Here is a 57,183-nt window from a genome sequence, read left to right as displayed (position 1 = left end):
GGCACCTGGTCCTGCAGCTTGGCCAGTTCGTCGGCGATATCGGGCGGCATCAGGTCGCGCCGGGTAGACAGCACCTGGCCGAACTTGACGAAAATCGGCCCCAGGGTCGTCAGCGCCAGGCGCAGGCGCTCGCCGCGCGGCTGTTCGAGCTTGCGGCCGATAGTGATCACGCGCACCAGGAACTTGATGCGCCGACTCTTGAAGCCGGACAGCACAAGCTCGTCGAGCCCGTAGTACAGGATGACGAAAATAATCTTGCAGAGACGCAGCAGGCGGGTCATGCGGGGATTTTCAAAAGACGGCGCCGCGCGATGCGGCAGCGAAGAGTGACATGGCGATTAACGGTGGGCCGACGGAAGCTGGCCCGAAGCCCCCTCCCCCTGTCCACCCGTGCGTTCCAGGCGTTCGAGCCGCTTTTCCAGCCGCGCCAGGTCGTCCCGCACACGCGCCACGTCGGCACCGAACCCATCCAGCGCGGCATGGCGCACGAGGGTCGGCTGCTCGTCGAGCAGGTATTCGGTCACATTGTCCAGCAGTGCCCGGCCCACGCGCGTGGCGCTTTCATGCACCTGGCGCGCGCCGTCCACCATGCGCTGGGCCACGCTGTCGCTGACCGGGCCGCCCATCACGCCACGCAGCGCCCGCGACAGGTCTTCGGCCGCGTCCCAGCGCAGGTTGCGCGCCAGCGTCGACACCGCATTGGCCAGTTCCGCATCGCCTTCGATCCGGACATGCCGCATGGCGGCAGCCTGGCCGCCCTCGGCCACGTCGGCCACCACCAGCGGCCACTGCTGCAACGGCACCCGCAGCGTCACGGCGGGCGTATCGGCGTCGGCCGCCTGCTCGATGCCGCCCCGGTCCGTGATCCGCAGGGACAGCGCGAATGCCGCGGCATCGAACCGGATGACACGGCCGGCAAATGGCGCCAGCAGGCCGCAGGCCCAGGGCTCCTGTTCGATCAGGTGATTCAGTGCGGCGACGATCGGCGCGGCCAGGGGTGTCGGCAAGGCGTTCATGGCGTCCGGTTCCGGGCAATCTGCCCAATAAAAAAGGCCCACGCGTACGTGGGCCTCCATTCTAAGCTACTCGGCCGCCGCTTCATGTCATCCATGCGGCGGCGGTCGCGCCGCTCAGGCTTCCTGCTGGATGCCAGCCAGCAGCCAGCCGCCGCCGGACGCCGACTTGGCAAGGTTCCAGACCTCACCGAACGGTTGCGCCGCTTCGCCGGCCGTCTCGCGGATCATGCCCGAGAAACGCACGCTGGCAATATGCTGGACCGGCGTGGTCTCGATGCCCAGCAGCTGGGCGTCCAGCGTGACAACGTCGGTCTTGTTGACGGACTCGCCGCGCTCGGACAGGTCCATCTTGATCTCGGCAAACATTTCCGGCGTGGTGAATTCGCGGATGTCGTCCAGGTTGCCGGCATCCCAGGCAGCCTGGAGGCGCACGTAATGTACCTTGGCGTTGCGCAGGAAGGCTTCGGTGTCGAAGTCGGCCGGCACGCCCCATGGCTGCTGCACTGCAGCGGCGGCGGCACCGGCGGCCGCGCCGCCCATGACCGGGTTGGCTGCGGCGCCGTTGTAGCCGGCCGGCTGCACCGGTTCGGCCTGACGCAGCGTCGGCTCGGCATTGCGTGCCGCGCCGCCGAACGGCGAGTTGTTGCCGTTGCCGCCCATGCCGGCGTAGGCCGGCGTCTGCGTACGGGCCGAGCCGCCACGGAACTTGCGGAACAGCCACAGGGCGAGCATCGCGATCACGGCAAAGATGATCACGTTGGCCAGGAAGCTGGCTGCCGCGCCACCGAGACCGAAGTGCGACAGCAGGTAGCCCAGGCCCAGCCCAGCCGCCAGGCCGCCGAGCATGCCACCCCAGTTACGCTTGGGCGCCGCAGCCGCTGCGCCACCCGCGGCACCGGCGGTCGCCGGCGCAGCCTGCTGCTGCGCGGGCTGCTGCTGGGCCGGCGCATTCTGCTGCGGCGGCGTGGCCTGACGCTGCTGCGTCACGTTCGACGATTGCTTGCCGACGCTGCGCGACCCGCCGAGGCGTTTCGCATTGGCGTCGAGTGCGGCCCCCATGGCTACCGTCATGATCAGCGCGGCGGCCAGGAATTTTCCACGAAAAGAAGACATTTGAGCTTTTCCCCTGTCATTTTCGGCCATTAGCGGCCGAACATGGCGAATTAGTACTTTCTCCCGACGTGGAGCGCCACGACTCCGGCCGTCAGGTTGAAGTATTCGACTTGTTCCAGTCCAACTTGTTCCATCAAGCGTACAAGTGAACCCTGGTCCGGATGCATTCTGATGGATTCCGCGAGATAGCGATAGCTCGGGGCATCCCCAGCCACGCGCTCGCCCAGCCAGGGGAGCACCTTGAAAGAATAGACGTCGTAGAACTTCTCGAGCGGCTTCCAGACCTTGGAAAACTCCAGCACCATCACCTTGCCGCCCGGCTTGACCACACGGCGCATCTCGGCCAGGGCGCGGTCCTTGTGCGTCATGTTGCGCAGGCCGAAGGCGACCGTGACCAGGTCGAAATAGTTGTCCGGGAACGGGATCTTTTCGGCGTCGCACAGCGCCACCGGCGTGACGATGCCCTTGTCCAGCAGGCGGTCGCGGCCGACGCGCAGCATGGATTCGTTGATATCGGTCAGCCAGACCTCGCCCTTCGGGCCGGCCTGCTTCGCGAAGGCCTTGGCCAGGTCGCCCGTGCCGCCGGCGATGTCCAGTACCTTGTGGCCCGGCCGCACATTGGCCTGGGCGATCGTGAACATCTTCCAGACGCGGTGCATGCCACCGGACATCAGGTCGTTCATCACGTCGTATTTGCTGGCCACCGAGTGGAACACGCCGGCAACCTTGCCGGCCTTTTCCGATTCGTCGACCTTGTCGAACCCGAAGTGGGTTTCGCTCATTCTCAGACTCCAGGTACTAGATTCAGTGATGATGGCCGCATGCGTGGCCGCCGGCCGCCGGCATCGGCGCATCGCGGTCCAGCCCGGCCGCTTCCAGCCGCTTCAGGTAGCCGTCCCACAGCGTGTCCTGCTGGTCGCCCAGGCGGTACAGCAGTTCCCACGTGTAGATGCCCGTGTCGTGGCCATCGTCGAAGCGGATCTGGATCGCATAGTTGCCCACCGGCTCCACCGCCGCTACGCCTACGTTGCGCTTGCCGGTCTGCAGCGTTTCCTGGCCCGGGCCGTGGCCCTGGACTTCGGCGGACGGCGAGTATACGCGCAGCAACTCGAATGGCAGCCGCCAGGTGCGGCCATTGTCGAAGCCGATTTCCAGCACGCGCGACTGCGTGTGGACGGTCAGCGCCGTGGGGTGAGGAGTATCTTTGTCGAGGCCTGCCATGGTCGATGGTCGCGGCGCCAGCCTGGGCGGCCCCAAAAGGGCCGTTACAGCGGCGCCGTCATGCGTCTTGTACGACCCGATAGCTTACTCCACCCCCCTCGGCTTGCCCATCCCGCGGGCCGCCGCCGCTTTCGTCGTTGCCCCGGTTCACCGGTACGTAGCGCAGGCGCCGGCCATGGAAGGCAGCCACGGTGCTGCGGTGCGCGATGCTGACGATGGCCGCCCCGGGCAGTTCGTCCACCATCAGCTGGTACATCGCGCTTTCGGTTTCCTCGTCCAGCGCGCTGGTGGCCTCGTCCAGGAACAGGTAATCCGGCTTCTGCAGCAGGGCCCGGGCAAAGGCCAGGCGCTGCTGCTCGCCGGGCGACAGGCGCAGCGACCAGTTGTCGAATACGTCCAGATGCTTCGTCAGCATGCCCAGCCGCGCCTTGCGCAGCACGGCCACCAGCGTCTCGCGCGAATGGCTGTTGCCGGCGTCGGGGTACGACAGCGCGTCGGCCAGCGTGCCGATCGGCAGGTAGCTGCGCTGCGGCAGGAACAGCATGCGCCGGTGCGGCACCGTGATACGGCCGCTGCCATAGGGCCAGATGCCGGCCAGCGCACGGAACAGCACGCTCTTGCCGCAGCCCGACGGCCCGTGCACCAGCCAGCGTTCGCCCGGCGCAATCGACAGCGAGAACGGCGCCACCAGCGGGCGCTGCCCCGGATGGCTGTCGGGATCGACACCTTCGTCGTCCACGCCGAGCCCGCCGCGCACCGGCAGCGCCAGGGCCAGGCCGCTGATCGAGATATCGCCGTCGGCCGGGCTGGCGGACTGCACCACCTCGATATCGCCCGGGCCTTCGTGCGTCAGGTCCTGGCGCTCGGCCACCCGCATGGCGTCCTGGAAATCGATCAGACGGTTGGCGGCGGCCTTCCAGCCCACCAGCGTCGAATAGCTGTCGACGAACCAGGACAGCGCGCCCTGTACCTGGCCGAACGCGGAGTTGATCTGCATGAGGCCGCCCAGCGTGAGCTTGCCCGAGAAATAGCGCGGCGCGGCCACCAGCAGCGGGAAGATGATCGCAAACTGGCCGTAACCCGAGTTCACGAACGTCAGGCGCCGGGTGTAGCGCATGAGCTGGTTCCAGTTTGCCCGGATGCGCTCGAAACGGGCGCGCAGGCCCGCCTGCTCGGTCGGCTCGCCGCGATACAGCGCCACGGGCTCGCTGTTTTCGCGCAGGCGCACCAGCATGAAACGGAAGTTTGCCTCGTACTGTTCCTGCTGGAACGACAGGCCGATCAGCGGTCGCCCCACGAAGTGGGCAATCAGCGAGCCCACCACCGCGTAACCGATGGCAAACCAGACCATGTAGCCCGGGATCGTCAGGTCCGTGCCGCCCAGCGCCAGCGTGATCGGGCCCGACACCACCCACAGGATGCCGATGAACGACACCAGCGTCACCGCCGAATTGAGCAGCCCCATCGACAGCGTCAGCGCGCCGTCGGTGAACTGGCGCAGGTCATCGGCCAGCCGCTGGTCGGGGTTGTCTGTGGCATGGGTCTGCTCGATGCGGTAGTAGGCCTGGTGCCCGAGCCAACGCTGCATGAAGGTGCCCGTCATCCACGTGCGCCAGCGCATCTGCAGCATCATCTGGTAGTACTGGCGCGAGATCGCCAGCACGATGAAGCAGGCCGCGATCCACGAAAAACGCAGCAGCAGCGCCTTGAACGAGACGAAGTCGCGCTGCTCGATGGCGTTGTAGAACACGCGGTTCCACTCGTTGAGCAGCACGTTGATGTAGACGATGCCCAGGTTCAGCGCCACGACCAGCGTCAGCAGCCCCAGGCCGGCCTTGCGGTCTTCCGAGCTCCAGTACGGCTTGATCAGCGCCCAGGTGGCGGCCAGGCGCAGCCGGCTCTGGTTCTTGAGGGCCTCGGCGGGTACGGCAGGACCGGGCACGATAACGGACGACGGTGTGGATGACATGGCGCCAGCGGTTGGCCCGCCGCGCAAGGCCGGCGGGCATGTTGTTGTTCGACCGGAGTCAGACGCACCGCCCGGCGGGCGGGTTCCGTACCAGACTGCTACGGCACTTTACAAGGGGATGGGAAGGATTGCAGCGGAACCGGTCAATAACGGCCGCAAGTCGCCGGCAGCGGGCTGCCGGTTGCCGACCGCACGCCGCACCGGCGTCAGTCCGGATCGGACAGCATCGAAAGTGCCGTGCGCAGCGCCGGCAGCCGGCTGCCCAGTTCGGCAATGCGCGCGGCATCGGCGGCCCGCTGGGGCGCAGCCCACACAGACTCGGGGAAATGGGTGTCCCAGCGGTAGCGCGGAATGATGTGCCAGTGCAGGTGCGGCACCATGTTGCCGAACGCGGCCAGGTTGACCTTGTCCGGTGTCATGACTTCGCGCACCACGCGCTCGACGCGTGCCACCAGCCGCATCAGCCACGCCTGGTCGGCATCGTCCAGGTCGGTCAGCTCCGCCACATGGTCGTTCCAGACCACGCGGCAGAACCCCGGAAAGCGGTCGCGCTCGACCAGGATCACGCGCGCGCGGCCGCCCATCCAGGCCAGCTCGCCGCCATCGGCTTCGCACAGGGGGCAGTTCGGAACCCGGCTCATGGCAATGGCTTACACCAGCACGCGTTCGATACCACCCGCGTTCGCCCTGGCCACGTACTCGGGCATCCAGTTGTCGCCCAGCAGGTGCTTGGCCATTTCCACGACGATGTAATCGGCCGTGACCGATGCATCCTCGTTGTACCGCGACAGGCCCTGCAGGCACGACGGGCAGCTGGTCAGGATCTTGACGTCGCCGTTGAAGTCGTCGGTGCGCAGCTTGTCCGCACCCTTGCGCATCTCCTCTTCCTTGCGGAAACGGATCTGCGTCGACACATCCGGGCGCGTCACGGCCAGCGTGCCCGATTCCCCGCAACAACGCTCGTTCTTCTCGATCTTGCCGCCGCCCTCGTTGCCGCCCATGAGGTCGTTCACCAGCCTGGTCGGGTCCATCGTCTTGATCGGGGTGTGGCAGGGGTCGTGGTACATGTAGCGCGTACCCGTCACGCCTTCCAGCTTGACGCCCTTCTCCAGCAGATACTCGTGGATGTCGATGATGCGGCAGCCCGGGAAGATCTTGTCGAACTCATACCCGGCCAGCTGGTCGTAGCACGTGCCGCAGCTGACCACCACGGTCTTGATGTCGAGGTAGTTCAGCGTATTGGCCACGCGGTGGAACAGCACGCGGTTGTCGCTGACCATCTTTTCGGCGCGGTCATACTGGCCGGCGCCGCGCTGCGGATAGCCGCAGCACAGGTAACCCGGCGGCAGCACGGTCTGCACGCCCACGTGCCACAGCATGGCCTGCGTGGCCAGCCCCACCTGCGAGAACAGGCGCTCCGACCCGCAGCCCGGGAAGTAGAACACGGCTTCGGTCTCGGCCGTGGTCGTCTTCGGGTTGCGGATGATCGGCACGATCTCGTTGTCTTCGATATCGAGCAGCGCGCGCGCCGTCTTCTTGGGCAGGTTGCCCGGCATCTTCTTGTTGATGAAGTGGATCACCTGCTCCTGCACCGGCGGCTTGCCAACCGTGGCGGGCGGATGCTGGGTCTGCTTCTTCGCGAACTTCTTGAGCACCTCGTTGCCCAGGCGCTGCGCCTTGTAGCCCCAGCCGATCATGGCCGCGCGGGTCATGTTGATGGTCTGCGGATTGGTCGCGTTCAGGAAGAACATCGACGCGGCGGTGCCCGGGTTGAACTTCTTCTGGCCCATCTTGCGCAGCAGGTTGCGCATGTTCATCGACACGTCGCCGAAGTCGATCTTGACCGGGCAAGGCGTCACGCACTTGTGGCAGACGGTGCAGTGGTCGGCCACGTCCGAGAACTCGTCCCAATGCTTGATCGACACGCCGCGGCGCGTCTGTTCCTCGTACAGGAACGCCTCCACCAGCAGCGACGTGGCCAGGATCTTGTTGCGCGGGCTGTACAGCAGGTTGGCGCGCGGCACGTGCGTGGCGCACACCGGCTTGCACTTGCCACAGCGCAGGCAGTCCTTGACGCTGTCGGCAATGGCGCCGATGTCGCTCTGCTGCATGATGATGGACTCATGTCCCATCAGGCCGAACGACGGCGTGTACGCATTGCGCAGGTCGGCGCCCGGCAGCAGCTTGCCCTTGTTGAAGCGGCCCTGCGGGTCCACGCGCTGCTTGTAGGCGCGGAATTCCCCGATCTCTTCCTCGGTCAGGAATTCGAGCTTGGTGATGCCGATGCCGTGCTCGCCCGAAATCACGCCGTCCAGCGAACGCGCCAGGTCCATGATGCGGGCCACCGCGCGGTGCGCGTCCTGCAGCATGTCGTAGTCGTCCGAGTTGACGGGGATGTTGGTGTGGACGTTGCCGTCGCCGGCGTGCATGTGCAGCGCCACGAACACGCGGCCGCGCAGCACCTGCTTGTGGATCTTCTGCGCCTCGTCCAGGATCGGCTTGAATTCGCCGCCGTTGAAGATCTTGCGCAGTTCGGCGCGGATCTCGTGCTTCCAGCTCACGCGGATCGTGCGGTCCTGCATCAGGTGGAACACCGTGGCGTCCGGCTGTGTCTGCAGGCGCTGCTCGAAGGCCGGGCCCAGCAGGCCCAGGCCGTGGCCAATCAGCGATGCGCGGGCGGTCTGCAGCGGCGTATCGAGGTGATCCTGCAGATAGCGCCAGCGCGCGCGGATCTCGCGCAGCAGCGTCAGCGCATGCTGCACGCGGTCTTCCAGCAGTTCGGCGCTCGGAATCTCGTTGGCGTCGTCGCTGCGGCCCAGCGGCAGGTTGCCGCGCGCGAAGAATGCTTCCAGCTCGTCCAGCAGCTTGAGCTTGTTCTTGGTCGACAGTTCGATGTTGATGCGCTCGATGCCGTCCGTGTACTCGCCCATGCGGGGCAGCGGAATCACCACGTCCTCGTTGATCTTGAAGGCGTTGGTGTGGCGCGCGATGGCGGCGGTGCGCGAGCGATCGAGCCAGAACTTCTTGCGGGCCTCGGGGCTCACGGCGATAAAGCCTTCGCCGCTCTTGCCGTTGGCCATGCGGATCACTTCCGAGGTGGCGCGCGCCACGGCGTCTTCGTCGTCACCGACGATATCGCCGATCAGCACCATCTTCGGGAAGGCATTGCGCTTGCTCTTGGTGGCGTAGCCGACCGCGCGCAGATAGCGTTCGTCCAGATGCTCCAGGCCCGCCAGGATGGCGCCGCCCTCGCGCCGGGACTCGGCATCGAGGAAATCCTTGATCTCGACGATGCTGGGAATGGCGTCGCGCGGCTGGCCGAAGAACTCCAGGCAGACCGTGCGGATGTGCTTCGGCATGCGGTGCAAGATCCAGCGCGCGCTGGTGATGATGCCGTCGCAGCCTTCCTTCTGCACGCCGGGCAGGCCGGCCAGGAACTTGTCGGTGACATCCTTGCCCAGGCCTTCCTTGCGGAACTTGCGGCCTTCGATGGCCAGCGTCTCGGTGCGCAGCACCTTCTCGCCGGGGCGGCGGTTGCCGTCCGACCACTTCAGCTCGAACGTGGCCACCGGCACGTCGTGGATCTTGCCCAGGTTGTGGTCCATGCGGGTGATCTCGAGCCAGTTGCCCTCGGGATCGACCATGCGCCACCACGCCAGGTTGTCCAGCGCCGTGCCCCACAGCACGGCCTTCTTGCCGCCCGCGTTCATCGCCACGTTGCCGCCGATGCACGATGCATCGATCGACGTCGGGTCCACCGCGAACACCAGGCCGGCGCGGTCGGCGGCATCGGCCACGCGGCGCGTCACCACGCCGGCGCCCGAGAAGATCGTCGCCACCTTGTGCGGCACGTTGGGCAGGTCGGACATCTCCACCGCGTCCAGCTGTTCCAGCTTTTCGGTGTTGATGACGGCCGAGAACGGCGTCAGCGGCACGGCGCCGCCGGTGTAGCCGGTGCCGCCCCCGCGCGGAATGATGGTCAGGCCCAGCTCGAAGCAGCCCTTCACCAGGCCGGCGATTTCTTCCTCGGTGTCCGGGGTCAGCACCACGAACGGGTATTCCACGCGCCAGTCGGTGGCGTCGGTCACGTGCGACACGCGCGACAGGCCGTCGAACTTGATGTTGTCCTTCTGGGTCACCTTGCCCAGCACGCGCTGGGTGCGCTTGCGCAGCGCGTAGGCGTCGGCGAATTCCTGCTGGAACGACTCGATCGCCTGCTTGGCGAACGCGACCAGCTGCTCCACGCGGTGAGAACGGTCTTCCGCGGCGGGCTCGGCGTGCTCGGCACGATCGGCGGCGCGGCGCTTCTCGATTTCGTTCAGGCGGTGGTGCAGCGCGCTGACCAGCATCTGGCGGCGCTTGGGATTTTCCAGCAGGTCGTCCTGCAGGTAGGGATTGCGGCGGACCACCCAGATATCGCCCAGCACCTCGTAGAGCATGCGGGCCGACCGGCCGGTACGGCGTTCGCCGCGCAGTTCGTCGAGGATGCGCCAGGCTTCTTCGCCCAGCAGACGGATGACAATCTCGCGATCCGAAAACGACGTGTAGTTATAGGGGATCTCACGCAGGCGCGGCGGGGCGTCCTGCGTGGCGAGCTTGGCATCGAGCACGAGTGGGGCGTTCATGGGCGGGACCGCTTCGAAGCTGCGCACGGGGACGGTGCGCGATTTTCGTCATTAAAGGGCGATTGTACTGCAACGCCCAGTTTCGCCGCACCGCAGCAAGCCCGTTTTGGGGGAATAACCCCTGAAAGTGTCCGGGATCGGCATCGATTGCATGCAATTTTGCGCATTTCGGGCATTTCCCGGCGCCTGCCCGGCCCCGCCTAGAACCACTGCCGGATCGCCTCGCCCACGCCGTGCCAGAAAGAGTTGGGAATCCAGAGCAGGCTGGCCGTCATGGCCAGGTAGCGCAGGAACTTGCCGATCGCCATATAGGACAGGCTGCGCCAGAACGGCAGCCGCAGCCAGCCGGCCAAAGTGCACAATGGATCACCAATGCCGGGCAGCCACGACAACAGCATCGTCGGCGGCCCGTAACGGCGCATCCATCGGAAATATCTGGCGTCCAGCCGGGGCTTGTGCCGCTTGCGAGGGTGTTTGCGGTGCTCGGCATGTTCGCGCTCATGCTCGTGGTGCTGGCGCCGCTGGCGGTAGCGCACCACCGCCAGCTTGGCGGCGTACCCGAGCCACCAGTCGATGGCGCCGCCCAGCGTGTTGCCGGCCGTTGCCACCAGAATCGCCGGCCAGAACATGCCCGGATTGAGCTTCACGTAGCCGAAGACGGCGGGCTCCGACCCCAGCGGCAGCAGCGTGGCCGACACCAGGCTGACCACGAAAATGGCCGGCAGCCCGACCTTGGGCAGGGCTACGGTCTCGAACAGCCAGTCGATGAAGGCTTCCATGCGTGGGGACGTTGGACAGGCCGCTCAGGGCAGGGGAACCCGCATGGCAGCACCGAAGGTTTTGTGATTTACTTTTAGAGCCTGTGGCGGCGGATCGTTCATTCCGCCGCAAGACCGGGCAAACCCGGCAGCACCAATATCACGAAATAGCCGTCTCAACCAAGCGGCAGTACCGCGTCGTGGCCCGTCCCGCGCAGTCTTTCATTCGGGGATCGGCGGAGCTGGCCATGCGCGCACCACCCCACATGGAGACAAGCATGGCGATTCCGATCCGCCTGACGGTCAACGGCAAGCCCGTTGACGCGCAGGTCGAACCCAATACCCTTCTGGTCCAGTTCCTGCGCGAGCAGCTTCGCCTGACCGGCACCCACGTGGGCTGCGACACCGCCCAGTGCGGCGCCTGCACCGTCCACCTGGACGGCCGTGCCGTGAAGTCCTGCAACATGCTGGCAGTCCAGGCGGACGGGGCCAGCGTGACCACCATCGAAGGTCTGGCGGCCAACGGCGAGATGCATCCGATGCAGCAGGCGTTCCGCGAATGCCACGGCCTGCAATGCGGCTTCTGCACGCCCGGCATGGTGATGGCGGCCACGTCGCTGCTTCAGCAGCAGCCGCATGCCGATGCCCAGGCCATCCGCGAGCAGCTCGAAGGCAATCTGTGCCGCTGCACCGGCTACCACAACATCGTGCGTGCGGTGCAGCAGGGGCAGGCCGCCATGCAGGGCGACCGCGCCACGGTCAGCGCCGAATAAGGGAGGCCCGTCATGAACGCACCCGAAAAGCACCCGTTCATCGGCACGCCCGTGCGCCGCAAGGAGGACTACCGCTTCCTGACCGGCAATGGCCAGTACACCGACGACGTCACGCTGGCGCACCAGAGCTACGGCTACTTCGTACGCTCGCCGCACGCGCATGCGCGCATCCAGTCCATCGACACGGCGCAAGCCCTGGCGTCGCCCGGCGTGATCGCCGTGCTGACCGGCGACGACATGGCAGGCGACAAGGTGGGCGGCCTGCCCTGCGGCTGGCTGATCCACAGCATCGATGGCTCGCCGATGAAAGAGCCGCCCCACCCCGCCCTGGCGCACGGCAAGGTCCGCCACGTGGGCGACCAGGTGGCGCTGGTCATCGCCGAGTCGCTGCAGCAGGCACGCGATGCAGCCGAGCAGGTCGTGGTCGATTACGACGAGCTGCCCGCCGTGGTCAACCCGGCCGATGCCGCCGCGGCAACCACGCTGGTCCACGACGACGTGCCGGCCAACACCTGCTACACCTGGGGCCACGGCGACCGCGCCGCCACCGATGCCGCGTTCGCCAGGGCTGCCCATGTGACCACGCTGGAGATCGTCAACAACCGGCTGATCCCGAACGCCATCGAGCCGCGCGCGGTCAACGCCAGCTACACCCGCCAGGACGACAGCTACACGGTCTACGTGTCCAACCAGAACCCGCACGTGGAACGGCTGCTGATGGGCGCCTTCGTGCTGGGGCTGCCCGAATCGCGCCTGCGCATCATCGCGCCCGACGTGGGCGGCGGCTTTGGCTCGAAGATCTTCCTGTATCCGGAGGACGTGGCGCTGACCTGGGCGTCGAAGAAGGTCGGCCGCCCGGTCAAGTGGACGGCAGAGCGGTCGGAATCGTTCCTGACCGACGCACACGGCCGGGACCACGTGACCAGGGCCGAACTGGCGCTCGATGCCGATGGCAAGTTCCTGGCCATGCGCGTGCACACGGTGGCCAACATGGGCGCGTACCTGTCCACGTTCGCCAGCAGCGTGCCGACGATCCTCTACGCCACGCTGCTGGCCGGCCAGTACGCCACCCCGGCCATCTACGCCGAGGTGCAGGCGGTGTTCACCAACACGTCGCCCGTCGATGCCTATCGCGGCGCGGGCCGGCCCGAAGCCACCTACGTGGTGGAGCGCCTGGTCGAAGCCGCCGCGCGCGAGACCGGCACCGACCCCGCCACGCTGCGCCGCAAGAACTTCATCCGCACCTTCCCGTACGCCACGCCCGTGGGCCTGACCTACGACACCGGCGACTACGAACCCTGCCTGGCGCGGGCCCAGGAACTGGCCGACGTGGCCGGCTTCCCGGCGCGCCGCGACGCCGCAAAGCAGCGCGGCAAGCTGCGCGGGCTTGGCTATTCCTGCTACATCGAGGCCTGCGGGCTGGCCCCCTCGAACATCGCCGGGGCGCTTGGCGCGCGTGCGGGCCTGTTTGAAGTCGGCGAGATCCGCGTCCACCCGACCGGCACGGTGACCGTGTTCACCGGGTCGCACAGCCACGGGCAGGGCCACGAGACCACCTTCGCGCAGATCGTGGCAGACCGGCTCGGCATTGCGATGGATGCCGTGGAGATCGTGCATGGCGACACCGGCCGCGTGCCGTTCGGCATGGGCACCTACGGCTCGCGGTCGCTGGCCGTGGGCGGATCGGCCATCATGAAGGCGCTGGACAAGATCGAGGCCAAGGCCAAGAAGATTGCCGCGCACCTGCTGGAGGCCTCCGACGCCGACATCGATTTCCAGGACGGCGTGTTCCGCGTAGCGGGCACCGATCGCACCAAGACCTTCGGCGAGGTGGCGCTGACCGCCTACGTGCCGCACAACTACCCGCTGGACAAGCTCGAGCCGGGCCTGAACGAAAACGCGTTCTACGACCCGACCAACTTCACGTATCCGTCGGGCGCCTATATCTGCGAGGTCGAGGTCGATCCCGACACGGGCGAGTCGCACGTCGTCAAGTTCACGGCGGTGGACGACTTCGGCAACGTCATCAATCCGATGATCGTCGAGGGCCAGGTACACGGCGGCATCGGCCAGGGGCTGGGCCAGGCCATGCTGGAACAGTGCATCTACGACCCCGACAGCGGCCAGTTGCTGACCGGCTCCTATATGGACTACGCCATGCCGCGCGCCGCCGACCTGCCCGATTTCACGGTGGAAACCGCCAGCGGCACGCCCTGCACGCACAACCCGCTGGGCGTGAAGGGCTGCGGCGAGGCCGGTGCCATCGGGTCACCGCCGGCGTTCATCAACGCGCTGGTCGACGCGCTATCGCCGCTGGGCGTGCGCGACGTGCAGATGCCCGCCACGCCGCATCGCGTGTGGCAGGCCATCCAGGCTGCCCAGGGCAGCGCCGCATAACGGAGGAGACGACCATGTACGCATTCCAGTATGAACGCGCCACGGACGCCGGCGCCGCCGTAGCCAGGCTCAAGGCCGATGGCGAGGCCAAGTTCCTGGCCGGCGGCCAAAGCCTGCTGGCGGCCATGAAACTGCGCCTGGCGGCCCCGTCGACACTGGTCGACGTGACACGCATACCGGGCATCGCCGACATCACGGTGCAGGGCAACGAACTGGTGGTCGGCGCCGCCGCGCGCCACGCCGACGTGGCCGCCAACGCCGAGGTCATGCGCCGCATCCCGGCGCTGGCCGCGCTGGCGTTCGGCATCGGCGACCGCCAGGTGCGCGCGATGGGCACGATCGGCGGATCGCTGGCCAACGACGATCCCGCCGCCGACTACCCGGCGGCAGTGCTCGGCCTGAACGCCACCGTCGTCACCGACCGCCGCAGCATTGCCGCCGACGACTTCTTCAAGGGCCTCTACGAGACCGCGCTGGCGCCTGACGAGCTGATCACGGCCGTACGGTTCCCCGTGCCCGATCGCGCTGCATACGTCAAGTTCCGCAACCCGGCGTCGCGCTTTGCGCTGGTGGGCGTGATGGTGTCGCGCACCGGCCAGGCCGTACGCGTGGCCGTGACCGGCGCGGCCGACAGCGTGTTCCGCGCCCCGGCGCTGGAGCAGGCGCTGACGGCCAGCTTCACCGTGGCCGCGGCACGCGCGGTGAAGGTCGATCCATCCGGCCTCAACGGCGACCTGCATGCCTCGCCCGAGTACCGCGCGCACCTGATTCCGGTGCTGACGGCCCGGGCGGTGGAGCAAGCGCTGAAGGGATAGTGTCGCCTGCGGAGTGGGTTTGCTCCCCTCTCCCGCAGGCGGGAGAGGGGCCGGGGGAGAGGGCACGGCATATCAGGCGCCACCATGCTGGACCACACCGACGGCTTCGCCCGCCGCGTTGGTTTGCTCCCCTCTCCCGCAGGCGGGAGAGGGGCCGGGGGAGAGGGCACGGCATGTCAGGCATCACCATGCTGGATCACACCGACGGCTTCGCCCGCCGCGTTGGTTTGCTCCCCTCTCCCGCAAGGCGGGAGAGGGGTCGGGGGAGAGGGCACGGCATATCAGGCGCCACCATGCTGGACCACACCGACGGCTTCGCTGGATGTGGCCGCTTGCTGTACCACCCCTCTCCCCTGCCCTCTCCCCATGAGGGGAGAGGGAGCCGAGACACTACGATCTGCGTCCACCTGGGCGTGGCTTGCGGCGGTGGCTGTTAAACAACCGTCGGCTTCGTTGAACTGGCTTCGTTGAACTGGCTTCGTTAACCCGTTTGCTGCCGTGACAATGCTCCCGACCTCCATCGACCAGACCCTGACCCAGCTCGAAGCCCAGCAGTACTTCGCCGATCGCGAAGCCGCCACCGTGCTGTACCTGGCCCTGCGCATGCAGCGGCCGCTGTTCCTGGAGGGCGAGCCCGGCGTGGGCAAGACGGCGCTGGCGCAGGCCATGGCCGGCATGCTCGGCACGCGGCTGCTGCGGCTGCAGTGCTATGAGGGGCTCGATGCCGCCAGCGCGCTCTACGAGTGGGACTACCCACGCCAGATCATGGCGCTGCGCCTGGCCGAAGCGCGCGGCGAGCGGCCCGAGCAGCAATCGCTCTACCACGACGACTACCTGCTCAAGCGGCCGCTGCTCGAATCGCTGCTGCCGGACCCTGCCCGGCCCGATGTGCCGCGCGTGCTGCTGATCGACGAGATCGACCGCGCCGACGAGCCGTTCGAGGCGTTCCTGCTCGAAGTGCTGTCCGAGTATCAGGTATCGATCCCCGAGATCGGCGTGATCCGCGCCGAGCGCCCGCCGCTGATCGTCATCACGTCGAACCGCACCCGCGAGGTACACGACGCGCTCAAGCGCCGCTGCCTGTACCAGTGGATGGGCTACCCGGGCCGCGACCGCGAACTGCAGATCGTGGCCGCCCGCGCGCCCGAAGCCGCGGCGGCGCTGCAGCACCAGGCGGTGGACTTCATCCACCGACTGCGCGGCATCGACCTGTTCAAGGCACCCGGCATTGCCGAAGCCATCGACTGGTGCCGCGCGCTGGCCGCGCTGGGCGTGACCGAACTCGATCCGCAGTCGGTACGCGACACGCTGGGCGTGCTGCTCAAGTACCAGGACGACCTGGCGCGCGCCGATGGCCCGACCATCGCAGAACTGCTGGCCGGCGCCGCCCCGGCCGCCTGATATGCCGCCCGACATGGCGCCCCGCCCCGTCGCCTTGCCGATGCTGGCACGCAACGTCACCCATTTCACGCGGCTGCTGCGCGATGCCGGCTTTGGCCTGTCGCCCGCCCATGCCGTCGATGCGCTGGAAGCCTTGCGCCACATCGACATCGGCGCGCGCAGCGAAGTCCGTGCCGCGCTGGCCGCGCTGATGCTGTCCGGGCCCGACCAGCGGCCGCTGTTCGATGCCGCCTTCGACCTGTTCTGGCGCGATCCCGACTGGGAAGGCAAGCTGCGCGCGATGCTGCTGCCGCGCGTGGATGCCGGCGCGCCGCCGCCCAAACGCAGCAATCGCCTGGCCGATGCGCTGGCGGCGCGCCAGCCGGCCGCCGCCCAGCCCGCCCCGCCGATGCGCGAGGAACGCTTCACGGCGCCGCTGACCTTTTCCGGCCGCGAGCGGCTGGCCAGCCGCGACTTCGAAACGCTGTCGGCCGACGAATGGCGGGCGCTGCAGCATCTGGTGCGCACGCGCCGCGCCCATCTGGCACTGCAACGCACGCGCCGGCTGCGGGCCGCCGCCTGCGGCACCCATGCCGACCTGCGCGCCAGCGCGCGGCTGGCCGTGCGCCAGCATGGCGAATGGCTGCGCTGGAAATACCGCAAACAGGCCGAGCGCAAGCCGCCCGTGGTGCTGCTGCTCGACATCTCGGGCTCGATGAGCCAGTACTCGCGCGCGGTGCTGTACTTCTGCCATGCGCTGATGCAGTCCCGCGAACGCATGCACGTGTTCCTGTTCGGCACGCGGCTGACCAACGTCACCCGGGCGCTGCGCGAACGCGACCCCGACGACGCCGTGGCGCTGATCACCGAACAGGTGCGCGACTGGGCCGGCGGCACCCGCATCGGCGCCGCGCTGGCCGCCTTCAACCGGCAGTGGGCACGGCGCACGCTGAGCGGGCGCGCCACCGTGCTGTTCGTCAGCGACGGCATCGACCTGGAACACATCGACCTGCTGGAACGGGAAATGGCCCGGCTGCGGCGCTTCGCGCACCGCATCGTATGGCTCAATCCGCTGCTGCGCTACGCGGCATTCACGCCCCAGGCGCGCGGCATCCAGGCCATCCTGCCGCATGTGGACGCACTGCGCCCGGCGCACAACCTCGACAGCCTGCTGGCACTGGAAACGCTGCTGGCGGACACCGGCCGGCCACCGGACAGACCAACCGCCCCCCGACAAGGAAATCCGCCATGGAAATGAACCAGACCCAGCGCCTGCCCGTGCCGCAACAGGTGGCATGGGAGGCGCTGAACGACATCGCCCTGCTCAAGCAATGTATTCCCGGATGTGAGAGCATCGAGCCCGATGGCGAAAACGCCTACCAGCTTGCGCTGACCGCAGCCGTGGGGCCAGTCAAGGCGCGCTTCAAGGGACGCATGGCTTTGCAGGACATCCAGGCGCCGGACAGCTACACGATCCAGTTCGACGGACAGGGCGGGGCGGCTGGCTTCGGCAAGGGGTCCGCCAAGGTCACGCTGACGCCCGAAGGCGACGAGACACTGCTGACGTATGCGGTGCAGGCGCAGGTGGGTGGCAAGATCGCCCAGATCGGCTCGCGGCTGGTGGATGCCGCCGCGCGCAAGATGGCCGATGCGTTTTTCGCGCGCTTCACCGAGGCCGTGGGCGCCAGCCCCGGCGACGATGACGCGCCGGACAGTGACAACAACGACAACACCCAGAGCAACGGGGCCGCCGGGGCTGGCAACGGCGACGGCGGCGAGGAACAGACGAAGCAGCGGAAACGATCATGGACAGCGTGGATCTCGAAGTCCTGAAAAGCAGCGTGAAGTGGCAGCAGGAAGGACACGGCGTGTTGCTGGTGACGGTGGTCAGGACATGGGGCTCGTCGCCCCGGCCTGAAGGCGCGATGCTGGCGGTGCGCGACGACGGCCTGGTGGTCGGCTCGGTCTCGGGCGGATGCATCGAGGACGACATCATTTATCGCGTACACAAGGAAGGCATCCGGGCCACGCGCCCCGAAGCCATGAAGTACGGCATCAGCGCCGAGGAAGCCCATCGCTTCGGCCTGCCCTGCGGCGGCACCATCGAACTGGTAGCCGAACCGCTGGCACCCCACAGCGGCCTTGCCGAACTGCTGCAGGCAGTGGAAGGCGGCCGGCTGGTGGCGCGATCGCTGGACATGGCCACCGGCCGCGCCACGCTGGGCCACGCCTTGGCGACCGACGGCCTGGCGTTCGACGGCCAGACGCTGGTGACCATCCACGGGCCCCGCTATCGCATGCTGGTGATCGGCGCGGGCCAGCTGTCAAAGTACCTGTGCCAGATCGCCGTCGGCCTGGGCTTCCAGGTCACCGTCTGCGACCCGCGCGAGGAATACACCGAGACCTGGGACATCCCCGGCGTCACGATGGTGCGCACGATGCCCGACGACACCGTCGAGGCGATGCAGCTCGACGAACGCTGCGCGGTGATCGCGCTGACGCACGACCCGAAGCTGGACGACCTGGCGCTGATGGAGGCCCTGCGCACTCCCGCGTTCTACGTGGGCGCGCTGGGTTCGCGCCGCAACAACCAGGCGCGGCGCGAGCGGCTCAAGGAATTCGACCTGACCGATCAGCAGCTGGCCCGGCTGCACGGGCCGGTGGGCATCTATATCGGCAGCCGCACGCCGCCCGAGATCGCGATCTCGATCCTGGCCGAGGTGGTGGCCGCCAAGAACCACGTATCGCTGCCCGACATCCTCCAGGTGGAAGGCGCCAAGGCCGCCCGCGAAATCGCGGCCGGCGAGGCCGAGTGCCCGATCCTGCCCGGCGGCGTTTCCGCCGCACAGCCATGAGCAAACCCGCCCGTGCCCCGCTGACGCAGACCGACCTGCCGACCGGCATCCTGCTGGCCGCCGGCTTCGGCCGGCGTTTCGATCCCGCCGGCCTGCGCAACAAGCTGCTCGAAAAGCTGCCCGATGGCCGTACCGTGGCGTGGCGCAGTGCGCGCACGCTGGCGGCCGGTCTGCCCAACTCGATTGCCGTGGTGCGCCCCGGCATGCCGGACCTGGCCGAGGAATTGCGCCGCGGCGGCTGCAAGGTGATCGAGGCCCCCGAAGCCGAAGCCGGCATGGGCGCGGCACTGCGCGCGGGCGTGGCAGCCTGCGCCGATGCGCGCGGCTGGGTGGTGGCCCTGGCCGACATGCCCTGGCTGTCGATGGAACTGGTGCGCGCGGTGGCCCTCACGATCACATCGCGCGACACCATTGCCGCGCCGTGGCGCGACGGGCAGCGCGGCCACCCCGTGGGTTTTGGCGCGGCCTGGAAAGACGAACTGCTGAAGCTCGATGGCGACGAAGGCGCGCGCGCGCTGCTGAAGTCGCATCCGGTCACGCGCATCCTGACCGAGGACGACGGTGCGTTCCGGGATATCGACCTGCCGGGGGATCTGGTCTAGCGGGCGACGTACCGCCCGCTGCCTTCTGGCTCCCCTCTCCCATGCAATGGGAGAGGGGTTGGGGGAGAGGGCCTTGAGGTTCTGCTTGCCGATCCGTCGCATCTGGGACGGCCCGCCCTCTCCCCCGCCCCTCTCCCGCCGGCGGGAGAGGGGAGAAAACCCTCGACGTTCCGGGCCATCAGCCCCCCTCGGTCTCCATCAGCGCCCGCAGATACTCGCTGCTCCACCAGTGCACGTCCTGCTGGCGGATGCGTTCGAGCAGCTTCTGGTGCCGGGCACGGCGTTCCGACAGTGGCATGTGCAGCGCCTGCTGGATCGCCTGCGCCGTGGCGCGGGTATCGTAGGGGTTCACCAGCAGCGCCTCTTTCAGCTGCTCGGCGGCGCCGGCAAAGCGCGACAGCACCAGCACGCCCGGATCGTCGGGGTCCTGCGCGGCGATGTATTCCTTGGCCACGAGGTTCATGCCATCGCGCAACGGGGTGACCAGCGCCACGCAACTGGCGCGGCACAGGCCCGGCAAGCGGCGGCGCGACGTGGACCGATGGATGTAGCGCACCGGCATCCAGTCCAGCTCGCCGTATTCGCTGTTGATGGCGCCGGTGATGCCTTCCATCTCTCGGCGCAGGTCGGCATAGGCGTCCACCGATTCGCGCGACGGCGCGGCAATCTGGATCAGCGTGGCACTCGACCGGTTCTCGGGGTACTCGGCCAGCAGCGTCTGGTACGCCTTGAGCCGCTGCGGCAGACCCTTCGAATAGTCGAGCCGGTCGATACCGAGCAGCAGCCGGCGCCGCGCATACTGGCCGCGCATCATCTCGTAGGTTTCCACGGCCTCATGGCCGCGACCGAGTTCGGCAAATTCGTCGACATCGATGCCAATCGGGAACGCCTGCGCGCGCACGGTGCGGTGGAACGCGCGGAAGCGGTATTCGCCCATCGGCTCCGCGCCGGCCTCGCCCTGCACGTAGCGCGAGAAATGGTCCAGGTCCGCCTGGCTCTGGAAGCCGAGCAGGTCGTAGGCGAACAGCGCGCGCATCAGCCATTCGTGCTGCGGGATGGCGGCCAGGATCAGCGGCGGCGGCAGCGGCACGTGCAGGAAGAACCCGATGCGCTGGCCGCAGCCGATGGCGCGCAGCTCGGCCGCCAGCGGGATCAGGTGGTAGTCGTGGATCCAGATCACGTCGTCGGGCTTCAGCATGGGCGCCAGCTTGCGCGCGAACAGCTGGTTCACGCGGCGGTAGGCGTTGAGATTACCGCCGGCGTCGAAGTCCGCCAGGTCCACGCGGTAGTGCAGCACCGGCCACAGCACGCCGTTGCTGTAGCCGAGGTAGTACGCGTCATGATCTTCGCGGCACAGGTCCACGGTGGCCAGCGTCACGTTGCCCGCCTGCACCTGGTGCACCTCGCCTTCGCCGGGCGTGCCGCCCTGCGCGGTTTCCAGCACCTTGCCGCTCCAGCCGAACCAGAGGCCGCCCGTCTTGTTGAGCGCCTCGGAAAGCGCCACGGCCAGGCCGCCCGCCGCATGGTTGCGGGGGTCCGCGACCCGGTTCGATACCGCTACTAGTCTGCCCATATATCGTTTCTTGTTGTTGCCAATCCTTTCTTCAGATCACGGTGTCCCAGGGTGCCGACAACCGCATGGCACCGTTGATCAGGCCGACCATCGAATAGGTCTGCGGGAAGTTGCCCCACATCTCTCCGGTGACCGGGTGTGTGTCTTCCGACAGCAATCCCAGCGGATTGCGTGCGGCCAGCATGGCCTCGAAAATTTCGCGCGCCTCCTCGCGCCGCCCGATGCGCGCCAGCGCGTCGATGCGCCAGAAGGTGCAGATGTTGAAAGCGGTCTCGGGCTTGCCGAAATCGTCGGGTGCCTCGTAGCGCCGCATGTACGGCCCGTCGCACAGCGATTCCTCCAGCGCCTTGACCGTCGACACGAAGCGCGGGTCCTTCGGATCGATGAAATTGACTTCGGCCATCAGCAGCACGCTGGCGTCCAGCTCCTTGCCGCCGAAGCTCTCCGCGAACGCCTGGCGCTTTTCGTTCCACGATTCGTCCAGGATGCGCTGCTTCATGCGGCCGGCATGGTCGTGCCAGTAGGCAGCCCGCGCGGGCTGTTCGAGCTTCACGGCGATCTTGGCCAGGCGGTCGCACGCCACCCAGCTCATCAGCGCCGACGACGTGTGGATGCGGGCGCGCGTGCGCAGTTCCCACATGCCCGCGTCGGGGGTGCCGAACACGCGCACGGCCTGCTCGCCCACATCTTCGAGCCGCCGGAATTCGGCGGGCCCGCCGCGATAGAGCAGGCGGTGGTCGTGAAAAGCCTGCGCGGCGGCCAGCACCACGTTGCCATAGACATCGTGCTGGAAGTGCTCCTGCGCCTGGTTGCCCACGCGCACCGGCCCCATGCCGCGGTAGCCGCCCAGGTGATCGAGGATGCTTTCCGGCAGCTCGCGTTCGAGCCCGATGCCGTAGAGCGGCTGGATATGCCCGTCCTGCGACTGCATCACCACGTTGGACAGCCAGCGCAGGTAGTCTTCCATCGTGCCGACTTCGGACAGGCTGTTCAGCGCCCGCACCACGAAGAACGCGTCGCGCAGCCAGCAGAAGCGGTAGTCCCAGTTGCGGCCGCTGCCGGGCGCCTCCGGGATGCTGGTGGTCATCGCCGCCACGATCGCGCCGGTTTCCTCGTAGAGCGACATCTTCAGCGTGATGGCCGCGCGGATCACCGCGTCCTGCCATTCGCGCGGCACGGCCAGCCGGCGGCTCCACAGCCGCCAGTACGAGGTGGTTTCCTGCTCGAAGTCGCGGGCGATGTCGTCCACGCCGTGCGTGAGCGTTTCATCGGGCCCGAGGATGAAGTTGTAGCCGCGCGTGACGAGGAAGGGCGTTTTTGACAGCACATAGGCCAGCGGCGCGTCGGTGGTCAGGCGCAGCGTCATGTCGTCGCCGACAAACCGCGCGTGGCTGCTGCCGCGCGTGACCTGCGGCTGGATGCGGCCCCAGTTGAAACGCGGCGCCACCGTCACGCGCACGCGCGGCGCGCCCCGGATCGGGCGGATGCGCCGCACCAGCGTCAACGGCCGGAAGTAACGGCCCAGCCGGAAGAAGCGCGGGCAGAAATCGGTGATTTCCAGGCAGCTGCCATGCTGGTCGATCAGCCGGGTGCGCAGGACAGCCGTGTTCGGCTCGTACCACTGCGTGGCCTCCTTGAAGTCCTCGATCTCGATATTGAAGTGGCCGGCGTTCTCGCTGGTATCGAGCAACGCGTTGAAGACGGGATCGCCGTCGAAGCGCGGCATGCAGCACCAGACGATGCGGCCGCGGCCATCGACCAGCGCCGAGAACGCGCAGTTGCCGATCATGCCGAGCGACAGCGACGGATCGGCCTGGCGGCAGGAGCTGTCCGAATCCGTATTGACCGCCGGCGCCTCGGTGGCAATGGCGGGGTTCAGGTTGGCAGGGTCACTCACAACGGTTCCTCCCTTGCAGGCGATGGGGGTGAGAGGGGGTCGGCGGGTGCCTCGCGGCGCGCCATCAGATGGGTCAGCGCGTGCGCGGAACGATGCAGCCAATCGCGCAGGACGGCGGGCGCAGGCACGCTGACCGACGCCGCCGTGGCCCGCTGGCCCACCAGCAGGCCCACGCCGCCCAGTTCGCGCACCACCGTAAAACCGGCCTCGTCGGTCACGTCGTCACCGGCAAATAGCGGCATGCGGCCGGCAAATGGCGCCGAGCGCATGAACGTGGCAATCGCCCCGCCCTTGTCCACGCCGGCCGGCTTGATCTCGATGACCATCTTGCCGGGCAGCGCATCGAGCCCCACCGCATCGCGCAGCACATCGGCCACGGCGGCGCGCACCAGCGGCTCCAGCTCCGGCACCTGGCGGTAGTGGATGGCCACGGCCACCGACTTGCGCTCCAGTTGCAGGCCCGGGTGCCTCAGTACCAGCGCCTCGAGCTGCGGCAGCAGCGGGCCGATGCCCGGCGCGGGCGGCCGCACGATGCTTTCGGCGCCATGGCGGAATTCCGCGCCATGCACGCCGGCGGCCGGCAGGCGCAACGGTTGCAGGAAATAGTCGAGTTCGTCCACGGGACGGCCCGAGACGATGGCCAGCGCGCCGTCCAGGCAGGTGTGCAGCGCACGCAGCGTGCCAACCAGCTCGGGCTCCACCTGCACCAGGTCGGGGCGTGGCGCAAGGTCGGCCAGCGTCCCGTCGAAGTCCAGGAACAGCGCGGTGTTGGGTTCGATGAGAGGTAGGGGGGGCATCGCGTGAAACCGTAGCACGCCGATTTGACGAGCGTCCACCGGGCGCTGTCCTACAACAGTGGCCCTTGCGGCACCTGGGGCGCCACCACACGGTACCGGGGCCCGCATGTGCGCCATCCATTATCATTGGCGGTTTCCGCCGATTTTTCCGGCTTTTTTTGCCACGGCCAGCGTGGCGTCCGCAGACCATGACCCGCACCCCCGCCAAGCCCGACTATTTGAAGAAGATCCTGACCGCCAAGGTCTACGACGTGGCCCAGGAAACCGAACTGACCTACGCCCCCGCGCTGTCGGCGCGCACGCACAATGCGGTCTGGTTCAAGCGCGAGGACACCCAGCCGGTGTTCTCGTTCAAGTTGCGCGGGGCGTACAACAAGATGGCGTCGCTGCGCCCCGAGGATCTCAAGCGCGGCGTGATTGCCGCGTCGGCCGGCAACCATGCCCAGGGCGTGGCGCTGTCCGCCGCCCGGCTGCAGTGCAAGGCCATGATCTGCATGCCGACCACCACGCCGCAGGTGAAGATCGATGCCGTGCGCGAGCGCGGCGGCGAATGGGTGCAGATCGTGCTGCATGGCGATTCCTACAGCGACGCCTACCTGCACGCGGCCGAACTGGAAAAGAAGCACAAGCTCACCTTCATCCACCCGTTCGACGACCCCGAGGTCATCGCCGGCCAGGGCACCATCGCCATGGAGATCCTGCGCCAGCACCCGGGCCCGATCCACGCGATCTTCGTCGCCATCGGCGGCGGCGGGTTGATTTCGGGCATTGCCAGCTACGTGAAGGCCGTGCGTCCGGACATCAAGGTGATCGGCGTGCAGACGCTTGATTCCGACGCGATGAAGCGTTCGGTGGACGCCGGCAAGCGCGTGGAGCTGAAGGACGTGGGGCTGTTCTCGGACGGTACGGCCGTGAAGCTGGTCGGCAAGGAGACGTTCCGCATCACGCGCGAGCTGGTGGACGACATCATCCTGGTGGATACCGACGCGATCTGCGCCGGCCTGAAGGATGTGTTCCAGGACACGCGCAGCATCCTGGAGCCGGCCGGCGCGCTGGCCGTGGCCGGCCTGAAGGCCTACGCCGAGCGCGAGAAGCTCAAGGGCCAGCACCTGGTGGCCATCGCCTGCGGCGCCAACATGAACTTCGACCGCCTGCGCTTCGTGGCCGAGCGTGCCGAAGTGGGCGAGGCCCGCGAGGCCATCTTCGCGGTCACCATCCCCGAGGAACGCGGCAGCTTCAAACGCTTCTGCGAACAGGTCGGCACCCGCAGCGTGACCGAATTCAACTACCGGATCGCCGATACCGGCGTGGCGCATATCTTCGTGGGCGTGCAGATCGCCAGCCGGGCGGAAAGCGACAAGATCGCCGCCAACTTCCGCCGCCATGGCTTCGACACGCTGGACCTGTCCAACGACGAACTGGCCAAGCAGCACATCCGCTACATGGTGGGCGGCCATTCGCCGCTGGCGCAGGACGAACTGCTGTACCGCTTCGAATTCCCCGAGCGCCCGGGCGCGCTGATGCGGTTCCTGTCAAGCATGAGCCCGAACTGGAACATCAGCCTGTTCCACTACCGGAACCAGGGGGCGGACACGTCGAACATCCTGGTCGGCATCCAGGTGCCCCGGAACGAAAAACGCGAATTCCGCACGTTCCTTTCCACGCTCGGTTACGTACACTGGGACGAGACCGACAACCCCGTCTACAAGCTGTTCCTGTCCTGAGACCGATCATGACGCTTCCTGAGCACTCGCCGCTGGGCAAGCCCTCGGCCTACAAGACCGAATACGACCCGACGCTGCTGTTCCCGATTCCGCGCCAGCCCAAGCGCACCGAGATCGGCCTGCCCGAAGGCAAGGCCTTGCCGTTCTTCGGCGTCGATATCTGGAATGCCTACGAGGTGTCGTGGCTGAACCTGAAGGGCAAGCCGCAGGTGGCGCTGGCCACCTTCATCATTCCCGCCGATACGCCGAACATCGTCGAATCGAAATCGTTCAAGCTGTACCTGAACTCGTTCAACCAGAGCAAGCTCGCGTCGGCCGAGGCGCTGCAGCAGTTGCTGCACCACGACCTGTCCGACGCCACGGGCGGCACGGTGCAGGTGCGGCTGGTGACCGAATCGGACCTGGGCACCCAGAAGATGGGCGAACTCGACGGCCTGCTGCTGGACCGCCTGGACATCGAGACCGACGTCTACGAACCCGATCCGACGCTGCTCAAGGCCGACCAGGACGAATCGCCGGTGGAGGAATCGCTGGTGTCTCACCTGCTGAAGTCGAACTGCCTGGTGACCGGGCAGCCCGACTGGGGCAGCGTGCAGATCCGCTACGTGGGCGCACCGATCGACCAGGAAGGGCTGCTCAAGTACCTGATCTCGTTTCGCAATCACAACGAATTTCACGAGCAGTGCGTGGAGCGGATCTTTACCGACGTGATGCGCATGTGCAAGCCGGTGAAGCTGGCCGTCTACGCCCGCTATACGCGCCGTGGGGGCCTGGACATCAACCCGTTCCGCACCAACTTCAACACGCCGTGGCCGGACAACCGGCGCAACGCGCGGCAGTAAGGCCACCCGCCAGAAGCCGGCCGGGCCGGTTCGTCAGAACTCCGCGTGCGCGCGGATGCCGATGAATTTGGCCGGCCCGCGGTCGCGGTTGTAGCCCGGATTGCGCACGTACTGGAAATCCGGGCTCAGCGTCAGCGTCTTCCATACCGCCACGCTGTAGTAGATCTCGACGATCTGCTCGGGCCCGTAGCGCAGCGCGCCATCGCCCAGGAAGGCACCCAGGCCGCCGGCGGCCAGGTAGTTGCGGTGCCCCGATCCCAGCATGTTCACGGCCACGGCCAGGCCCACCTCGTCCTTGGGGCGGCCCCAGCGCGCGCCCTTCATCGTGCCGCCGGCCGATACTTGCCGGCCGATTTCGGTAAAGGCATAGGTCTCGGTCTTGTCGTCGGACCAGTTGGCACGCAGGAACACGCCGGCGTCGTCGGCCACTTCCTGCAGGAAGGCCAGCCCGACGCCCCACTTGCTGTGCTCGCGGCGCACATCGGCCACATCGGGCGTCACGCCGTTGGCCTGGCCGAACGCGAGGGCGTCATTGAACGCACCCATGCGCGCCTTGTTCCGCCATAGCAGCAGGCGCGCCTGGCCGGGCCGCTCCGCGATGGTGTAACGCTTTTCCAGCTCCAGCATCTGGCCATAGTGCTGGAACAGCCGGGTATCCAGCTCACGCCCGTTCGATTCGACCGGCTGCAGGAAATGGCCCACGCGGGCCGACCAGCCATCGCCGATGTATTCGAGTGCCGCACCCCAGTTATAGCCGCGCGAGTCGGCGGGATAGTCCCAGGAGCCGTGCGTCATGAACGACCAGTTCATGAACTGCGTGCGGGGATCGGACCCATACGGGTTCTGGTCGAACACGTCGATCACGCCGAAGTTGCCGGCGGTCAGCACCACGCGCTGCTTGTCCACCGTGCGGGCGAACTGGTTGAAGTCCGAGTCCAGCGTTTCATCGCCGCCGCCCAGGCCCCAGTACTGCCGGATAAAGGCGCGGGCCCGGTAGACCTTCGGGCTCGTGCTGGCCGTCTTGGCCAGTTCGCCGTTGGACAGGCCGCCCATGCCGTGCAGGTCGGAAAACGGCACGCCCTGCGCCAGCTCGGGGTTCAGGTGGAATTCGGCCCCCTTCCACAGCCGCAGGCCCAGGTCGAGGGTGGCCGTCCACGAATAGCTCTTGGCGCGGTTCGGCGTCAGGCTGTTCTCGCCCGAATAGGGCGCGCTGAACGCGGGCTTGCGCTGCCAGATATAGGTGGTCTGCCCGTGGAACGCGAACGGGCTCTCCATATCGTTGACGAGCGGCACGCTGGCGGCGGGCGCGGCGGGCGCAGTGGCGGCCGGGATGTCCGCGGGCGGCGTTTCCTGCGCGTGCGCCGCCCACGGCAACGCCGTACTCGCCACCATCCAGGCGGCAAGCTGACGGACAAAGCGCGGGCGTGGCCGCAGCACGGCGGCCAGGAAACGGAAGCACTGCATAGGAAAACCCGGGATGCGGATGCACCACCGACGGGCACCCTTCTGGACAGGCGCGAGCATAGCCAAGCCGACATGACATGTCTACCTCGTTTTGCTGCGACGCAGCATTCGCGCGACGCTTGTGTTGTCAAGCCTTGCGGTGGCGCAAAGCCGACGTTGTAACCGCCCTTGTATTAATTAATCCGAAAATTAATATGGATCGGAACCTGCCATGTTGTGGCGCTTCCGAAGTCTCTCACTGGCTCGATGCCCTCCCGCCCACCGACCGATCCCCCGCGCCGTCCCGGCCGGCCCGCTGCGCAGGCATCCGATGCCGGCCAGCGCGACCGCCTGATCGATGCCGCCGTCACGCTGTTCGCCCGCCATGGCGTGGCGGCCACCTCGACCAAGGCCATCGCCGCGGAAGCCGGCGTGACGCCGGCCCTGGTGCATTACTACTTTGGCGACCGCGACACGCTGCTTGACGCGATCTTCGAGGAACGGCTCCAACCGCTGATCGAACACGTGTTCGGCGCGCTGCAGGCTGGCCCGCCCGACCCCATCGCCCGCATCCAGGCGCTGGCGGAGCAACTGATCCGCACGGCATCGGCCACGCCATGGTTTCCGGGGTTGTGGATTCGCGAGATTGTCGGCACCGACGGCCAGCTGCGCGAGCGCCTGCTGCAGCGGGTGGCCCTGCAGCGCGCGCATCTGATCGCCAGCCCGCTGGCGGCCGCGCATGCGCAGGGCCAGCTGAACCCCGGCCTGGCGCCCGCGCTGGTGATGGTGTCGCTGATCGGCCTGACACTGCTGCCGCTGGCCACCACGCATATCTGGCGCGCGCTGCCCGGCGCCGCCGACATCGACACCGACACGCTGGTGCGCCACGTCACCGCCATGCTGGGTCATGGGCTGTCCGTGCCGCCCCAAGCCCCTGCCTGAACCTGGTATCCCGGAGCCCGCATGATGCTTCCCGTCCCGCACCACACCTGGCCCCTGCTGCTGGCCGCCCTGTCTTTGCCGCTGCTGGCTGCCTGCGGCAACGACAAGCCCCCCACCTGGCAGGGCTACGTCGAAGGCGAATTCGTCGCCGTGGCCTCGCCATTCGCGGGCCGGCTCGAAACGCTGTCGGTCGATCGCGGCCAGCAGGTCAGCAACGGTGCGCCGCTGTTCGTGCTGGAATCCGATGACGAGCGCGCCGCGCGCCAGCAGGCCGTCGAACAGGTGCGCGTGGCCGAGGCCCAGCTGGCCGACATCCAGACTGGCAAGCGCCCCGTGGAAGTGGCGGTCAACCAGGCGCAACTGGTGCAGGCCCAGGCGCAGGCCGGCCGCAGTGCCGCCCAGCGCAAGCGCGACGAGGCGCAGTTCGACATCGGCGGCATCTCGAAGGCGCAGCTTGACGAAAGCCGCGCCACGGCCGACGCCGATGCCGCCCGCGTGCGCGAACTGCAGCGCGATATCGACGTGGCCCGCCTGCCCGGTCGCAAGGACCAGCTGGCCGCCCAGTCGGCCCAGGTGGACGCCGCGCGCGCCGCGCTGGCCCAGGCCGAGTGGAAGCTGTCGCGCAAATCGGTCAATGCCACGGTGGCCGGAGTGGTCTACGACGTGCCGTTCCGCCCCGGCGAATGGGTGCCGGCGGGCAGTGCCGTGGTGCGCATGCTGCCGCCGGGCAACGTCAAGGTGCGCTTCTACGTGCCCGAGGCCGTGGTCGGATCGCTGAAGAACGGCCAGGCCATCACGATCCATTGCGATGGCTGTGCGGCTCCGGTGGCCGCCAAGGTCACCTATGTGTCGAACCAGGCCGAATACACGCCGCCCGTCATCTACAGCAACGACACCCGCCGCAAGCTCGTGTTCCTGATCGAGGCCAGACCCAGCGCCGCCGACGCGCCGAAGCTGCGCCCCGGCCAGCCGGTGGAGGTGACGCAATCATGAGCACCCAGTCCGGAAGCCGGCCGGAACCGGGCCAAGGCGACGGCAATGCCACCGCCAACGGCCACCGCAACGGGGAACTGGTCATCGACGTGCACGACCTGAACAAGCACTTCGGCGACAAGCACGTGGTCAACAACCTGACCATGCAGGTGGCGCGCGGCGAGATCTTCGGCTTCCTGGGCCCGAACGGCAGCGGCAAGACCACCTCCATCCGCATGATGTGCGGGCTGCTGACGCCCGATTCCGGCTCCGGCACCTGCCTGGGCTACGACATCCTCAAGCAGGCCGCCGACATCAAGCGCAATGTGGGCTACATGACGCAGCGGTTCTCGTACTGGGAAGACCTGTCGATCCGCGAGAACCTCGACTTCGTCGCCCGCGTCTACGACATGCCCAACCGCAAGGACGTGGTGGCGCGCGCGCTGGAAGACCTGGGCCTGCAATCGCGCGCCGAGCAGCTGGCCGGTTCGTTGTCCGGCGGCTGGAAGCAGCGGCTGGCGCTGGCCGCGTGCCTGCTGCACGAGCCGCAACTGCTGCTGCTCGACGAACCGACTGCCGGCGTCGATCCCAAGGCGCGCCGCGATTTCTGGGAACAGCTGCACCAGCTGGCGGCGCGCGGCATCTCGGTGCTGGTCAGCACGCACTACATGGACGAGGCCGAGCGCTGCCACAAGCTGGCCTATATCGCCTACGGCACGCTGCTGGCGCAGGGCACGTCGGACGAAGTGGTCGCCAGCCAGCACCTGAGCACGTGGAGCGTCGAGGGCGACAACCTGGCCAAGCTATCCGCGCAGTTGCAGGGCAAGCCTGGCGTGGACCAGACCGTGGCATTCGGCACCGCGCTGCATGTGACGGGCAAGGACGCCGCGCAGCTCGAACAGACGCTCCGGCAATACGCGGGCGCCCACCACCGCCTGGTGCAGACCAAGACCAGCCTCGAAGACGTGTTTATCCACATGATGGGCGGCGCACAGGACAACATGGCCGCCCCGCCGCAAAAGAAGGCCGCGCACGGGCGCAGGGAGGCATCATGAGCGCCGCGCGCCCGTCCGCCCGCAATGCTTCGCGGCCGACGCACACGTCGTTCTCGCTGCAGCGATGGTGGAGCATCGTGCTGAAGGAATTCCTGCAGCTGCGCCGCGACCGCATCACGTTCGGCATGATCGTGGCCCTGCCGATCGTGCAACTGCTGCTGTTCGGCTTTGCCATCAACAGCGATCCGCGCCACATGCCCACGGCGGTGATCGTGGCCGAGCACAGCGATTTCTCGCGCACGTTCATCGCGGCGATGGAAAACACCACGTACTTCCGGGTGGTGCGCACGATGCCCGACGAGACCGCGGGGCGCGAGGCGCTGCTGCGGGGCGACGTGCAGTTCGTGGTCAATATCCCGCACGACTTCTCGCGGCGGCTGCTGCATGGCGACCGCCCCCAGATCCTGGTGGAAGCCGATGCCACCGACCCGTCCGCCACGGGCCAGGCCATCGCGGCGCTGGCGCAGTTGCCGGACACCGTCGCGCGCATCGACCTCAAGGGCGCGCTGGCGCCGCTGGCCGGCGGCAAACCGGCCTTCGACGTCAACGTGCACCGCCTGTACAACCCCGAAGGCATCACCCAGTACAACATCGTCCCGGGGCTGATGGGCACCATCCTGACGATGACGATGGTCATGATGACGGGCCTGGCCATGACCCGCGAACGCGAGCGCGGCACGATGGAAAACCTGCTGGCCACGCCGGTGCAGCCCATCGAGGTGATCTCGGGCAAGATCGTCCCGTACATCTTCATCGGCCTGATCCAGGCCACCATCATCGTGCTGGCCGCGCACTACGTGTTCTCGGTGCCGTTCCTGGGGTCGGTGCTGGCGGTGTACCTGGCCACGCTGCTGTTCATCGCGGCCAACCTGACGGTGGGCATCACGCTGTCGTCGCTGGCCAGCAACCAGCTGCAGGCGGTGCAGCTCACGTTCTTCTACTTCCTGCCGAACATCCTGCTGTCCGGCTTCATGTTCCCGTTCGCCGGCATGCCGACATGGGCGCAGTGGATCGGCAACGTGCTGCCGATGACCTATTTCAACCGGATGGTCCGCAGCATCATGCTCAAGGGCAGCGGCTGGACCGAACTCTGGCCCAACGTCTGGCCCGTGGCGCTGTTCACGGTCATCGTCATGGGTATCGCCGTGCGCTTCTACAAGCGCACGCTGGACTGACAAGCGGAGCCTTGCCATGCGTACGTTCCCCCCCTTGCTGGCCCCGGTCGCCGCGCTTTGCGCGCTGCTGGCCGCCGGCTGCGCGGTCGGCCCGGACTTCCACAGCCCCGACGCGCCTGCCGACGCACGATACACGGCCGGCCCGCAGCCGCTGCAGATGCCGGCCCAGGGCTTCCCGACGCAAACGCTGCAGCCCGGCGATGTGCCCGCGCAATGGTGGACGCTGTTCGGCAATCCGCGGCTCGACGAGACAATACGCCTGGCGCTGGCCAGCAGCCCCACGCTGACGCAGGCGCGCGCCCGCCTGCGCGAAGCCCAGGAGAACCTGGCCGCGCGCACCGGGGCCACGCAATTTCCGCAGGTCGATGCCAAGTTCAACGCCACCCGCCAGCAGGTGGACCTGACCTCCGTCGGCATCACCCAGTTTCCGAGCCCCGGCCCGTTCACGCTCTACAACGCCAGCGTGCAGGTGTCCTACGCGCTGGATCTGTTTGGCGGGCAGCGGCGCGAACTCGAAGGCCTGCGCGCCGCGGTCGACTATCAACGCTACGAACTGGAGGCGGCCCGCCTGTCGCTGGCGGCCAACGTGGCCACCACGGCGATCCGCGAAGCCGGGCTGCGCGCGCAGCTGGCCGATACGGTGGCCATCGCCGAAGCGCAGCAGCGCCAGCTTGGCATCATGCAGCAGCGACTGCAGGCAGGCGGTGTGGCCCGTGTGGACGTACAGCGGCAGCAATCCGAACTGGCGCAGACGCAGGCGCTGCTGCCAGGGTTGTCGCAACAGCTCGATGCCGCACGCCATCAGCTTGCCGTCTACACCGGACAGACGCCGGCCAGCGCGCAACTGCCCGAGTTCCGGCTTGACGATCTGCACCTGCCCGAAACGCTGCCGGTCAGCCTGCCCGGCGAACTGGCACGGCGCCGCCCCGACATCCGCGCGGCCGAGGCGCTGCTGCACCAGGCCTCGGCCGACATCGGCGTGGCCACCGCCAACCTCTATCCGCAGATCACGCTGACGGCCAGCGGCGGCACCCAGCAGATGCGCGCCCGCGACCTGTTCAGCAGCATGAACGTCTGGAGCCTGGCCGCCGGCGTGGTGCAGCCGGTGTTCCACGGCGGCGAACTACGCGCGCAGAAGCGCGCCAAGGAAGCGGCGTACGAACAGTCGCTGGGCGCCTACCAGCAGGCCGTGCTACAGGGGCTGCAAAACGTGGCGGACACCCTGCGCGCCCTCGACGCCGACGCCGGCACCCTGCAGGCCCGCGCCGACAATGCCCGGCAAACGCGCGCCACGCTGGCCATCGTCAGTGAGCAATACCGGCTGGGCGGCGTGAGCCAGTTCACGGTGATCGACGCCGAACGCCAGGCCCGCCAGGCCGCGCTGGATCTGTCGCAGGCCCGCGCGGCCAGGCTGGCCGACTCGGCGGCGCTGATGCAGGCCTTGGGGGGTGGGTGGTGGGGGGAAGAGGCGACGGTGGGGAGCCTGAAATAGAGGGTGTCGGTACCGGAAACGCCCGCCCTCTCCCCCAACCCCTCTCCCGCTCGCGGGAGAGGGGAGCGAACCGACCGTGCTTGTCATGCGGTGGCTCGCGGGTCAGCGAAGCGAACCGACAGTCCGTCATGCGGTGGGTGTTCTCCCCTCTCCCGCATGCGGGAGAGGGGCGGGGGAGAGGGCAAGCGCATCAAGTGCTATGACCGTAGATACGCGCGCAACCGCCTCACCCCCTCGTCCAGCCGCGTCACGTCGCACGCGTAGCACCATCTGACAAAGCCCTCGCCCTCGTCGCCGAACGCGCTGCCGGGTGCCAGCCCAAGGTGCGCCTCGCGCACCAGGCGTTTGCAGAGCGCCAGGCTGTCCGCGGCGCCGGCCAGCCGGAAGAACACGTACATGGCGCCGTCGGGCGCGTGGGCTTCCACGCCTGGCAGGGCAGATAGCGCGCCGACCAGATGATCGCGCGACGTGCGCAGCCGCTGAACCAGGTCCTGGGTGAACGCCTCGCCCTGCTGCACGGCCACGATGCCCGCCTCCTGCACGAACGAGGGCGCGCAGGACGTGTTGTATTCGATCAGCTTGCCAAGGTCGTCCATCAGCGATGCGGGCAGCACCATCCAGCCCAGCCGCCAGCCTGTCATCAGCCAGGCCTTCGAAAACGAGTTCACCGCGATCACACGTTCGTCGCGGCTGGCGATATCGAGGAACGACGGCGCGTTGCCCCCTTCGCTGCCGTAGTAGAGCCGTTCGTAGACCTCGTCGGCGATGATCCAGATGCCGTGGCGGCGGCAGTGGTCCAGCACGGCCTGCTGCTGGGCGCGCGGCATGACCCAGCCCGTGGGATTGTTGGGCGAGTTGATCATCACCGCCCGCGTACCAGGGGTCAGGGCGCGCAGCAGGCGGTCGATATCGAGGGTCCAGCCTTTGTCGCCGAAGTCGAGCGATACGGTGTCCACGGTGGCGCCGAGGATGCGCGGGATTTCCACCAGGTTGGGCCAGAGCGGCGTGACGCAGACCACGCGGTCCCCCGGGCCGGCCACCAGCTGGGCGGCCAGCATCAGCGCATTGACGCCGGCGCTGGTCACGGCGATGTTGTCGACCGGCGTGGCGCCATGCAGCCGGGTCACATAGTCGGACAGCGCGGCCCGCAGCGGCGCGATGCCCAGGTTGTGCGTGTAGAACGTGGCCCCGCTGGCCAGCGCCTGCGCGGCGGCGTCGCGGATGAAGGCCGGGGTCACCTGATCCGACTCGCCGAACCAGAACGGCATGACATCGGGCAGGCCGATGCCCGCGTTGGCCACCTCACGGATGCGCGAGGCGCGCAGGCCGTGGACGATGTCCCGCGCCAGCGGCACGGCTTCGTTGGAAGAAGGCAGGCGAGACGGACTGGCGGACATCGGCACTCCTGGAACGAAAAGCGGATGAAGCGCCTAGCGTACCGGAATCCCGCCGGGCCTGCCGGCGGGACTGCACTGGGGATTACGCGAAGCGGGCGCGCAGGTCGTCGGCCGTCATCGCCGCATAGCCCAGGCCGCTCAGCGGCGTACGCACGGCACGCAGCAGGCCGGCGTTGTCGGGCGCCGTGCTGCCGTCGGGCAATGTCATGTTGTTCTCGAAACCAATGCGCGCATGCCCGCCCAGCATCACGGCCGCCGCCGCGCAATCGGCTTCCTGCTTGCCGAACGCACAAACCGCCCATTCGACGCCGCTCTGGTCCAGTCCCACGTCGTGCCATGCGGCCAGGAACGGCAGCAGGTCCGTGGGCGACGATTTCTGGCCGGCCGCGTAGCGGCCCAGGACGAACAGCACCCAGTGCCGCCCGGCAGGAATGGCGCCGCTGGCCCGCAACGCGGCATAGCGGCGGACATCGTTGGCATCGTAGAGGATGTACTGCGCCACCACGTGCTCGCGATGCATCCACTGGAAGAACGACTCGGCTGCCGGCAGCGCCGCATCGTCGGGCACCAGTTCGCGCACCGCCACCGACGCAGCCTCTGGCCGCAGCGCCTGCACCATCGCGATCTGCTGGGCCGGCTGGTAGATGCCCACCGCTTCGGTGGTCAACTGCAGCACCAGTTGCTGGCCGACGGCCTTGCGCACGGCCGCGATGGCCGGCTCGTAATCGGCGACTTCGAGGCTGTGCGTGGCGTCCGCCTTGCGGACGTGCAGGTGGATCATCGCCGCACCGGCCTCCACGCAATCGCGCGCGCACTGCGCCAGTTCGTCGGGGGCGATAGGCAGCCGGGCGTGGTCGGCGTGGGTCTTGCGCGCGCCGTTGGGGGCCACGGCCAGGGCGAAGGGACGGCGCAGGGTATCGATCGTCATGGGTCGTTCCTCAGGCCGGCAGCACGGTGTTCACCGACTGCACGAAGCGGTCGACGATATTGTCGATATCGGCCGGCGTGCAGATGAACGGCGGCGCGAACAGCACGTGGTCGCCATGGATGCCATCGACCGTGCCGCCCATCGGGTAGACCAGCAGGCCATTCTCCATGCAGGTGCGCTTGAGCACCGCGTGAGTCTTCTTCGCCGGATCGAGCGTAGCCTTGGTGGCGCGGTCGGCCACGAACTCCACGCCGACGAACAGGCCGCGGCCGCGCACGTCACCCAGGTTCGGATGGCTGCCCAGCGCCTCGCGCAGCCGTGCACGCAGCTGGTCGCCACGGGCAAGCACGTTGTCGAGCAGCTTGTCCTCGGCAATCGTGCGCTGCACGGCCAGCGCAGCCGCGCATGCGGTGGCGTGGCCGATATAGGTATGGCCGTGCTGGAAGAAGCCGCTGCCGCCGACGATGGCATCGTAGATGCGCGCGGTGGACATCATCGCGCCGATCGGCTGGTAGCCCGCGCCCAGCCCCTTGGCGATGGTCACGATGTCGGGCACCACGCCGTCTTCCTCGCAGGCGAACAGATAGCCGGTGCGGCCCATGCCGGACATCACTTCGTCCAGGATCAGCAGCACGCCGTACTTGTCGCACACCGCGCGGATGCGCTTGAGGTAGTCCGCCACCGGCGGCACCGCGCCGGCCGTGGCCCCGACCACGGTTTCGGCGACGAAGCCGGCCACCGAATCGGGCCCCAGTTCCAGGATCTTGGCTTCCAGCTCGTCGGCCAGGCGCTGTGCATATTGCACATCGGTCTCGCCGGCAGCCTGGTCACGATAGGCATAGCACGGCGACACATGGTGCGCGGGCACCAGCAGCGGCAGGAACGGCTCGCGGCGCCAGGCGTTGCCGCCAATGGCCAGCGCGCCCAGCGTGTTGCCGTGATAGCTCTGGCGACGCGCGATGAAATGGCGGCGCTGCGTCTGGCCCGTCTCGACGAAATACTGCCGCGCCAGCTTCAGCGCGGCTTCCACGGCCTCGGAGCCGCCCGACACGAAGTACACGTGGTTCAGGTCGCCCGGTGCGGCATCGGCCAGCGTCTGGGCCAGCGTTTCCGACACCTCGGTGGTAAAGAACGACGTGTGGGCGTAGGCCAGCGTATCCACCTGCTGCTTGATCGCCGCGATCACGCGCGGATGGCCGTGGCCCAGGCACGACACCGCCGCACCGCCCGAGGCATCCAGGTAGGCGCGGCCGTTGCTGTCGAACAGCTCGATACCCTTGCCGCCAACGGCGACAGGCAAGGTTTGCTTGGGATTGCGATGGAAGACGTGCGTCATGGTCGGCGTGCAAGAAAGCGCATGGGGCGCGAAACAGGTAGCCAGTATAGGAACAACACACCAGCTACGCAACAACTGTTTCACGTATGCGACTCGACGAAACATACGGTTCCCGCAATTCCGCCGACCCCGGCCGGCGACCTATGCAACAATCGTTGCAAATCCCGCTTTTTCATCACATCGATGTCCGACGACCAGCCCAGCCCTCCCGAATCGCTCGACGCGCTGCTTGAACGACTGCGCACGGAATTTCCGCATCTCAGCGTCCAGTTCCAGGGCGGCGCGCGCTATCTGCTGGACCATCCGCGCGACATCGCCATTCAGTCGATGCGCAAGGTGGCCGCCAATGCCGGCGTGCAGCCGGCGACACTGGTGCGCCTGTCGCAGTCATTGGGATTCGACGGATGGCAGGGTCTGCGCGAGCTGTTCGTGACGGCCGTGCGCGAGGGCGGCAGCCAGCCTTACGCGCGCCGCGCGCGCAAGGTGGTCAAGGATTCGGACAAGCCCAGCGGCCCGGGCAAGATGCTGGCCGAGATGATCGAAGTGCAGCACCACAACCTCGACGCGCTGCTGGCCAACAATGCCGACACCCTGCCCCGCGCCGCCGACCTGCTGGCCGCCGCGCCCATCGTGCACGTGGCCGGCTTCCGCTCGTGCTTTCCGATCGCGTTCACGTTCCACTACATCTACGGGCTGTTCCGCAGCTCGGTGCGACTGATCCGCGGCGACGCCGGCACGCTGGAAATGGAACTGCGCGCGCTCAACGCCCGCGACGCCGTGCTGGTCGCCGGCTTCGCGCCCTACTCCCACGAAAGCCTGCGCGTGGCCCAGGCGGCGCGCGAGGCCGGCTGCAAGGTCATCGCCCTGACCGACAGCACCGTGGCCCCGATTGCCCTGGAGGCCGACTGCACGCTGCTGTTCGCCATCGACAGCCCATCGTTCTTCCCGTCGATTACATCCGGCGTGACGATGGTGGAGGCGCTGGTCGAGCAACTGCTGGCCCGCAAGGGCAAGGGGGCAATCCGGGCGCTGGAGCAGACCGAGGGGCAGCTTCATCGTACGGGGGCATATTTGCCATAGCCGCTTTGGGCAGCGCCATGACGGCGAAGCGAAGCGGTTCCGGCCAGGGGCGTGGCCGTCAGACAGTACGAGTGGTGCGGTCAGGGCACGCCCAACGCCAGAATCGTCTGGGTAGCCGCGCTTACTCGAACGCCTCGTCATTCGGATTCGCATACGCCTTCTTGATCTGCTCGCTCTGCGGCAGGTCGAACGAGATGTTCTTCGGCGGCACCGGCTTCTGGAACCACTTGGCGTAGAGCGTGTTGATCTCGCCGCTGCGCATCAGGCCGGTCATGGCGTTGTCCACCACCTGTTTGAAGCCGGGGTCGTCGCGGCGCATCATGAAGCCGTAGGCTTCGAAGGACTGCGGCGTGCCCACCACGGCCCAGTCGTCGGGCCGGGGCGCCAGCGTGCGGGCGCCGGACAGCAGCACGTCGTCCATCATGAATGCCGCCACGCGGCCCGACTGCAGGATCAGGAACGATTCGCCGTAGTCCTTGGCGCTCTGGATCGTCATGTTGGCGCCCTTTTCGTCGTTGAGCTTGCGCAGGATGCGCTCCGACGTCGTGCCCGCATTCGTCACCACGGACTTGCCGGCCAGGTCCGCGAAGTCGTGAACGGGGCTACCCTTCTTGACCAGCAGCCGGGTGCCGGCCACGAAGTATGTGGTCGAGAACGCCACCTGCTGCTGGCGCGACTTCAGGTTGGTCGTGACGCCGCACTCCAGGTCCACCGTGCCGTTTTGCACCAGCGATTGGCGATTTTGCGATGTCACGGGGACCATGCGCACCTGCAGGTTCGGCGACCCGGTTTCCTTCTTGACGGCATCGACAACGCGGTCGCAGATGTCCTGGGCAAACCCGATCACTTTCTGGTTGGCGTCGTAATACGAGAACGGAATCGACGACGTCCGGTGCCCGATCGCGATCGTGTTGGACGACTTGATCTTGCTGAGCGTCGGGCTGGCGGCCACCGCCGCTGCGTCGGCGGCCAGCGCCGAACCGGCGCCACTGAACGCGGCCAGCAGCACCGCGGCACGGATCGGGAAGGACTGGGTCATGGAAACACTCCTGTTGAATGAAAGCGTCAGCTGTTGCAATGCTAGTCATTGAGCAACAAGTGTTCCATCATGGATAACCATGAAACAAATGGATTTTCCCCGACGTCGGGCATGCGGCGCCCGGCTTTGGGGAAATGTGGCGGTGCCGCCGGGCGGTCAGTGCGCTGCCTGGGTGCGTGGGATGCCCTGCCACATGGCCAGTCCGCTTGCCAGCAGCAGGCCCGCCAGCAGGTACAGCGCGTTGTCCATGCTGCCCGTGTGCGTCTTGATCTGGCCGATCACCCAGGGGCTGACGATGCCGCTGGTGATGCCGATACTGGAGATGAACGCGATACCGGTGGCGGCGGTCTGGGCCGGCAGGTGGCTGGGCGGCAGCGACCAGAAGATCGGCAAGGCGGCGAAGATCAGCACGGCCGCCACCGAGAGCATCGCCAGCGACACGCTCAGGCTCGGCACGTGCAGCGTCAGCGCCGCCAGGGCCAGCGCGCCGCCGGCGGTGCAGCACAGGAAGTGCCCATGGCGCTCGCCCAGCCGGTCGGAGCGGCGCGCGATCAGGATCAGCCCAACCGCGCCGATCGCATTCGGGATCACCGAGTACAGGCTGATCGCCATCACGTCGCGGATGCCGAAGTCCCGGATCATCAGCGGCATCCAGAACGACAGCGTCAGCGATCCGCAGGTCAGCGCGAAGTAGATGAACGCGAACAGATACAGGCGCGGATTGCGCAGCGCCTGACCCAGCGCCTGCAGCGAATGGGCGTGGCCGCCCCCGCCTTGCGTCTCTGCCGCGCGCTGGGCCACCAGGTAGTCCTGCTCGGCAGGCGTCAGCCAGCGCGCCTGGCGCGGGCCATCGACCAGACAGAACGCCGCCACCAGCCCCAGCAGCACGGCCGGTGCGCCTTCGATGGCGAACATCCATTGCCAGCCGTGCATGCCCAGCACGCCGGCCATGTCGCGCATGATCCAGCCGGACACCAGCCCGCCCAGCACCCCGGCCACCGCCACGCCGGCAAAGAAGATCGCCATCACCGCGGCACGGCGGCGCGCCGGAAACCAGTAGGTCAGGTACAGCACGATGCCCGGGAAGAAGCCCGCCTCGAACACGCCCAGCAGGAAGCGCAGCAAATAGAAGTGAGACGGCTGCGACACCAGCATCATGCCGACCGACGCCACGCCCCACAGCACCATGATGCGCGTGAACGTCCGGCGCGCCCCGAAACGCGCCAGCAGCATGTTGCTGGGCACCTCGCAGAGCACGTAGCCCACGTAGAACACGGCGGCGCCCAGGCCGTACATCGCGTCGCTGAAGCCCAGGTCCTGCTTCATCTGCAACTGCGCGAAACCGATGTTGATGCGGTCCAGGAACGACACCACGTAGCAGACGAACAGGAACGGGATGATGCGCAGCCAGACCTTGCGGTACAGCGCGTCTTCCTGCGGCAGCGGCAGGCTCTGTGGCAAGGGGTCGGACGAGATGTCGGGCACGGCGGGGGCGGCGCCCAAGCTGTGGGTGTGCATGGTTGTCTCCGGATTCAGTGGGGTGGCAGGCGCGAGTCGCCCCCGGGGCGTCGGATTGCGCCCCTGCGGAGGTCGATCGCGGGTCGGGTGGTGGCTAGGCGGAACTAGGCCGGCGTGGGCGCTTCGGCTGCCGCACGGGCCAGCTGCATGGCCTCGACCAGTGTGTCGTGGTCGCCGATATGGTTGGCCAGCAGCAGGATCAGCCGCGCGTTGACGGCCTGGCTGGCGGCGTCGTCGAGGCCGCGGTGCATGTCGATCAGCGCCTCGTAGAAGTCGTCGGGGCGCGCAAGGTTGGGGGCGGTATTGAGCGGCATGGGGCCTGTCTCCTTCGGTTGGCTGGGTTCAGGGCTTCAGGCCAGGGCCGCTGCCTGCACCGGGGCGGAGGGCGTCAGGGTCCGGGATACCGGCGCATTGCCGGTGGCACGGGCCAGTGCAGCGGCGATGCCAGCCACATCGACACCGCGCCAGCGCGCGCAAACGTGCTGGTCCGGCCGGATCAGGTAGCAGGTGCCGGCACGCGCGTCGTAGCGGCTGGCGGCCAGGCCTTCGGCATCGCGCAGCACCGTGGCGCCGGGCCACGCCTGTGCCGATGCCGAAATGGCCGGGTCGGTGACAAACACCACGCGCAGCGGAATGCCGCCCTGCTGCAGCGTGCGCAGCGCCTCGGCCTGCGCGGCATCGAGCCCGGCCGGCGGGCCGAACACCAGCACCACGAACGCGTTGCCCAGGTGCTGCAGCAGCCACGGCTTGCCGGCCGCATCGGCAACCGGTGCGTCCACGCATGCCGCCCCCGGCGCCATGGCGCCGCCGAATGCATCGGCATCGGCCGTGTTGAGCGTCGAATCGTGCAGCACCGCCGGCACCGACAGACGACCGCTGTTGACCAGCTGCCGCGCGAACGCGTGATCGCGCGCGAGCGTCAGCACGGCATCGCGGAACACCCGGCTGACCGCGCTCTTCGGCGTGATGAAATCGGTGGCGCGCGTGGAATTGCGAATGTTCTCGTCGGCCGCGTATTCGCGTTCGCTGGCGTAGGTGTCCAGCAGGCTGTCGGGCGCCTTGCCCTGCAGCACATAGGCCAGTTTCCAGGCCAGGTTCTCGGCGTCCTGCACGCCGCTGTTGGCGCCACGCGCGCCGAACGGGGACACCCCGTGCGCGGCATCGCCGGCAAACAGCACGCGGCCATGGCGGAAGCTGTCCATGCGCACGCAGGCAAACGTGTAGACGCTGACCCATTCGAGTTCGAACTTCGCGTCGGGGCCCAGCAGCGCCTGCACGCGGGGGATCACGCGCTCGGGCGCCTTCTCGGCCACGGGGTCGGCATCCCAGCCCAGCTGGAAGTCGATGCGCCAGACGTTGTCGGGCTGGCGGTGCAGCAGCACCGACTGGTTCGGATGGAACGGCGGATCGAACCAGAACCAGCGTTCGGCCGGAAACGGCGCCTCCATCTTCACATCGGCAATCAGGAAGCGGTCGCGGAACGTGTGGCCATGGCTTTCCTGCCCCAGCATCTTGCGCAGCGGGCTGCGCGAGCCGTCGGCCGCCACCACGTAGCGGCCGCACAGCGTGTAGCAGCCGTCGGGGGTCTCGATGGTCAGCGCCACGTGGTCCGGGTGCTGCGCCACGGCCACGGCGCGGCTCTTCCAGCGGATGTCGATATTGGGCATCGCCCGCGCGCAATCGAGCAGGTAGCCCTCGACGTAATACTGCTGCAGGTTGATGAATGCCGGACGACGATGGCCGGCCTCGGGCAGCAGGTCGAACGCGTAGATCTGGCGGTCCTGCAGGAACACCTTGCCCACATGCCAGCGCACGCCCTTGTCGACCATGCGGTCGCCGCAGCCCAGGCGGTCGAAGATGTCCAGCGTGCGCTTGGCAAAGCAGATCGCCCGCGAGCCGGTGGACAGCGTGCAGTCGTCATCGACCAGCACCACCGGCACGTCGTGGCGCGCCAGGTCGATCGCGGTGGCCAGCCCCACCGGCCCCGCGCCCACCACGATCACGGGATGCGGGCCCTCGGCCCGGTGGCCCGGCTGCTGCTCGGCACAGGGCATGTAGGCATACGTCTGCTTCTGGTAGTCGATGTCGACTTCGGTACTGCTCATGGTGTCTCCGTCCACTTGTATGTGGTTGCGTTCTTTTGCTCCGCTGTCCCGCGACGTGGAAGAGCGGTTGGGGGAGAGGGGCTGGCGGTTCCGCCTGCTACCCGTGGCCAAGGGAACTGCCCTGCCCTCTCCCCCGCCCCTCTCCCGCCGTGCGGGAGAGGGGAGAAAACCATCGCACCGGCTTGCACCGGCTTATGCCGGCTTACGCCTGCAACGCCGCCCACATCTCCTGATCGCGCTGCGCCGTCCAGATGCGCGGATGCGTGATGCCGGACGCCTCGTCGAACGCGCGCGACACGTCGAACGGCAGGCAGTGCTCGTAGATGAATACGTGGCCGAACTTCGGGTCCATCAACTTGCGCGTATGCGCCATGGCGGCCTTCAGGTCGAGCTTGTCGGCCACGGCTTCGCGGCCGGCCTGCAGCAGTGTGGAGACGAAATCCTTGGTGTAGGCCAGACCCTTGGCCACGTCGGCCGGGGTGGTCAGCGCGGGGCCGCGGCCCGGCACCAGCTTTTCGGGCTGCAGCGCGGCCAGCGCGTCCAGCGTGGCCGGCCATTGTTCGAGCTGGGCGTCGCCGCAGTAGCAGGCGGCGTCGTACTCCACCAGGTCGCCCGAGAACAGCACCTTCTGCTGCGGCAGCCACACCACGGTGTCGCCCTTGGTGTGGCCGGCGCCCAGGTGGGCGATGCGCACTTCGAGCTTGCCCATGAACAGCGTGATCTCGCGCTCGAAGACCAGCGTCGGCCAGGTCAGGCCCGGCACGGTTTCCACGCCGGCGAACAGGCGCGGAAAGCGTTCGATCTCGGATTTCATGTCGGCCTCGCCGCGCTCCACGATCATCTCGTAGGTGCCCCGGCTGGCCATGACCTGCTGCGCGCCCTCGGCAAAGTAGGCCGACGCGCCCAGCACGCGCACCGCGTGGTAGTGCGACAGCACCACGTACTTGATCGGCTTGTCGGTGATCTCGCGGATGCGGGCAATCAGGTCCTGCGCCATGGCCGGCGTGGCGGTGGTGTCCACGATCATCACGCCGTCGTCGCCAATGATCACGCCCGAATTGGGATCGCCCTCGGCCGTATAGGCCCAGGCGTTTTCCGAAAGCTGGGTGAAGGTGATCTGCTTGGCTTCCAGGTCGGCCTGGGATGCGAATGCTTTTGCCATGTCTGCCTCGTTGTCTTGTGTAGGGGGATGGGTCGGGCGATCACGCGGGGGATCGGCGTGAATGAATCTTAGGAAGACGGCTATTTTTAGTCAATGGCAAATACGATTGCTATTTGCTAAATTACCCGCCAAGCCTTGTCGCAGCGTAGGGGACGCGGGAAAACCCCGATGCCGAGGCGCCGCGACAAGCGCCTGACAGGCCGCCCGCTGGCGATGCATCGCGTACCATTGGGCTCTTTCCGACAGACAGGCAGCACGCAGGCATGGCAAGACCCCCGGGCGAATCCGCCGGCAAGACACAACGCGGCATCCAGAGCGTGGAGGTGGGCGGCCGCCTGCTGCAGGCGCTGGCCGATGCGCGCCGGCCGCTGGCCCTGGCCGAACTGGCCGCCGCCGCGCAACTGGCGCCGGCGCAGGCGCATACCTATCTGGTCAGCCTGACGCGCCTGGGGCTCATCAAGCGCGATCATCTCGACGGCAGCTACGAACCGGGGCCGCTGGCCTTGCGCCTGGGCATGCTGCATCTGGACCACACGCCGGCGTACCGGGCGGCCGTGCCGCCCGTGCAGGCGCTGGCCTCGGCCATCGGCTGGAACGTGGCCGTCAGCCTGCCCACGCCGCAGGGGCCGACCATCGTCCATTACGCGTCCGCCGGGTCGCCGCTGCACGTCAACCTGCACGTGGGTACGGTCATGGCCCTGGCCACCACGGCCACCGGCCGCACGTACTGCGCGTTCCAGCCGCCAGCGCACTGGCAGCCGATCTGGCGCCAGCAAGAGGCTGGTGCGTCTTCCGCGGATGCCCTGCCCGCCTTCATGGATCAACTGGCCGCCGTGCGCCAGCGCGGCATGGAACGCAGCATCGATACGCCCAGCCCGGCAGTCAGCAGCCTGGCGATGCCGCTGGTCGATGCCGACGGCACGCTGCGCCTGGTACTGACCGCCATCGGCTCCACGGGCGCCATCGACGTCGACTGGCAAGGCCCGGTGGCACGCATGCTGCGCGGGGCCATCGACGACATCGCGCGGGCAATGGAGGCGACATGACCGAACTGGAAGAGAGCAAACCCCAGCGCGGCATCCAGTCGCTCGACAATACCGGCCAGTTGCTCAATGCGCTGGCCGACGCCGGCCGTCCGCTATCGCTGGGCGAACTGGCGCGCGCCGCCGGCATGGCGCCGGCCAAGGCGTTCCCGCATCTGGTCAGCCTGCAGAAGATCGGCCTGCTGACGCGCAATGCCGACGGCGACTTCGAGGCCGGCATGCTGGCGCTGGAAATGGGCCTGGTGGCGCTGCAGCGCCTGTCGCCCACGCGCGAGGCCGAGCCCGAGGTGGTGGCGCTGGCGCATGCCACGGGCCTGTCGGTGGCGATGGCGGTGTTCGGCCCTCTGGGGCCCACGGTGATCCGGCTGGAAGAAGCGTTGCGTCCGCAGCACGTCAGCCTGCGCGTGGGCACGGTGCTGTCGATGGTCAACACGGCCATCGGCCGCACGTTTGCCGCCCATCTGCCCGATGACGTATTGACCCAGGCGCTGGCGCAGGATGCGATCCGCATGGCGGGTGTGCCCGTGGATGCGGCGATCCGGCAGGCCGCCATCCCGCGCTGGCGCCAGATCCGCGACGACGGCATCGACAACGCCGTCAGCCGCCCCGTGCCCGGCATCGACACCCTGGCCGCCCCGGTGTTCGACCACACCGGCGCGCTGGCGCTGGTCATCGCCGTGATGGGCAGCAGCGGCAGCTTCGACAGCGCGCTGGACAGCGAGGTGGCCCAGCTGGTCAGGCAGGCGGCGCGGCGGTTGTCGTGGCGGTTCGGGGCGATGGGCGCCAGCGGGGGCTGACGCGGCGTACCCCCCAGCCGCTGGCCGTGCCTCGCCCCATCGTCATTCGTCCAGTTTCCGTGCGCCGATGCTGGCCAGATAGTCGTCCACGGCGCTGCCCACGGTGGGATGGAAACAGGCGTTGGAGAATGTCTCCGTCAGCTCGAAGCGCCGCAGCTTGTCTCGGACAGGGTCCTTCATTTCCGCGAAATGCAGGGCCACGCCGTCCTGGGCCAGGTTCTGGCTCAGTTCGCGCAGCATGTCGGCCGACGTGACGTCCACGCTGGTGACCGGCTCGGCCGCCACCACCACCCAGCGCACCGGCTTCGGCGCCGCCTCCACGGCCTCCGTCAGGCGCTGCTGGAACAGTTCGGCATTGGCAAAGAACAGCGGCGCGTCCCACCGGAACAGCACCAGCCCGTCGATCAGCGCCGCATGGGGATAGCGTTTCAGGTCGTGGTAGCCGCGCAGGCCCGGCACCCGGCCCAGTACCGCGAAATGCGGCCGCCAGCCGTCCCACAGGAATTCGATCACGGCCAGGACCACGGCCAGGCAGATGCCGGGAATCGTGCCGAATACGGCCACGGCGGCAAAGCACAGCATCGACAGCCAGAACTCCCACTGCTGGATGCGATAGATGCGCTGCAGATCCTTGAACTCGAACAGCCCGCTGGCCGCCGCGATCACCACGGCGGCCAGCGCGCTGTTGGGCAGGTAGCGCAGCAGATTGGGCGCCACCAGCAGCAGGGCCGCCACGGCAATGGCGCCGACCACGCCAGTCAGCTGCGTGCGGGCGCCGGCTGCCTCGGCCACCGGCGTGCGCGACGCGCTGCTGCTGATCGGAAACCCCTGGAACAGCCCGGTCGCCAGGTTGGCCACGCCCAGGCCCACCATCTCCTGATTCGGGTCCACCCGCGTATGGGTGCGCGCGGCATAGGTGCGCGACAGCACGCTAGTATCGGCAAAGGCGATCAGCGCCACGGCACAGCCGCCCAGTGCGATGCGGACGATATCCACGCCGCTGAACCACGGTAGCGCGAAGGTCGGCAACCCCTGCGGGATTTCGCCCAGCACCTTCACGCCGTGGTGATCGAGCCGGAACACACTGACCGCCAGCGTGGCCAGCACCACGGCGATCAGGATGCCCGGCACGCGCTCGAATCGCTTCAGGAACAGGATCAGCACCAGGCTGGCCGCGCCCACGGCAAAGCTGTACCAGTTGGCCTTGCCATCGGCGATGGCCTGCGCCAGCCACCACAGCTCGCGCAGCGGCCCGGCATCGTCGACCTTGATGGCGAACAGCTTTGGCAACTGGCTGACCAGCACCGTCAGGGCGATGCCATTCATATAGCCGTAGCGGATCGGCTTGGACAGCAGTTCGGTAATGAACCCCAGCCGCAGCAGGCCCAGCACGATGCAGAACAGGCCGGCCACGATGGCCATCAGGCTGGCGGTGGCCACGGCGCGCATCGGGTCGCCGCCGGACATGCCAACCACCACCGCCAGGATCGGCGCGGCCAGCGCGGAATCGGGCCCCAGCACCAGGATGCGGCTCGGCCCGAACAGCGCGTAGGCCAGCAGCGGGATGATCGTCGCGTAGAGCCCGTACACGCCCGGCACGCCCGACGCCTCGGCATAGGCGATACCCACCGGCACCAGCATCGTCGTCAGCACGAGCCCCGCCGCCAGGTCACGCGGCAGCCAGGCTGCCTCGTAGGTGCGCAGCATGGCCAGGCCGGGCAGCCAGCGCAGCCAGTGGGGGGCCGGCGGGTGGGCGGGCGTTGGAGTAGGCGCGGTGGATGCCATGGGACCCTTTTTTGTGGTGGTGACACGCCGGAGATCGGTGTGATTCAGCATAGGTCCCGCATGCGCCAAAGCAAGCGCACGAATGTGGCGCATGACACACCCCCTCAACTCGCGGACGGCCCTGCCCCTTGGGCGGGCCGGGCGATCACGCCGTCAATCGCGGCGATCCGGTATCCGGGACGAAGGAAGACGCCAGGTGAGTCGGCGGTGCCGGTGGCTCAGCACAGGTGCAGCGCCACGCCGGCGCGCTCGCACAGGCCCGGCAACGTTGGCAGCGCGTCGGTGGCTTCGGCGTCCGTGAACAGGTGGTCGATCTGGTCCAGGCCAGCCACGCGGCACGGCGCGTGGCGCAGGCACTTGCTGCTGTCGGCCAGCAGCACGCGCAGATGGCTGTGCGACAGCAACACCTGGCTAAATTCGGCCTCCTCCGGCTGGAATTCGTAGAACGTGCCGTCCGCGTCAATGCCGGCGGCGCTGCAGATCGCCACATGCGCACGAAAACGTCGTACAAAATCCAGGGTGGCACTGCCCATTACATCGAAATCGCCGGCACGCAGCCGTCCGCCCGTGACCCAGGTTTCGATGCGGGGCTTGTCGGCCAAGGCATGCACGGCACCCAGGTTGTTGGTGATCACGCGCAGCGGCAGGTCGTCCGGCAGGGCGCGGGCAAAGTCGGCCACCGTGGTGCCATAGCCCAGGAACACCGTGGCATCGGCCTCGACGATGCCAATGGCCGCCTCGGCAATGCGCCGCTTGCGCTCCACATGCGCGGTACTGCGTTGCAGGTAGCTGATGTTGTGCTGGCTGGCCGGCAAGCTCAGCCCGCCGTGCATGCGTCGCGCCAGCCCCTGCACGCTCAGTTCGTTGATGTCGCGCCGGATGGTCTGGCTGCTGACGCCAAAGCGGCTGGCCAGTTGTTCGGTACTGAGGTAGCCGGCATCATTCAGCCAGCCGAAGATTTCACGTTGCCGCAGGGTCAGGCTCATCGACGCTCATTCGCTCACGTTGCATGGTCGAACGAAAATGTAAGCGCGCGATATGACACTTCCGTGACAGTCTTGCCCTCCCGGCCTTTGAAGGGCGAGGCTGGGCGGCCACCGACCGCCCGACGCCACTCAGAAGTAGAAGTTTGCCGACAGTTCCGCCGAGCGCGGACGGCCCAGCAGCCACTGCTGGCCGCCGTTCGAGAACGATTCGGCGTAGTCGCGGTTGAACACGTTGTAGACGCGCAGCGTCAGCGCCGCCTGCCTGGTCACGCGCCACGACAGTGCGGTATCGACCGTCGTATAGCTCGGCACGCGCACCTTGTTCGCGGTGTCCGCGTAACGGCCGCCCACGTAGCGCAGGCCCGTGGCGAACGTCCACTGCGGCATGAAGTTCCAGCTCAGCCAGGCGTTGGCCGCCTGCTGCGGCACGCTGGTCGGCACATTGCCGGCACGCGACACCGCCACGCCTCCCACTGACTCGGTGAAGTCGTCGTAGCGTGCCCGCAGCACCGTGCCGTTGATGTCCAGGCGCAGGCCGCGCAGCACTTCCACGCTGGCCGATGCCTCCAGCCCGCGCGACGACTGCTCGCCCACCTGCTGGGTGATCGTCGGGTTGACCGGGTCGCGCGACAGCAGGTTGTTCTTGCGGATCTCGTAGGCCGCAACCGTCCATTCGCCGCGATGGCCCCAGAACGCCTGCTTCACCCCCACTTCCACCTGCTTGCCGGTAGCCAGCTCGAAATTGCGCTGTGCGTCGCTGGTCGTCACCAGCGAGCCAAGCGGATCGGTGGCCGTGGCGTACTGCGCGTAGACCGACAGCGCCGGCGTGAACTGGTACACCGTGCCCACGCGCCACGTGGTATTGGCGAAGGTTTTCTCCCAGCCCGTGTTGGCGACCAGATCGGTGCGATACAGCCGGGCGTGGTCGAAGCGCACGCCGCCGATCACCGACCACTGCGGCGTAAAGGAAATACGATGCTCGCCGAACAGCGCGTACTGCGTGGTGTGGGTCCGCAGGCGCGGCGAGGTGACGATGCCCGGCGGGCTGAAGAACATCCCCGGATCGAAGTCGTACGCATTGACCGTCGACGATCCGCCATACGGCGAATTGTTCGAATGCGTGAAGTTGATCTTGTTGATGTCGAAGCCGACCGTCGTGGCGTTCTCCAGCCCGAACAGCCGGCTCTTGACTGTCAGGTCCGCGCGATTGCCCACCTGCTCCTGGTCGTGCAGGATTTCCAGATAGTCGGTGCGGCGCACCTGCGAGGTTGCCGGCAGGAACGCGTAGGTCTCGCTATCGCGCCAATGCCGATGGCTGGTCAGGTAATAGAACTGGTTACGCACGGTGACGCGGTCGTTGGGCGTCCATTCGGCGTTCAGGCGCGTCCAGCGGTCGCGGTAGCTGATCTGGGCATCGCCGACGTTGTAGTTCTTCTTGCGCAGCGACGTGTCCAGGCTGCCGTTCACCAGCGGCACGCCGAAGTACTGCTGCGGATGCTGGGTGCCGTCGTCATAGGACAGCGTCAGGTTGAAGTCCGGATTGACGTCCAGCCGCACCGACGCCGACACCATCAGGTTGTTCGAATCCCCGCGATCGACCCAGCCGGCCGAGCGGTTGTACGCGGTGGCGAAGCGGTACGACAGGTTGTCGTTGACCTTGCCGCCGCTGTCGAACGCCACGCGCGCGGTCTTCCCGGTGCCGCCCGCGATCTGGAGTTCGTTCTCGATGGGCGCGCGGATCGGCTTCTTCTGCACCACGTTGACCACGCCACCGATGGCACCTTCGCCATACATGACCGATGCAGGCCCGCGCAGCACTTCGATGCGATCCACCGACCAGGTATCGAACGGAAACGTGACCGTGCCCGAGGCCACGTACATGCGCGTGCCGTCGAGCAGTTGCATGACCGAGCCCTGGCCGGCAAAGCCACGGGCCGCCAGCGACGTGCCGCCGTTGCCGGGCGCCGGGTTGCCCGTGATGCCGGTGGCGCGCGTCACCGCTTCCCGCACGGACTGGTCGCCACGTGCCCGGATCGTTTCGCCGCCGAGCACTTCGACGCTGGCCGGTGTTTCCAGCGGGGTCAGGCCCAGGCGGCTGCCCGTGTATTCGGGCGCGGACAGGGCCAGCCCGGGCGGGTCAAGCTGAGCCGCCCCGCTGACCGTGACGGCCGGCAGCGTGCCCGCCTTACGGTCGGAAGCGGCCTCCTGGGCCCATGCACCGGGGAAATTGAGGCTGGCGACGGTGCCAAGCGAGGCAGCCAGCAGATGTGGCCGGCGCGCACGCGCGGAGCCAGGGCGAAACGGAGCCGAGCGCAAGCGGCCGGCGGAATGCGCGGACAGATTGTGTGTCATCGTGAAGCCAGGCGACCCCGCCCGGGCAATGGATTTCGATGATGACAACAGGCCGGTATCCGGGCTTGCAGGGCGGCGCGTCTCGCGCCGGGATGCCATCGCCTTCCCGCGCCATGTGCTGGCGCAGTGACCGCCGACCCGGATGGATCGGCCTGACGGTTCCCAACCTGCTTACCGTTGCGGGGGCAGCACAGGCATGGCCGCTCTCGTCGAAATCTGGACGATCGGCGACGCACCTGTTTCCCGTTTAACCGGCGAATGGCTCGCCGGCACCTGCAGTCACGGTCGGCACACGAGGACCGTGTGCCGCGGTGCGCATTCTACCTGCAACAGTCTTGATACAAACGCGACAAAACGACACGCGCCAGGTGCGCCGGCCGCGGGGGCCGGCCCACGCCTCAGAACACGCGCGTCAGGAATTCCCGCGTCCGCGCCTGAACGGGCGCCCCGAACAGCTGCGCCGGCGGGCCCTCCTCGACCACCTTGCCGCCGTCCATGAAGACCACATGGCTGGCCACCTCGCGCGCGAAACCCATTTCGTGCGTGACCACCAGCATCGTCATGTGCTCGTCGGCCAGCTGGCGCATGGTGCGCAGCACTTCGCCGGTCAGTTCGGGGTCGAGCGCCGACGTGGGCTCGTCGAACAGCATGATGTCCGGCTCCATGGCCAGCGCGCGGGCAATCGCCACGCGCTGCTTCTGGCCGCCCGACAGACGCGACGGATAGCTGTCGCGCTTGTCGAACAGGCCGACCTTGCGCAGCAGATCCTCGGCCAGCGGCACGATGCGGTCGCGCGGCATGCCCTTGACCGTCATCGGGGCCTCGATCAGGTTCTGCAGCACGGTCAGGTGCGGGAACAGGTTGAACGACTGGAACACCATGCCCATCCTGGCGCAAATACGACGCAGATCGGCACCCTTGGCGTAGCGCACACCGCTGGCGTCGGTGGCCGCCAGCACTTCGCCCTCGATTTCCAGCGTGCCGCGGTCGATCAGTTCCAGATGGTTCATGCACCGCAGCAGCGTGCTCTTGCCCGAGCCCGACGGGCCGATGACGGCGGTCACGTCGCCCTTGCGCAGCGACAGCGACACGCCCTTCAGCACCTCCAGCGCGCCGAAGGACTTGTGAATGTCGCGGGCCGACACCATCAATGGGCGCTCGCGCACGCCGGCGTTCTCATTGATCGTATCTTGCATAGCGTTTTTCGAGGCGTTGGAAGAGCCACGTCAGAACCAGCGTCATCACCAGGTAAAACAGTGCGGCCACCAGGAACGGGGTTGTCGTGAAATCGCGCTGCACGATGCTGCGCGCCGTGCGCAGGACGTCATTGAGCGCCAGCACGTAGATCAGCGAGGTGTCCTTGACCAGCGTGATGGTCTCGTTGCTCACCGGGGGCAGCACGCGGCCGATCATCTGGGGCAGCACGATCCGGCGCATGGTCTGGAAGTAGCTCAGGCCCAGCGTCTTGCTGGCCTCGTACTGGCCGCGCTCCACCGACTGGATGCCGGCCCGGAAGATCTCGGCGAAGTACGCCGCGTAGTTCAGCGCGAACGCGACCACCGCAGCGGGGAAATCGGGCAGCCGGATGCCGACATACGGCACGAACGGCAGCGCGAAATAGATGAAAAGCATCTGCAGCATCAGCGGCGTGCCGCGCATCAGCCAGATATAGCCATTCACCAGGCCGCTGACCGGCGCCCACGCCGAAATCCGCAGCAGGGCCAGCGCCAGGCCCAGCGGCACCGACAGCCCGAGCGTGATGGCGAACAGGGTCAAGGTGACCTTGGCCCCTTCCATCATCGGAGGCAGGAGAGAAAGAACGTAGTCCATGCTGAAACATTACGATGCAGGTGCAACAGGGCCGGTGCAATTTGCTTGCTTTCCCGAACCCTGCGCCCCCTGCAAGGTGGCTGTCCTTACTTCGTGATGTCCGCGCCGAACCACTGGGTGGCGATGCGTGCGGCCGTGCCGTCCTGCTTCATCGCGGCCAGCGTCTTGTTCAGCTTGTCCAGCAGTTCGCCGTCGTCCTTGCGCACGCCCACGCCGTAGTCTTCGGTGCCGAAGTTCTCGGCCAGGATGCGGTATTCGCCGGCGCGCTTGCTGGCCAGGTAGCGGCCCACCACTTCGTCGACCACCACGGCGTCGAGGCGGCCTGCCGACAGGTCCATCAGCGCCGTCACATTGTCGCCAAACGACTTCAGTTCCTTCAGGCTGGCGGCCACGGCTGCCTCTTTCTTGATCGCGTCCACGGCGCTGCTGCCGTCCTGCGCGCCAACGATGCGGCCGGCCAGGTCGGCCTTGGTCTGGATCGGCGACTTTTCGGTCACGATGACGATCTGGTGGTTCGTCATGTACGGCGCGGTGAAGCTGATGTTCTTCTTGCGGTCCTCGGTGATCGTCAGGCCGTTCCACAGCACGTCAACGCGCTTGCCGTTCAGTTCGGCTTCCTTGGCGCTCCAGTCGATCGGCTTGAAATCCACCGTCATGCCAAGGCGCTGCGCCGCTTCCTTCGCCATGTCGATGTCGAAGCCGACCAGCTGGTTGTTGGCATCGCGGAAACCCATCGGCGGGAAGTTGTCGTCCAGGCCGACGACGATGCTGGTGCCCGCGCTGGCAGGCTTTGCCGCCGGCGTCGGGTCGCTCTTGCCGCAGGCGGCCAGCAACGAAAGACCGGAGATCAGGAGAACGGCTGCTATTTTTTTCATGATGTCGAGGAGAGATTAAGGGTGCGGCAACGCGTGCCGCCGCACCGATGGCAGGATCGCCGCCACCGGCACCATTCGCGCCCGTTGGCGCCGCTGGCGCTCACAGCCAGGCAAGGCCCGGGCGCCGCGCACAATTGCCCCGCCGCGCCGGGTTGTGGGCCGGCATGGTGTGAACATCGGGAAGTGGGCGCGGAATCCAGGCGATTCGGCAAGGCGATCCGCAGAGGTCGCTGAACGCGTGAGCTATCGGCCATCTGGCGTCCTGGCCCACCGGGTTGACCGATGGGCAGCGCCGGGTGGCCAGCCAACAGGCCGACATTCTACAGGGACGCACGGCGCGGCAGGCCGTGATCGGCGCCGCGCCTGATGTCATCCGTATTGTGATTGATACCTGAAAGGCACTTTTTGCGGGGATCGTTCAGGCCGGCAGGATCGGCGGCCAGTTGTGCGTCTCGGCCTGGCAGTGCTTGCACCAGGCGTACAGGGCGTCGTACATCACCATGCCCTGCCGCAGCATGTCATGGTCGTCGGCAAAGGTCTGCGACAGGCCCAGCGATATGGCATAGAGGCCGCCGGACTCGCGGGTGAGGTCCAGCCGCGACGTGTCGGCACCCCGGACGATGGCGGCAAGCTGGGCGAGCGAAGGGTCGGCCAGGCCGTACTTCTTGAGGAAGGCGTCGAAACTGCACAGGTCGCCTTCGTGCGACAGCTCGACGCCGGGTATGTCGTAGGGAATCGCCCCGCTGCGCTGCGCTTCGGCCAGTACGTCGCCGGCGGGTACATATAGAAACTCCGGCGAAGGATCGATAAACCGGGCCACCAGCCAGGGACAGGCAATCCGGTCGATCTTGGGGCGTTCTCGCGTGATCCATTTCATGATTGGCTCCTGAACATCCGCCGACGCCGGCTGACATCAGCCGCGCAGCAGCGGATAGACGATCAGCCCGATGACGGCCGCACCGAGCACGATCACCGGCTCTGGCAGTTTCTTGAAACGCCAGAGCAACAGCACGGTCACCACGGCCAGCGCCACGGTCGGGACATCGACCAGCGAGCGCCGGGCCAGCACGATCACGGCGCCCGTGATGGCGCCGACGGCCGCGGCCGTCACGCCGTCCACGAAGGCAATGATGGCCGGCCGCTTGCCGTACTTCTTGAAGTAAGGCGCCGGGATGACGGTAAACAGATAGCAGGGCAGGAACGTGGCCAGCGCGGCCACCACCGCGCCGGGCAGGCCGGCCACCAGATAGCCGATAAAGCCCACGGTAATCACCACGGGGCCGGGCGTGATCATGGCCACGGCCACGGCATCGACAAACTGCTTGTCATTGAGCCAGTGGTGCTCGGTCACCACGCCGCCGTACAGGAACGGCACGATGGCCAGCCCCGAGCCGAATACGAACGCCCCGGCCTTGGCGAAGAACACGCCGATCTGCATCAGCAGCGGCCAGTCCAGGCTGCTGGCGAACCCGCCGGCCATCGGCAACTGCGCGGCGGCGACGGCATTGACGCCCCGTTCGCGCAGCCACTTCGGCGGCGCGCGCCAGAACCACACCAGCAGCCCGGCGGCCAGGAACAGCCAGGCGATTTCGGATTCGGTAATCACCGTGACCGCGCCCAGCACCAGATAGATGCCCCACAGCAACGGGTCACGTCCCACGCTCTTGTTGGTCAGCTTGTACGCGCTGAGCGTGATGATGCCGATCACCGCCGCGCCGACGCCGTAGAACACCGACTGCATCCACGTCAGGCCGCCGAACTTCGTATAGGCCCAGCCCAGCGCCAGCACCATCAGGAACGACGGCAGCACAAAGGCAATGCCGACCAGCGTGGCGCCGACGATGCGGTAGTGGACATAGCCCAGATAGATGGCAAGCTGCGCGGCCATTGGCCCAGGCGCCAGTTGCGCCAGCGCGATGCCCTCCTTGTAGTCCCCATCGGTAATCCATTGCCTGCGCTCGACCAGATCGCGATGCATGTAGCCGGCCAGCGCCACCGGCCCGCCAAAGCCGAGCGTGCCCAGGCGCAGCATGTAGCAGACCAGCTGCCAGAGGCCATAGCGGGGGCCGTCCTGGCCGATGTCCCCAGTGGGGGTCGTGTCTTGCGGATTCATGTGCATCGTCCCCAGGGTGCTAACGTTTGCGGCGGCTGGCGCTGCCGTAGTGGGTGTAGAGGGAGTCCAGTACCGGGCTCATATCGCGCAGCAACGCGTCGTCGTCCGGCATACGGGTGCGTGCCCCGGTCAGCACGGCCTCGAAGCCGCTGGCCTCCGCGACCGGCGCCCCACCGACATCGAGCACGTGGATCAGCTGCGCCAGCTTGGCCAGCCCCTTGTCCTCGTCCAGCCCGAAGCTCGCCATCAGCACCTCGAACGACACGCGGTCGCCGATATGCGTGAACGTCGCGCCGTCGAAATCGAATCCGAGCGCATCGGCCGGGCACTGCCGCACGTCATCGAGCCACAGGAACCTGGCATGGGGGTCGATAAAACGCTGGATCAGCCAGGCGCACGCGACGCGGTCTACCCAGAGGTGCTTGCGCGTGGCCCAGCAGCGCCCCTGGTATTGCGTGGGATCGCGCCTGGCGATGGCACCGGAGACGCCGTGCGGCTCGCCGGGAGACAGCGCGGCATCCACGGCGGCATTGAAATCGCGCCACTTTGCCTCGGCAATCGCCGCGGGCTCGCCGGGGAAGAAGTCGATCTTCCGGATCGCGTCATAGCCACGTCCCAATCGGCGCGCGACGCGCAACAGCTCGGCTTCGCCCAGGCCCGTGATGGCCTCGCGGGCGGCTGCCAGTTCAGCGGTCCAGTCGGCATATTCGGCCGAACGATCGAACAGGCGCCGATAGTCGGCTTCCTGTTCCTGCGTGGCCACGACCGATAGCAGCCAGACCTTGCCATCCTGGTCCGCCGCATCGTCGGCAAGTGCCTGCAGCGGCGGCTGCAGTTCAGCCCGGTCGGGAACCAGGTAGACGCCATCGCGCAGCGCCGCGCCGCCCAGCGCCTTGATCGCGCGCCAGAACCGCATGCGGGCCGTGGCTGCCGACGTCGGCAGGCTGATGACCAGGAGCCGCCAGGTGGCGGAGTGAAAAGTGTCCATGCCGGGCATCGTAGATGGCCGCAACATGCACTTCAAGTCTGTCACAAGCTCTACAACGGGGGTACGCTCCCGGCCATGCGATCAATGCGCTACCCAGGCCAGTCCCGTCGGGGCGGGGCGCTTGCCGAGCGCGCTGCGGGCGACCAGGGCACACACCGCCAGCGTCCCGGCCAACATGCCAAGGGACGACGAGGTGTGCCCATGCGACGAGAATCCCGTCGCAAAGGCGACGGCGGCCATTTCCAGCTTGCGACCGATTTGTTGAGGGTGTGTCATGGCGGTTGCGCCTTTTGCCTATGCGCTTGTTCCGGGTGGCCCGGCTCCGATGCCGCGCCACCCATCGTAGGATTTCAGTACTCGATCACCGGCGCATGCACCGGCGCGATCGACGGATGAGCGCTTTGCGTGCGCTG

General features: G+C 67.6%; 49 protein-coding genes and 1 riboswitch (1 of these 50 only partly in view). Of the genes, 18 read left to right on the top strand and 31 right to left on the bottom strand.

All coding sequences use genetic code 11. The features are described from left to right. The 9 genes from ubiB to AC3G88_RS05285 all read right to left on the bottom strand — a co-directional run. Positions 1–281, bottom strand: partial view of a ubiquinone biosynthesis regulatory protein kinase UbiB gene (gene ubiB / locus AC3G88_RS05325; protein ID WP_153946529.1) — the 5' end (the start) only. Its footprint begins 1,297 nt before the window's first position; 281 of the gene's 1,578 nt are visible here — the first part of the coding sequence; its start codon is at positions 279–281; the stop codon falls past the left edge of the window. Positions 282–338: 57 nt separating this feature from the next. Continuing rightward, a complete protein-coding gene (locus tag AC3G88_RS05320; protein WP_488770829.1) occupies positions 339–1,016 on the bottom strand; it encodes a ubiquinone biosynthesis accessory factor UbiJ in 678 nt (225 codons plus the stop codon). 114 nt (positions 1,017–1,130) lie between these two features. Continuing rightward, positions 1,131–2,129, bottom strand: a complete 999-nt coding sequence (locus tag AC3G88_RS05315) for a Tim44 domain-containing protein (protein ID WP_488770828.1) — start codon at positions 2,127–2,129, stop codon at positions 1,131–1,133. Between the two features lie 50 nt (positions 2,130–2,179). Beyond that, entirely contained in the window at positions 2,180–2,911 is a 732-nt protein-coding gene (gene ubiE, locus AC3G88_RS05310) for a bifunctional demethylmenaquinone methyltransferase/2-methoxy-6-polyprenyl-1,4-benzoquinol methylase UbiE (RefSeq protein WP_153946526.1), read from the bottom strand. A 22-nt stretch (positions 2,912–2,933) separates the two neighbouring features. After that, positions 2,934–3,350 carry a gamma-butyrobetaine hydroxylase family protein gene (locus AC3G88_RS05305; protein WP_488770826.1) on the bottom strand — a complete coding sequence of 139 codons (417 nt, stop codon included), beginning with the start codon at positions 3,348–3,350 and terminating at the stop codon, positions 2,934–2,936. A 58-nt stretch (positions 3,351–3,408) separates the two neighbouring features. Further along, positions 3,409–5,319, bottom strand: coding sequence for an ABC transporter ATP-binding protein/permease (locus tag AC3G88_RS05300; RefSeq protein ID WP_488770825.1), 1,911 nt, complete (start codon positions 5,317–5,319; stop codon positions 3,409–3,411). Positions 5,320–5,525: 206 nt separating this feature from the next. After that, entirely contained in the window at positions 5,526–5,960 is a 435-nt protein-coding gene (locus AC3G88_RS05295) for an HIT family protein (protein WP_488770824.1), read from the bottom strand. 9 nt (positions 5,961–5,969) lie between these two features. Continuing rightward, positions 5,970–9,944, bottom strand: coding sequence for a DUF3683 domain-containing protein (locus tag AC3G88_RS05290; protein WP_488770823.1), 3,975 nt, complete (start codon positions 9,942–9,944; stop codon positions 5,970–5,972). Positions 9,945–10,144: 200 nt separating this feature from the next. Continuing rightward, the gene (locus AC3G88_RS05285) at positions 10,145–10,723 is read right to left on the bottom strand and encodes a YqaA family protein (RefSeq protein ID WP_488770822.1); all 579 of its coding nucleotides are present in this window, start codon (positions 10,721–10,723) and stop codon (positions 10,145–10,147) included. A 257-nt stretch (positions 10,724–10,980) separates the two neighbouring features. On the opposite strand from AC3G88_RS05285, the gene AC3G88_RS05280 reads away from it, so the two are divergent. From AC3G88_RS05280 to AC3G88_RS05245, 8 genes are all read left to right on the top strand, one after another. Then, a complete protein-coding gene (locus tag AC3G88_RS05280; RefSeq protein WP_488770821.1) occupies positions 10,981–11,475 on the top strand; it encodes a (2Fe-2S)-binding protein in 495 nt (164 codons plus the stop codon). A gap of 12 nt (positions 11,476–11,487) precedes the next feature. Next, entirely contained in the window at positions 11,488–13,872 is a 2,385-nt protein-coding gene (locus tag AC3G88_RS05275; RefSeq protein ID WP_488893168.1) for a xanthine dehydrogenase family protein molybdopterin-binding subunit, read from the top strand. A 14-nt stretch (positions 13,873–13,886) separates the two neighbouring features. Then, the gene (locus AC3G88_RS05270) at positions 13,887–14,687 is read left to right on the top strand and encodes an FAD binding domain-containing protein (protein WP_488770819.1); all 801 of its coding nucleotides are present in this window, start codon (positions 13,887–13,889) and stop codon (positions 14,685–14,687) included. 504 nt (positions 14,688–15,191) lie between these two features. Beyond that, a complete protein-coding gene (locus AC3G88_RS05265) occupies positions 15,192–16,088 on the top strand; it encodes an AAA family ATPase (protein ID WP_488770818.1) in 897 nt (298 codons plus the stop codon). A gap of 13 nt (positions 16,089–16,101) precedes the next feature. Next, on the top strand, positions 16,102–17,325 hold the full coding sequence (locus AC3G88_RS05260; RefSeq protein ID WP_488770817.1) for a vWA domain-containing protein: 1,224 nt from the start codon (positions 16,102–16,104) through the stop codon (positions 17,323–17,325). Then, a complete protein-coding gene (locus AC3G88_RS05255) occupies positions 17,316–17,900 on the top strand; it encodes an SRPBCC family protein (protein WP_488770816.1) in 585 nt (194 codons plus the stop codon). The genes AC3G88_RS05260 and AC3G88_RS05255 overlap by 10 nt, the downstream gene beginning before the upstream one ends. After that, positions 17,873–18,922: an XdhC family protein gene (locus tag AC3G88_RS05250; RefSeq protein ID WP_488770815.1), complete on the top strand. Its 1,050-nt coding sequence runs from the start codon at positions 17,873–17,875 to the stop codon at positions 18,920–18,922. Before AC3G88_RS05255 ends, AC3G88_RS05250 begins: the two co-directional genes overlap by 28 nt. After that, positions 18,919–19,524 (top strand): nucleotidyltransferase family protein, encoded by a 606-nt coding sequence (locus AC3G88_RS05245; RefSeq protein ID WP_488770814.1) that lies wholly within the window; start codon positions 18,919–18,921, stop codon positions 19,522–19,524. Before AC3G88_RS05250 ends, AC3G88_RS05245 begins: the two co-directional genes overlap by 4 nt. Before the next feature lie 178 nt (positions 19,525–19,702). On the opposite strand, the gene AC3G88_RS05240 is transcribed toward AC3G88_RS05245, so the two are convergent. The 3 genes from AC3G88_RS05240 to otsB are packed head-to-tail and all read right to left on the bottom strand — an operon-like array spanning position 19,703 to position 23,791. Next, positions 19,703–21,097, bottom strand: a complete 1,395-nt coding sequence (locus tag AC3G88_RS05240) for an alpha,alpha-trehalose-phosphate synthase (UDP-forming) (protein WP_400392957.1) — start codon at positions 21,095–21,097, stop codon at positions 19,703–19,705. A gap of 31 nt (positions 21,098–21,128) precedes the next feature. Further along, a complete protein-coding gene (locus AC3G88_RS05235) occupies positions 21,129–22,994 on the bottom strand; it encodes a glycoside hydrolase family 15 protein (protein WP_488770813.1) in 1,866 nt (621 codons plus the stop codon). Next, entirely contained in the window at positions 22,991–23,791 is an 801-nt protein-coding gene (gene otsB, locus AC3G88_RS05230) for a trehalose-phosphatase (RefSeq protein ID WP_488770812.1), read from the bottom strand. Before otsB ends, AC3G88_RS05235 begins: the two co-directional genes overlap by 4 nt. A gap of 188 nt (positions 23,792–23,979) precedes the next feature. Between otsB and ilvA the strand changes: the two genes are divergently transcribed. Then, positions 23,980–25,515, top strand: a complete 1,536-nt coding sequence (gene ilvA, locus AC3G88_RS05225) for a threonine ammonia-lyase, biosynthetic (RefSeq protein ID WP_488770811.1) — start codon at positions 23,980–23,982, stop codon at positions 25,513–25,515. Between the two features lie 8 nt (positions 25,516–25,523). Next, positions 25,524–26,357 (top strand): NADPH-dependent 7-cyano-7-deazaguanine reductase QueF, encoded by an 834-nt coding sequence (queF, locus tag AC3G88_RS05220; RefSeq protein ID WP_400392965.1) that lies wholly within the window; start codon positions 25,524–25,526, stop codon positions 26,355–26,357. Between the two features lie 33 nt (positions 26,358–26,390). On the opposite strand, the gene AC3G88_RS05215 is transcribed toward queF, so the two are convergent. After that, complete coding sequence (locus tag AC3G88_RS05215) at positions 26,391–27,821, bottom strand: carbohydrate porin (protein ID WP_488770810.1); 1,431 nt, start codon at positions 27,819–27,821, stop codon at positions 26,391–26,393. A gap of 246 nt (positions 27,822–28,067) precedes the next feature. On the opposite strand from AC3G88_RS05215, the gene AC3G88_RS05210 reads away from it, so the two are divergent. From AC3G88_RS05210 to AC3G88_RS05190, 5 genes are read left to right on the top strand one after another with little or no spacing between them, the layout of a single operon-like run. Then, entirely contained in the window at positions 28,068–28,742 is a 675-nt protein-coding gene (locus AC3G88_RS05210) for a TetR/AcrR family transcriptional regulator (RefSeq protein ID WP_488770809.1), read from the top strand. 21 nt (positions 28,743–28,763) lie between these two features. After that, the gene (locus tag AC3G88_RS05205) at positions 28,764–29,735 is read left to right on the top strand and encodes an HlyD family secretion protein (protein WP_488770808.1); all 972 of its coding nucleotides are present in this window, start codon (positions 28,764–28,766) and stop codon (positions 29,733–29,735) included. Beyond that, a complete protein-coding gene (locus AC3G88_RS05200; protein WP_488893167.1) occupies positions 29,732–30,769 on the top strand; it encodes an ABC transporter ATP-binding protein in 1,038 nt (345 codons plus the stop codon). The genes AC3G88_RS05205 and AC3G88_RS05200 overlap by 4 nt, the downstream gene beginning before the upstream one ends. Next, a complete protein-coding gene (locus AC3G88_RS05195; protein ID WP_488770806.1) occupies positions 30,766–31,944 on the top strand; it encodes an ABC transporter permease in 1,179 nt (392 codons plus the stop codon). The genes AC3G88_RS05200 and AC3G88_RS05195 overlap by 4 nt, the downstream gene beginning before the upstream one ends. 16 nt (positions 31,945–31,960) lie before the next feature. Then, the gene (locus tag AC3G88_RS05190; RefSeq protein WP_488770805.1) at positions 31,961–33,436 is read left to right on the top strand and encodes an efflux transporter outer membrane subunit; all 1,476 of its coding nucleotides are present in this window, start codon (positions 31,961–31,963) and stop codon (positions 33,434–33,436) included. A 197-nt stretch (positions 33,437–33,633) separates the two neighbouring features. Here AC3G88_RS05190 and AC3G88_RS05185 read toward each other — a convergent pair whose 3' ends face one another. The 3 genes from AC3G88_RS05185 to AC3G88_RS05175 all read right to left on the bottom strand — a co-directional run bounded on the left by AC3G88_RS05185 (position 33,634) and on the right by AC3G88_RS05175 (position 37,097). Continuing rightward, the gene (locus tag AC3G88_RS05185; protein ID WP_488770804.1) at positions 33,634–34,833 is read right to left on the bottom strand and encodes a pyridoxal phosphate-dependent aminotransferase; all 1,200 of its coding nucleotides are present in this window, start codon (positions 34,831–34,833) and stop codon (positions 33,634–33,636) included. A gap of 82 nt (positions 34,834–34,915) precedes the next feature. Then, positions 34,916–35,761 carry a beta-keto acid cleavage family enzyme gene (locus AC3G88_RS05180; RefSeq protein WP_488770803.1) on the bottom strand — a complete coding sequence of 282 codons (846 nt, stop codon included), beginning with the start codon at positions 35,759–35,761 and terminating at the stop codon, positions 34,916–34,918. Between the two features lie 10 nt (positions 35,762–35,771). Continuing rightward, positions 35,772–37,097 (bottom strand): aspartate aminotransferase family protein, encoded by a 1,326-nt coding sequence (locus AC3G88_RS05175; RefSeq protein WP_488770802.1) that lies wholly within the window; start codon positions 37,095–37,097, stop codon positions 35,772–35,774. A gap of 183 nt (positions 37,098–37,280) precedes the next feature. Between AC3G88_RS05175 and AC3G88_RS05170 the strand changes: the two genes are divergently transcribed. After that, complete coding sequence (locus AC3G88_RS05170; RefSeq protein ID WP_488770801.1) at positions 37,281–38,177, top strand: MurR/RpiR family transcriptional regulator; 897 nt, start codon at positions 37,281–37,283, stop codon at positions 38,175–38,177. Between the two features lie 121 nt (positions 38,178–38,298). On the opposite strand, the gene AC3G88_RS05165 is transcribed toward AC3G88_RS05170, so the two are convergent. The 5 genes from AC3G88_RS05165 to AC3G88_RS05145 form a co-directional block, all read right to left on the bottom strand. After that, complete coding sequence (locus tag AC3G88_RS05165; protein WP_153946501.1) at positions 38,299–39,216, bottom strand: glutamate/aspartate ABC transporter substrate-binding protein; 918 nt, start codon at positions 39,214–39,216, stop codon at positions 38,299–38,301. 156 nt (positions 39,217–39,372) lie between these two features. Next, positions 39,373–40,734 (bottom strand): MFS transporter, encoded by a 1,362-nt coding sequence (locus tag AC3G88_RS05160; protein ID WP_488770800.1) that lies wholly within the window; start codon positions 40,732–40,734, stop codon positions 39,373–39,375. 104 nt (positions 40,735–40,838) lie between these two features. Then, complete coding sequence (locus tag AC3G88_RS05155; protein ID WP_153946499.1) at positions 40,839–41,048, bottom strand: DUF2783 domain-containing protein; 210 nt, start codon at positions 41,046–41,048, stop codon at positions 40,839–40,841. 36 nt (positions 41,049–41,084) lie between these two features. Further along, positions 41,085–42,839 carry an FAD-dependent oxidoreductase gene (locus AC3G88_RS05150; RefSeq protein ID WP_488770799.1) on the bottom strand — a complete coding sequence of 585 codons (1,755 nt, stop codon included), beginning with the start codon at positions 42,837–42,839 and terminating at the stop codon, positions 41,085–41,087. A gap of 202 nt (positions 42,840–43,041) precedes the next feature. Further along, entirely contained in the window at positions 43,042–44,001 is a 960-nt protein-coding gene (locus tag AC3G88_RS05145; RefSeq protein WP_488893166.1) for an MBL fold metallo-hydrolase, read from the bottom strand. Between the two features lie 263 nt (positions 44,002–44,264). Here AC3G88_RS05145 and AC3G88_RS05140 point away from each other — a divergent pair, with 263 nt between their 5' ends. Then, the gene (locus tag AC3G88_RS05140; RefSeq protein ID WP_488770798.1) at positions 44,265–45,047 is read left to right on the top strand and encodes an IclR family transcriptional regulator; all 783 of its coding nucleotides are present in this window, start codon (positions 44,265–44,267) and stop codon (positions 45,045–45,047) included. Further along, entirely contained in the window at positions 45,044–45,841 is a 798-nt protein-coding gene (locus AC3G88_RS05135; protein ID WP_488893165.1) for an IclR family transcriptional regulator, read from the top strand. The genes AC3G88_RS05140 and AC3G88_RS05135 overlap by 4 nt, the downstream gene beginning before the upstream one ends. A 42-nt stretch (positions 45,842–45,883) precedes the next feature. On the opposite strand, the gene AC3G88_RS05130 is transcribed toward AC3G88_RS05135, so the two are convergent. The 10 genes from AC3G88_RS05130 to AC3G88_RS05085 form a co-directional block, all read right to left on the bottom strand. Then, positions 45,884–47,626, bottom strand: a complete 1,743-nt coding sequence (locus AC3G88_RS05130) for a SulP family inorganic anion transporter (protein ID WP_488893164.1) — start codon at positions 47,624–47,626, stop codon at positions 45,884–45,886. A gap of 218 nt (positions 47,627–47,844) precedes the next feature. Next, the gene (locus AC3G88_RS05125; protein WP_488893163.1) at positions 47,845–48,612 is read right to left on the bottom strand and encodes a DeoR/GlpR family DNA-binding transcription regulator; all 768 of its coding nucleotides are present in this window, start codon (positions 48,610–48,612) and stop codon (positions 47,845–47,847) included. 129 nt (positions 48,613–48,741) lie between these two features. Next, the gene (locus tag AC3G88_RS05120) at positions 48,742–50,964 is read right to left on the bottom strand and encodes a TonB-dependent receptor (RefSeq protein ID WP_488893162.1); all 2,223 of its coding nucleotides are present in this window, start codon (positions 50,962–50,964) and stop codon (positions 48,742–48,744) included. Positions 50,965–50,997: 33 nt separating this feature from the next. After that, positions 50,998–51,256: riboswitch (cobalamin riboswitch) on the bottom strand. A 106-nt stretch (positions 51,257–51,362) separates the two neighbouring features. After that, a complete protein-coding gene (locus AC3G88_RS05115; RefSeq protein WP_488893346.1) occupies positions 51,363–52,112 on the bottom strand; it encodes an amino acid ABC transporter ATP-binding protein in 750 nt (249 codons plus the stop codon). Between the two features lie 28 nt (positions 52,113–52,140). Continuing rightward, positions 52,141–52,794, bottom strand: a complete 654-nt coding sequence (locus AC3G88_RS05110) for an amino acid ABC transporter permease (protein ID WP_488893161.1) — start codon at positions 52,792–52,794, stop codon at positions 52,141–52,143. A gap of 86 nt (positions 52,795–52,880) precedes the next feature. Continuing rightward, positions 52,881–53,669, bottom strand: coding sequence for an amino acid ABC transporter substrate-binding protein (locus tag AC3G88_RS05105; protein WP_488893160.1), 789 nt, complete (start codon positions 53,667–53,669; stop codon positions 52,881–52,883). Between the two features lie 418 nt (positions 53,670–54,087). Beyond that, a complete protein-coding gene (locus AC3G88_RS05100; protein ID WP_488893159.1) occupies positions 54,088–54,546 on the bottom strand; it encodes a chromate resistance protein ChrB domain-containing protein in 459 nt (152 codons plus the stop codon). Between the two features lie 36 nt (positions 54,547–54,582). Beyond that, positions 54,583–55,782: a chromate transporter gene (locus tag AC3G88_RS05095; RefSeq protein WP_488770791.1), complete on the bottom strand. Its 1,200-nt coding sequence runs from the start codon at positions 55,780–55,782 to the stop codon at positions 54,583–54,585. Between the two features lie 19 nt (positions 55,783–55,801). Beyond that, positions 55,802–56,770 (bottom strand): chromate resistance protein ChrB domain-containing protein, encoded by a 969-nt coding sequence (locus AC3G88_RS05090; protein ID WP_488893158.1) that lies wholly within the window; start codon positions 56,768–56,770, stop codon positions 55,802–55,804. An 81-nt stretch (positions 56,771–56,851) separates the two neighbouring features. Further along, the gene (locus tag AC3G88_RS05085; protein ID WP_488893157.1) at positions 56,852–57,046 is read right to left on the bottom strand and encodes a hypothetical protein; all 195 of its coding nucleotides are present in this window, start codon (positions 57,044–57,046) and stop codon (positions 56,852–56,854) included. Positions 57,047–57,183 lie beyond the last annotated feature (137 nt).

The organism is Cupriavidus sp. 86D6, assembly GCF_057815095.1.
The sequence above is the reverse complement of the archived record's forward strand: the minus strand, read 5'-3'. Positions and strand labels throughout refer to the sequence as shown.

Excerpts from the sequence above, each read along its gene's own strand:
- AC3G88_RS05175 (WP_488770802.1), bottom strand. The coding sequence starts at position 37,097 with ATGACGCACGTCTTCCATCGCAATCCCAAGCAAACCTTGCCTGTCGCC.
- AC3G88_RS05130 (WP_488893164.1), bottom strand. The coding sequence starts at position 47,626 with ATGGCATCCACCGCGCCTACTCCAACGCCCGCCCACCCGCCGGCCCCC.
- AC3G88_RS05110 (WP_488893161.1), bottom strand. The coding sequence starts at position 52,794 with ATGGACTACGTTCTTTCTCTCCTGCCTCCGATGATGGAAGGGGCCAAG.
- AC3G88_RS05190 (WP_488770805.1), top strand. The coding sequence starts at position 31,961 with ATGCGTACGTTCCCCCCCTTGCTGGCCCCGGTCGCCGCGCTTTGCGCG.
- AC3G88_RS05120 (WP_488893162.1), bottom strand. The coding sequence starts at position 50,964 with ATGACACACAATCTGTCCGCGCATTCCGCCGGCCGCTTGCGCTCGGCT.
- AC3G88_RS05090 (WP_488893158.1), bottom strand. The coding sequence starts at position 56,770 with ATGGACACTTTTCACTCCGCCACCTGGCGGCTCCTGGTCATCAGCCTG.
- AC3G88_RS05250 (WP_488770815.1), top strand. The coding sequence starts at position 17,873 with ATGGACAGCGTGGATCTCGAAGTCCTGAAAAGCAGCGTGAAGTGGCAG.
- AC3G88_RS05295 (WP_488770824.1), bottom strand. The coding sequence starts at position 5,960 with ATGAGCCGGGTTCCGAACTGCCCCCTGTGCGAAGCCGATGGCGGCGAG.
- AC3G88_RS05265 (WP_488770818.1), top strand. The coding sequence starts at position 15,192 with ATGCTCCCGACCTCCATCGACCAGACCCTGACCCAGCTCGAAGCCCAG.
- AC3G88_RS05170 (WP_488770801.1), top strand. The coding sequence starts at position 37,281 with ATGTCCGACGACCAGCCCAGCCCTCCCGAATCGCTCGACGCGCTGCTT.
- AC3G88_RS05300 (WP_488770825.1), bottom strand. The coding sequence starts at position 5,319 with ATGTCATCCACACCGTCGTCCGTTATCGTGCCCGGTCCTGCCGTACCC.
- AC3G88_RS05160 (WP_488770800.1), bottom strand. The coding sequence starts at position 40,734 with ATGCACACCCACAGCTTGGGCGCCGCCCCCGCCGTGCCCGACATCTCG.
- ilvA (WP_488770811.1), top strand. The coding sequence starts at position 23,980 with ATGACCCGCACCCCCGCCAAGCCCGACTATTTGAAGAAGATCCTGACC.
- ubiE (WP_153946526.1), bottom strand. The coding sequence starts at position 2,911 with ATGAGCGAAACCCACTTCGGGTTCGACAAGGTCGACGAATCGGAAAAG.
- AC3G88_RS05275 (WP_488893168.1), top strand. The coding sequence starts at position 11,488 with ATGAACGCACCCGAAAAGCACCCGTTCATCGGCACGCCCGTGCGCCGC.
- AC3G88_RS05315 (WP_488770828.1), bottom strand. The coding sequence starts at position 2,129 with ATGTCTTCTTTTCGTGGAAAATTCCTGGCCGCCGCGCTGATCATGACG.
- AC3G88_RS05210 (WP_488770809.1), top strand. The coding sequence starts at position 28,068 with ATGCCCTCCCGCCCACCGACCGATCCCCCGCGCCGTCCCGGCCGGCCC.
- AC3G88_RS05240 (WP_400392957.1), bottom strand. The coding sequence starts at position 21,097 with ATGGGCAGACTAGTAGCGGTATCGAACCGGGTCGCGGACCCCCGCAAC.
- AC3G88_RS05280 (WP_488770821.1), top strand. The coding sequence starts at position 10,981 with ATGGCGATTCCGATCCGCCTGACGGTCAACGGCAAGCCCGTTGACGCG.
- AC3G88_RS05320 (WP_488770829.1), bottom strand. The coding sequence starts at position 1,016 with ATGAACGCCTTGCCGACACCCCTGGCCGCGCCGATCGTCGCCGCACTG.
- AC3G88_RS05195 (WP_488770806.1), top strand. The coding sequence starts at position 30,766 with ATGAGCGCCGCGCGCCCGTCCGCCCGCAATGCTTCGCGGCCGACGCAC.
- AC3G88_RS05245 (WP_488770814.1), top strand. The coding sequence starts at position 18,919 with ATGAGCAAACCCGCCCGTGCCCCGCTGACGCAGACCGACCTGCCGACC.
- AC3G88_RS05185 (WP_488770804.1), bottom strand. The coding sequence starts at position 34,833 with ATGTCCGCCAGTCCGTCTCGCCTGCCTTCTTCCAACGAAGCCGTGCCG.
- AC3G88_RS05255 (WP_488770816.1), top strand. The coding sequence starts at position 17,316 with ATGGAAATGAACCAGACCCAGCGCCTGCCCGTGCCGCAACAGGTGGCA.
- AC3G88_RS05145 (WP_488893166.1), bottom strand. The coding sequence starts at position 44,001 with ATGGCAAAAGCATTCGCATCCCAGGCCGACCTGGAAGCCAAGCAGATC.
- AC3G88_RS05305 (WP_488770826.1), bottom strand. The coding sequence starts at position 3,350 with ATGGCAGGCCTCGACAAAGATACTCCTCACCCCACGGCGCTGACCGTC.
- AC3G88_RS05150 (WP_488770799.1), bottom strand. The coding sequence starts at position 42,839 with ATGAGCAGTACCGAAGTCGACATCGACTACCAGAAGCAGACGTATGCC.
- AC3G88_RS05205 (WP_488770808.1), top strand. The coding sequence starts at position 28,764 with ATGATGCTTCCCGTCCCGCACCACACCTGGCCCCTGCTGCTGGCCGCC.
- AC3G88_RS05100 (WP_488893159.1), bottom strand. The coding sequence starts at position 54,546 with ATGAAATGGATCACGCGAGAACGCCCCAAGATCGACCGGATTGCCTGT.
- AC3G88_RS05125 (WP_488893163.1), bottom strand. The coding sequence starts at position 48,612 with ATGAGCCTGACCCTGCGGCAACGTGAAATCTTCGGCTGGCTGAATGAT.
- AC3G88_RS05095 (WP_488770791.1), bottom strand. The coding sequence starts at position 55,782 with ATGAATCCGCAAGACACGACCCCCACTGGGGACATCGGCCAGGACGGC.
- AC3G88_RS05085 (WP_488893157.1), bottom strand. The coding sequence starts at position 57,046 with ATGACACACCCTCAACAAATCGGTCGCAAGCTGGAAATGGCCGCCGTC.
- AC3G88_RS05215 (WP_488770810.1), bottom strand. The coding sequence starts at position 27,821 with ATGCAGTGCTTCCGTTTCCTGGCCGCCGTGCTGCGGCCACGCCCGCGC.
- AC3G88_RS05115 (WP_488893346.1), bottom strand. The coding sequence starts at position 52,112 with ATGGTGTCGGCCCGCGACATTCACAAGTCCTTCGGCGCGCTGGAGGTG.
- AC3G88_RS05200 (WP_488893167.1), top strand. The coding sequence starts at position 29,732 with ATGAGCACCCAGTCCGGAAGCCGGCCGGAACCGGGCCAAGGCGACGGC.
- queF (WP_400392965.1), top strand. The coding sequence starts at position 25,524 with ATGACGCTTCCTGAGCACTCGCCGCTGGGCAAGCCCTCGGCCTACAAG.
- AC3G88_RS05105 (WP_488893160.1), bottom strand. The coding sequence starts at position 53,669 with ATGAAAAAAATAGCAGCCGTTCTCCTGATCTCCGGTCTTTCGTTGCTG.
- AC3G88_RS05165 (WP_153946501.1), bottom strand. The coding sequence starts at position 39,216 with ATGACCCAGTCCTTCCCGATCCGTGCCGCGGTGCTGCTGGCCGCGTTC.
- AC3G88_RS05285 (WP_488770822.1), bottom strand. The coding sequence starts at position 10,723 with ATGGAAGCCTTCATCGACTGGCTGTTCGAGACCGTAGCCCTGCCCAAG.
- AC3G88_RS05140 (WP_488770798.1), top strand. The coding sequence starts at position 44,265 with ATGGCAAGACCCCCGGGCGAATCCGCCGGCAAGACACAACGCGGCATC.
- AC3G88_RS05135 (WP_488893165.1), top strand. The coding sequence starts at position 45,044 with ATGACCGAACTGGAAGAGAGCAAACCCCAGCGCGGCATCCAGTCGCTC.
- otsB (WP_488770812.1), bottom strand. The coding sequence starts at position 23,791 with ATGCCCCCCCTACCTCTCATCGAACCCAACACCGCGCTGTTCCTGGAC.
- AC3G88_RS05260 (WP_488770817.1), top strand. The coding sequence starts at position 16,102 with ATGGCGCCCCGCCCCGTCGCCTTGCCGATGCTGGCACGCAACGTCACC.
- AC3G88_RS05270 (WP_488770819.1), top strand. The coding sequence starts at position 13,887 with ATGTACGCATTCCAGTATGAACGCGCCACGGACGCCGGCGCCGCCGTA.
- AC3G88_RS05180 (WP_488770803.1), bottom strand. The coding sequence starts at position 35,761 with ATGACGATCGATACCCTGCGCCGTCCCTTCGCCCTGGCCGTGGCCCCC.
- AC3G88_RS05290 (WP_488770823.1), bottom strand. The coding sequence starts at position 9,944 with ATGAACGCCCCACTCGTGCTCGATGCCAAGCTCGCCACGCAGGACGCC.
- AC3G88_RS05155 (WP_153946499.1), bottom strand. The coding sequence starts at position 41,048 with ATGCCGCTCAATACCGCCCCCAACCTTGCGCGCCCCGACGACTTCTAC.